The sequence below is a fragment of the Mesorhizobium sp. ES1-1 genome, from assembly GCF_020164785.1.
GTDB lineage: Bacteria > Pseudomonadota > Alphaproteobacteria > Rhizobiales > Rhizobiaceae > Mesorhizobium.
In genome coordinates, this window is the sequence record NZ_JAIUGX010000010.1 from 56,461 (window position 1) to 110,390 (window position 53,930).

60 protein-coding genes and 2 tRNA genes (2 of these 62 only partly in view) are annotated in these 53,930 nt (G+C 61.2%); 39 read left to right on the plus strand and 23 right to left on the minus strand.

Features of this window, described 5'->3' with window-relative positions:
- Together LB513_RS17845 and LB513_RS17850 are read left to right on the plus strand one after the other, a co-directional pair.
- Positions 1–18: the final stretch of a hypothetical protein gene (locus tag LB513_RS17845; RefSeq protein ID WP_224664821.1), read on the plus strand. It extends 138 nt beyond the left edge of the window; 18 of the gene's 156 nt are visible here — the last part of the coding sequence; its start codon lies beyond the left edge, outside the window; its stop codon occupies positions 16–18.
- The gene (locus tag LB513_RS17850) at positions 6–812 is read left to right on the plus strand and encodes a DUF2243 domain-containing protein (RefSeq protein WP_224664822.1); all 807 of its coding nucleotides are present in this window, start codon (positions 6–8) and stop codon (positions 810–812) included. Before LB513_RS17845 ends, LB513_RS17850 begins: the two co-directional genes overlap by 13 nt.
- A gap of 246 nt (positions 813–1,058) precedes the next feature.
- Here the strand turns inward: LB513_RS17850 and LB513_RS17855 are convergent, their stop codons facing one another.
- Positions 1,059–2,246: an NADH-quinone oxidoreductase subunit D gene (locus tag LB513_RS17855; protein WP_224664998.1), complete on the minus strand. Its 1,188-nt coding sequence runs from the start codon at positions 2,244–2,246 to the stop codon at positions 1,059–1,061.
- 333 nt (positions 2,247–2,579) lie between these two features.
- Here LB513_RS17855 and LB513_RS17860 point away from each other — a divergent pair, with 333 nt between their 5' ends.
- The 8 genes from LB513_RS17860 (at position 2,580) to LB513_RS17895 (ending at position 8,567) form a co-directional block, all read left to right on the plus strand.
- A complete protein-coding gene (locus LB513_RS17860) occupies positions 2,580–2,744 on the plus strand; it encodes a hypothetical protein (protein WP_224664823.1) in 165 nt (54 codons plus the stop codon).
- A gap of 39 nt (positions 2,745–2,783) precedes the next feature.
- Positions 2,784–3,311, plus strand: coding sequence for a metallophosphoesterase family protein (locus LB513_RS17865; RefSeq protein ID WP_224664824.1), 528 nt, complete (start codon positions 2,784–2,786; stop codon positions 3,309–3,311).
- Between the two features lie 102 nt (positions 3,312–3,413).
- On the plus strand, positions 3,414–4,265 hold the full coding sequence (locus LB513_RS17870; RefSeq protein ID WP_224664825.1) for a manganese catalase family protein: 852 nt from the start codon (positions 3,414–3,416) through the stop codon (positions 4,263–4,265).
- 105 nt (positions 4,266–4,370) lie between these two features.
- A complete protein-coding gene (locus tag LB513_RS25255; protein ID WP_318011200.1) occupies positions 4,371–4,697 on the plus strand; it encodes a hypothetical protein in 327 nt (108 codons plus the stop codon).
- A gap of 222 nt (positions 4,698–4,919) precedes the next feature.
- On the plus strand, positions 4,920–5,126 hold the full coding sequence (locus LB513_RS17880; protein ID WP_224664826.1) for a hypothetical protein: 207 nt from the start codon (positions 4,920–4,922) through the stop codon (positions 5,124–5,126).
- 605 nt (positions 5,127–5,731) lie between these two features.
- Positions 5,732–7,018 carry an SDR family oxidoreductase gene (locus tag LB513_RS17885; RefSeq protein WP_224664827.1) on the plus strand — a complete coding sequence of 429 codons (1,287 nt, stop codon included), beginning with the start codon at positions 5,732–5,734 and terminating at the stop codon, positions 7,016–7,018.
- Positions 7,018–7,500, plus strand: a complete 483-nt coding sequence (locus LB513_RS17890; RefSeq protein WP_224664828.1) for a DUF2269 family protein — start codon at positions 7,018–7,020, stop codon at positions 7,498–7,500. The genes LB513_RS17885 and LB513_RS17890 overlap by 1 nt, the downstream gene beginning before the upstream one ends.
- Before the next feature lie 179 nt (positions 7,501–7,679).
- A complete protein-coding gene (locus LB513_RS17895) occupies positions 7,680–8,567 on the plus strand; it encodes an MBL fold metallo-hydrolase (protein WP_224664829.1) in 888 nt (295 codons plus the stop codon).
- A gap of 427 nt (positions 8,568–8,994) precedes the next feature.
- Here the strand turns inward: LB513_RS17895 and LB513_RS17900 are convergent, their stop codons facing one another.
- Complete coding sequence (locus tag LB513_RS17900; RefSeq protein ID WP_224664830.1) at positions 8,995–9,252, minus strand: DUF6894 family protein; 258 nt, start codon at positions 9,250–9,252, stop codon at positions 8,995–8,997.
- A gap of 13 nt (positions 9,253–9,265) precedes the next feature.
- A complete protein-coding gene (locus tag LB513_RS17905) occupies positions 9,266–9,928 on the minus strand; it encodes a Crp/Fnr family transcriptional regulator (protein ID WP_224664831.1) in 663 nt (220 codons plus the stop codon).
- 358 nt (positions 9,929–10,286) lie between these two features.
- Between LB513_RS17905 and LB513_RS17910 the strand changes: the two genes are divergently transcribed.
- Positions 10,287–11,420, plus strand: a complete 1,134-nt coding sequence (locus LB513_RS17910) for a hypothetical protein (RefSeq protein ID WP_224664832.1) — start codon at positions 10,287–10,289, stop codon at positions 11,418–11,420.
- 20 nt (positions 11,421–11,440) lie between these two features.
- Here LB513_RS17910 and LB513_RS17915 read toward each other — a convergent pair whose 3' ends face one another.
- The 3 genes from LB513_RS17915 to LB513_RS17925 form a co-directional block, all read right to left on the minus strand.
- The gene (locus tag LB513_RS17915; protein ID WP_224664833.1) at positions 11,441–11,989 is read right to left on the minus strand and encodes a hypothetical protein; all 549 of its coding nucleotides are present in this window, start codon (positions 11,987–11,989) and stop codon (positions 11,441–11,443) included.
- 10 nt (positions 11,990–11,999) lie between these two features.
- Complete coding sequence (locus LB513_RS17920; protein WP_224664834.1) at positions 12,000–13,175, minus strand: zinc-dependent alcohol dehydrogenase; 1,176 nt, start codon at positions 13,173–13,175, stop codon at positions 12,000–12,002.
- Positions 13,176–13,714: 539 nt separating this feature from the next.
- Complete coding sequence (locus tag LB513_RS17925) at positions 13,715–14,050, minus strand: hypothetical protein (protein ID WP_224664835.1); 336 nt, start codon at positions 14,048–14,050, stop codon at positions 13,715–13,717.
- Positions 14,051–14,696: 646 nt separating this feature from the next.
- On the opposite strand from LB513_RS17925, the gene LB513_RS17930 reads away from it, so the two are divergent.
- Complete coding sequence (locus tag LB513_RS17930) at positions 14,697–14,918, plus strand: hypothetical protein (protein WP_224664836.1); 222 nt, start codon at positions 14,697–14,699, stop codon at positions 14,916–14,918.
- Here the strand turns inward: LB513_RS17930 and LB513_RS17935 are convergent.
- The gene (locus LB513_RS17935; protein WP_224664837.1) at positions 14,915–15,151 is read right to left on the minus strand and encodes a DUF6894 family protein; all 237 of its coding nucleotides are present in this window, start codon (positions 15,149–15,151) and stop codon (positions 14,915–14,917) included. The two genes, LB513_RS17930 and LB513_RS17935, sit on opposite strands and share 4 nt — an antisense overlap.
- A gap of 349 nt (positions 15,152–15,500) precedes the next feature.
- Here LB513_RS17935 and LB513_RS17940 point away from each other — a divergent pair.
- The 5 genes from LB513_RS17940 to rimO all read left to right on the plus strand — a co-directional run bounded on the left by LB513_RS17940 (position 15,501) and on the right by rimO (position 19,165).
- A tRNA-Ser gene (locus tag LB513_RS17940) sits at positions 15,501–15,590 on the plus strand.
- 126 nt (positions 15,591–15,716) lie between these two features.
- Positions 15,717–16,418 carry a DUF2161 domain-containing phosphodiesterase gene (locus LB513_RS17945; protein ID WP_224664838.1) on the plus strand — a complete coding sequence of 234 codons (702 nt, stop codon included), beginning with the start codon at positions 15,717–15,719 and terminating at the stop codon, positions 16,416–16,418.
- Between the two features lie 56 nt (positions 16,419–16,474).
- Positions 16,475–16,882 (plus strand): DUF930 domain-containing protein, encoded by a 408-nt coding sequence (locus LB513_RS17950; protein WP_224664839.1) that lies wholly within the window; start codon positions 16,475–16,477, stop codon positions 16,880–16,882.
- A 194-nt stretch (positions 16,883–17,076) separates the two neighbouring features.
- Entirely contained in the window at positions 17,077–17,736 is a 660-nt protein-coding gene (locus LB513_RS17955; RefSeq protein ID WP_224664840.1) for a TerC family protein, read from the plus strand.
- A gap of 115 nt (positions 17,737–17,851) precedes the next feature.
- On the plus strand, positions 17,852–19,165 hold the full coding sequence (gene rimO / locus LB513_RS17960) for a 30S ribosomal protein S12 methylthiotransferase RimO (protein WP_224664841.1): 1,314 nt from the start codon (positions 17,852–17,854) through the stop codon (positions 19,163–19,165).
- 77 nt (positions 19,166–19,242) lie between these two features.
- Here rimO and LB513_RS17965 read toward each other — a convergent pair whose 3' ends face one another.
- The 8 genes from LB513_RS17965 to LB513_RS18000 form a co-directional block, all read right to left on the minus strand.
- The gene (locus tag LB513_RS17965; protein ID WP_224664842.1) at positions 19,243–20,310 is read right to left on the minus strand and encodes a BMP family ABC transporter substrate-binding protein; all 1,068 of its coding nucleotides are present in this window, start codon (positions 20,308–20,310) and stop codon (positions 19,243–19,245) included.
- Between the two features lie 45 nt (positions 20,311–20,355).
- A complete protein-coding gene (locus tag LB513_RS17970) occupies positions 20,356–21,276 on the minus strand; it encodes an ABC transporter permease (protein ID WP_224664843.1) in 921 nt (306 codons plus the stop codon).
- Complete coding sequence (locus LB513_RS17975; protein ID WP_224664844.1) at positions 21,276–22,406, minus strand: ABC transporter permease; 1,131 nt, start codon at positions 22,404–22,406, stop codon at positions 21,276–21,278. The genes LB513_RS17970 and LB513_RS17975 overlap by 1 nt, the downstream gene beginning before the upstream one ends.
- Positions 22,403–23,980: an ABC transporter ATP-binding protein gene (locus LB513_RS17980; protein WP_224664845.1), complete on the minus strand. Its 1,578-nt coding sequence runs from the start codon at positions 23,978–23,980 to the stop codon at positions 22,403–22,405. The genes LB513_RS17975 and LB513_RS17980 overlap by 4 nt, the downstream gene beginning before the upstream one ends.
- A gap of 133 nt (positions 23,981–24,113) precedes the next feature.
- Complete coding sequence (locus tag LB513_RS17985; protein ID WP_224664846.1) at positions 24,114–25,091, minus strand: quinone oxidoreductase family protein; 978 nt, start codon at positions 25,089–25,091, stop codon at positions 24,114–24,116.
- A gap of 26 nt (positions 25,092–25,117) precedes the next feature.
- Positions 25,118–25,924: a phosphatidylcholine synthase gene (pcsA, locus tag LB513_RS17990; protein ID WP_224665000.1), complete on the minus strand. Its 807-nt coding sequence runs from the start codon at positions 25,922–25,924 to the stop codon at positions 25,118–25,120.
- Between the two features lie 11 nt (positions 25,925–25,935).
- Complete coding sequence (locus LB513_RS17995) at positions 25,936–26,550, minus strand: DUF1326 domain-containing protein (protein ID WP_224664847.1); 615 nt, start codon at positions 26,548–26,550, stop codon at positions 25,936–25,938.
- A 14-nt stretch (positions 26,551–26,564) separates the two neighbouring features.
- A complete protein-coding gene (locus LB513_RS18000) occupies positions 26,565–27,503 on the minus strand; it encodes a DUF2182 domain-containing protein (RefSeq protein WP_224664848.1) in 939 nt (312 codons plus the stop codon).
- 69 nt (positions 27,504–27,572) lie between these two features.
- Between LB513_RS18000 and LB513_RS18005 the strand changes: the two genes are divergently transcribed.
- Together LB513_RS18005 and hspQ are read left to right on the plus strand one after the other, a co-directional pair.
- Positions 27,573–28,781, plus strand: a complete 1,209-nt coding sequence (locus LB513_RS18005) for a UbiH/UbiF family hydroxylase (RefSeq protein ID WP_224664849.1) — start codon at positions 27,573–27,575, stop codon at positions 28,779–28,781.
- Positions 28,782–28,934: 153 nt separating this feature from the next.
- Complete coding sequence (hspQ, locus tag LB513_RS18010) at positions 28,935–29,258, plus strand: heat shock protein HspQ (RefSeq protein ID WP_224664850.1); 324 nt, start codon at positions 28,935–28,937, stop codon at positions 29,256–29,258.
- Between the two features lie 104 nt (positions 29,259–29,362).
- On the opposite strand, the gene LB513_RS18015 is transcribed toward hspQ, so the two are convergent.
- Positions 29,363–29,992: an invasion associated locus B family protein gene (locus LB513_RS18015; protein WP_224664851.1), complete on the minus strand. Its 630-nt coding sequence runs from the start codon at positions 29,990–29,992 to the stop codon at positions 29,363–29,365.
- Positions 29,993–30,225: 233 nt separating this feature from the next.
- On the opposite strand from LB513_RS18015, the gene LB513_RS18020 reads away from it, so the two are divergent.
- From LB513_RS18020 to LB513_RS18030, 3 genes are all read left to right on the plus strand, one after another.
- Entirely contained in the window at positions 30,226–32,046 is a 1,821-nt protein-coding gene (locus tag LB513_RS18020) for an extracellular solute-binding protein (RefSeq protein ID WP_224664852.1), read from the plus strand.
- 16 nt (positions 32,047–32,062) lie between these two features.
- Entirely contained in the window at positions 32,063–32,743 is a 681-nt protein-coding gene (locus tag LB513_RS18025) for a DsbA family oxidoreductase (protein WP_224664853.1), read from the plus strand.
- Positions 32,744–33,285: 542 nt separating this feature from the next.
- Positions 33,286–35,178 carry an ABC transporter ATP-binding protein/permease gene (locus LB513_RS18030; protein ID WP_224664854.1) on the plus strand — a complete coding sequence of 631 codons (1,893 nt, stop codon included), beginning with the start codon at positions 33,286–33,288 and terminating at the stop codon, positions 35,176–35,178.
- A gap of 194 nt (positions 35,179–35,372) precedes the next feature.
- Here the strand turns inward: LB513_RS18030 and gor are convergent, their stop codons facing one another.
- The 3 genes from gor to rpiA all read right to left on the minus strand — a co-directional run bounded on the left by gor (position 35,373) and on the right by rpiA (position 38,165).
- A complete protein-coding gene (gor, locus tag LB513_RS18035) occupies positions 35,373–36,764 on the minus strand; it encodes a glutathione-disulfide reductase (protein WP_224664855.1) in 1,392 nt (463 codons plus the stop codon).
- 110 nt (positions 36,765–36,874) lie between these two features.
- Positions 36,875–37,447, minus strand: coding sequence for a DUF2059 domain-containing protein (locus tag LB513_RS18040; RefSeq protein WP_224664856.1), 573 nt, complete (start codon positions 37,445–37,447; stop codon positions 36,875–36,877).
- Positions 37,434–38,165 carry a ribose-5-phosphate isomerase RpiA gene (gene rpiA, locus LB513_RS18045; protein WP_224664857.1) on the minus strand — a complete coding sequence of 244 codons (732 nt, stop codon included), beginning with the start codon at positions 38,163–38,165 and terminating at the stop codon, positions 37,434–37,436. Before rpiA ends, LB513_RS18040 begins: the two co-directional genes overlap by 14 nt.
- A gap of 147 nt (positions 38,166–38,312) precedes the next feature.
- Between rpiA and LB513_RS18050 the strand changes: the two genes are divergently transcribed.
- The 4 genes from LB513_RS18050 to LB513_RS18065 all read left to right on the plus strand — a co-directional run bounded on the left by LB513_RS18050 (position 38,313) and on the right by LB513_RS18065 (position 40,408).
- Positions 38,313–38,999 carry a phosphoglycolate phosphatase gene (locus tag LB513_RS18050; RefSeq protein WP_224664858.1) on the plus strand — a complete coding sequence of 229 codons (687 nt, stop codon included), beginning with the start codon at positions 38,313–38,315 and terminating at the stop codon, positions 38,997–38,999.
- Positions 39,000–39,135: 136 nt separating this feature from the next.
- A tRNA-Val gene (locus tag LB513_RS18055) sits at positions 39,136–39,210 on the plus strand.
- A 249-nt stretch (positions 39,211–39,459) separates the two neighbouring features.
- Positions 39,460–39,678 (plus strand): DUF3072 domain-containing protein, encoded by a 219-nt coding sequence (locus tag LB513_RS18060; RefSeq protein ID WP_224664859.1) that lies wholly within the window; start codon positions 39,460–39,462, stop codon positions 39,676–39,678.
- A 310-nt stretch (positions 39,679–39,988) separates the two neighbouring features.
- Positions 39,989–40,408 carry a VOC family protein gene (locus LB513_RS18065; protein ID WP_224664860.1) on the plus strand — a complete coding sequence of 140 codons (420 nt, stop codon included), beginning with the start codon at positions 39,989–39,991 and terminating at the stop codon, positions 40,406–40,408.
- A 143-nt stretch (positions 40,409–40,551) separates the two neighbouring features.
- On the opposite strand, the gene LB513_RS18070 is transcribed toward LB513_RS18065, so the two are convergent.
- Positions 40,552–40,791: a hypothetical protein gene (locus tag LB513_RS18070; RefSeq protein WP_224664861.1), complete on the minus strand. Its 240-nt coding sequence runs from the start codon at positions 40,789–40,791 to the stop codon at positions 40,552–40,554.
- A gap of 299 nt (positions 40,792–41,090) precedes the next feature.
- On the opposite strand from LB513_RS18070, the gene LB513_RS18075 reads away from it, so the two are divergent.
- Together LB513_RS18075 and LB513_RS18080 are read left to right on the plus strand one after the other, a co-directional pair.
- Positions 41,091–41,348 (plus strand): PepSY domain-containing protein, encoded by a 258-nt coding sequence (locus LB513_RS18075; protein WP_224664862.1) that lies wholly within the window; start codon positions 41,091–41,093, stop codon positions 41,346–41,348.
- A 248-nt stretch (positions 41,349–41,596) separates the two neighbouring features.
- Positions 41,597–42,073: a hypothetical protein gene (locus tag LB513_RS18080; protein ID WP_224664863.1), complete on the plus strand. Its 477-nt coding sequence runs from the start codon at positions 41,597–41,599 to the stop codon at positions 42,071–42,073.
- 1 nt (position 42,074) lies between these two features.
- Here LB513_RS18080 and LB513_RS18085 read toward each other — a convergent pair whose 3' ends face one another.
- On the minus strand, positions 42,075–43,955 hold the full coding sequence (locus tag LB513_RS18085; protein WP_224664864.1) for a murein L,D-transpeptidase: 1,881 nt from the start codon (positions 43,953–43,955) through the stop codon (positions 42,075–42,077).
- A gap of 290 nt (positions 43,956–44,245) precedes the next feature.
- On the opposite strand from LB513_RS18085, the gene LB513_RS18090 reads away from it, so the two are divergent.
- A complete protein-coding gene (locus LB513_RS18090) occupies positions 44,246–44,641 on the plus strand; it encodes a rhodanese-like domain-containing protein (RefSeq protein ID WP_224664865.1) in 396 nt (131 codons plus the stop codon).
- A gap of 12 nt (positions 44,642–44,653) precedes the next feature.
- Here the strand turns inward: LB513_RS18090 and LB513_RS18095 are convergent, their stop codons facing one another.
- Positions 44,654–45,565, minus strand: a complete 912-nt coding sequence (locus tag LB513_RS18095) for an alpha/beta hydrolase (RefSeq protein ID WP_224664866.1) — start codon at positions 45,563–45,565, stop codon at positions 44,654–44,656.
- Positions 45,566–45,612: 47 nt separating this feature from the next.
- Between LB513_RS18095 and LB513_RS18100 the strand changes: the two genes are divergently transcribed.
- Positions 45,613–46,065: a MarR family winged helix-turn-helix transcriptional regulator gene (locus LB513_RS18100; protein WP_224664867.1), complete on the plus strand. Its 453-nt coding sequence runs from the start codon at positions 45,613–45,615 to the stop codon at positions 46,063–46,065.
- A gap of 34 nt (positions 46,066–46,099) precedes the next feature.
- Here LB513_RS18100 and LB513_RS18105 read toward each other — a convergent pair whose 3' ends face one another.
- Positions 46,100–46,453 carry a gamma-butyrobetaine hydroxylase-like domain-containing protein gene (locus LB513_RS18105; protein ID WP_224664868.1) on the minus strand — a complete coding sequence of 118 codons (354 nt, stop codon included), beginning with the start codon at positions 46,451–46,453 and terminating at the stop codon, positions 46,100–46,102.
- 198 nt (positions 46,454–46,651) lie between these two features.
- On the opposite strand from LB513_RS18105, the gene moaA reads away from it, so the two are divergent.
- The 9 genes from moaA to LB513_RS18150 form a co-directional block, all read left to right on the plus strand.
- Entirely contained in the window at positions 46,652–47,647 is a 996-nt protein-coding gene (moaA, locus tag LB513_RS18110) for a GTP 3',8-cyclase MoaA (protein WP_224664869.1), read from the plus strand.
- Between the two features lie 126 nt (positions 47,648–47,773).
- Positions 47,774–48,694, plus strand: a complete 921-nt coding sequence (locus LB513_RS18115; protein ID WP_224664870.1) for a DMT family transporter — start codon at positions 47,774–47,776, stop codon at positions 48,692–48,694.
- Between the two features lie 42 nt (positions 48,695–48,736).
- Complete coding sequence (gene mobA / locus LB513_RS18120; RefSeq protein ID WP_224664871.1) at positions 48,737–49,369, plus strand: molybdenum cofactor guanylyltransferase MobA; 633 nt, start codon at positions 48,737–48,739, stop codon at positions 49,367–49,369.
- Positions 49,366–49,875, plus strand: coding sequence for a molybdopterin-guanine dinucleotide biosynthesis protein B (mobB, locus tag LB513_RS18125; protein WP_224664872.1), 510 nt, complete (start codon positions 49,366–49,368; stop codon positions 49,873–49,875). The genes mobA and mobB overlap by 4 nt, the downstream gene beginning before the upstream one ends.
- A gap of 157 nt (positions 49,876–50,032) precedes the next feature.
- Positions 50,033–50,818 carry an ABC transporter substrate-binding protein gene (locus LB513_RS18130; RefSeq protein WP_224664873.1) on the plus strand — a complete coding sequence of 262 codons (786 nt, stop codon included), beginning with the start codon at positions 50,033–50,035 and terminating at the stop codon, positions 50,816–50,818.
- A gap of 80 nt (positions 50,819–50,898) precedes the next feature.
- Complete coding sequence (locus LB513_RS18135) at positions 50,899–51,618, plus strand: ABC transporter permease (protein ID WP_224664874.1); 720 nt, start codon at positions 50,899–50,901, stop codon at positions 51,616–51,618.
- Positions 51,615–52,484: an ABC transporter permease gene (locus tag LB513_RS18140; protein ID WP_224664875.1), complete on the plus strand. Its 870-nt coding sequence runs from the start codon at positions 51,615–51,617 to the stop codon at positions 52,482–52,484. The genes LB513_RS18135 and LB513_RS18140 overlap by 4 nt, the downstream gene beginning before the upstream one ends.
- A 110-nt stretch (positions 52,485–52,594) precedes the next feature.
- Positions 52,595–53,464 carry an NAD(P)-dependent oxidoreductase gene (locus LB513_RS18145; RefSeq protein WP_224664876.1) on the plus strand — a complete coding sequence of 290 codons (870 nt, stop codon included), beginning with the start codon at positions 52,595–52,597 and terminating at the stop codon, positions 53,462–53,464.
- Positions 53,465–53,542: 78 nt separating this feature from the next.
- Positions 53,543–53,930: the 5' portion of a DUF3299 domain-containing protein gene (locus tag LB513_RS18150; protein ID WP_224664877.1), read on the plus strand. It continues 176 nt past the right edge of the window; 388 of the gene's 564 nt are visible here — the first part of the coding sequence; the start codon lies at positions 53,543–53,545; the stop codon falls past the right edge of the window.

Genomic DNA, 53,930 nt, shown 5'->3' on the forward strand with positions numbered 1-53,930 from the left:
CTGACATGGACGCCATGACCGCGAGGCTCGGCTCGAGAACGCGAGCAGGCTGGCTGTTGCTCGGCTTTGCACTGGGCGGTTTCTTCGACGGCATCGTCCTGCATCAGATCTTGCAGTGGCACCATCTTCTATCAGGTCTGGGCGGCCCGGCGGGTTCCGACCTGCGCTTCCAGATCGTGGCCGACGGCCTCTTCCACCTTTTCATGTATGTACTCGCCGTCCTCGGCACGGTGCTGCTGGTCTCCGCGAGGGCTGCTGGCGCTCGGCCAGGATTAACGACCGATATCCTGCGGCTCGCCCTGATCGGGTTCGGCGTCTGGCATATGGTGGATGCCGTTTTGTTTCATTGGCTGCTGGGTCTGCATCGGATCAAAATGAACAGCGACGTGCCACTCGCCTGGGACGTGGCCTGGCTGGCCATCTTCGGTATCGTGCCGTTGCTGTTGATGATGGTGCTCCCCAACCGCGGGGGGCCGTCCCGCGGCGCTTCGGCTGCACTGTCGAGCATCGTGCTGCTGGCGGGGCTGGCGGCTGGCGTCGGCCCGCTCTTCAACCGGGCTGCCAATCCCATCATCGTCTTTCGGGCGGGTATGGAGCCATCGGAAATGATGCAGGCCGTTCAGGCCGCCGATGCCCAGCTTAAATGGGTCGATTCCAGCGGCACCGTCTGGCTGGTTGACCACATCTCATGGCGTGGATTGGCAGCCCTGTACGTACGCGGCGCCCTGGTCGTCAGCAAAACGCCTGTCATGGCCGGGTGCCTCGCATGGACGGATACTGCCGGAGCAAGCAGCATTCCCGCCAGACTTTAAGCCCGAGCGCCGACAGAAGCGGCGGAGGCGTTGCAGCCTACTTCCGGGCGATGGCAGCCCGCCTCGGGAGGGAACCGAGGCGGGCCGTGAATGCTGTTGTGAAGCCAGCATCCTGGCGTGGCACCGGGAAATGCCAAGCGACCACAGAACTGAGAAGCCTGGCACGTGTTCCCGCCCCAAGGCGAAAAAGATGGTCTGATCTGAGCTGGTTCAGACGCGCTATGTGGGAAGAGATACCAATGGAATTCAGCGGTCGACGTCGCCAAGGACGATGTCCAGCGAACCAAGCACCGCAGTAACGTCTGCCAACATGTGGCCCCGACAGAGGAAATCCATAGCCTGGAGATGGGCAAAACTGGGGGAGCGTAATTTGCAGCGGTAAGGCTTGTTCGAGCCATCGGAGACCAGATAGACGCCAAATTCGCCTTTCGGGGCTTCCACCGCCGCGTAGACTTCCCCTGCGGGTACCCGGAACCCCTCCGTATAAAGTTTGAAATGATGAATCAGTGCTTCCATTGAGCGCTTCATCGCGGCGCGCTTGGGTGGAACGACCTTTGCATTGGGAAGCGAAACCGGTCCGGCGCCCTCTTTGACGAGGAGGTCGATGCATTGGCGGATGATCTTGGCGGACTGCCGCATTTCCTCCATCCGCACCAGGTAGCGGTCATAACAGTCGCCGTTGATGCCCACCGGAATATCGAAATCGAGTTCTGCATAGCATTCATAAGGCTGGGACTTCCGTAAATCCCATGCGGCGCCCGATCCCCGAACCATTACGCCCGAGAAGCCCCACGCCCAGGCGTCTTCTTGAGAGATGCGGCCAATGTCCACATTGCGCAGTTTGAAGATGCGATTTCCCGTAAGAAGCGTGTCGAGGTCGCTCACGGTCCTCAGGAAAGGATCGATCCACCTGCCGATATCCGCGATAAGATCTTCAGGTAGATCCTGATGTACACCCCCGGGGCGGAAATATGCTGCGTGCATCCTGGATCCGCTGGCGCGTTCATAGAACACCATCAGCTTCTCGCGTTCCACGAAACCCCAGAGCGGCGGGGTGAGCGCACCAACATCCATGGCTTGCGTCGTGATATTCAGGAGATGAGACATAATCCGTGAAATCTCGGCGTAGAGCACTCTTATTATCTGTCCACGCCGCGGAACTTCGAGGGCCATCAGCCGCTCAATCGCCAGGCACCATGCATGTTCCTGGCTGATCGGAGCAACGTAGTCGAGACGATCGAAATACGGCAGCGCCTGCAGATACGTCTTGGCCTCGATCAGCTTCTCGGTTCCCCTGTGAAGCAAGCCCACATGGGGGTCGACCCGGCCGACGATCTCGCCGTCCAGCTCCAGCACCAGCCTCAGAACGCCGTGAGCAGCCGGATGCTGCGGGCCGAAATTGATGTTGAAGTTGCGGACTGAATTATCGGCCATGACAGATACCGGTTTTGCACATTTACTTGGACCGCCCGAACTATGCAGTTGTGTGTTCGTTCCACGGCCGTGCGCGCCCTGCAGATGGCCCACGCCGTCGCGCAAGTGTGACGTCATGCCCGAACGCGACGCGGCGCGACCGTTAGAGCAACCCGGGTGCTGCACGGTAATTGTCGAGACATTGCCGCGAACTTCTTCGATGCCCGGAACAATCGGCCCACGCCACAGTTCGAGCCCCGCGGCAGTCATGCTGCAGATCGGTGACCCGATCGTCCGCGCCGGCCCTTCCCAGGGCGCGGGCTCTTCGCACGACCGCCGGCAGACGATAGATTGATGGGCAAGAAAGAAGACCAGACTGAAATCGCCGGCGGATGGGCCATCGAAGCCGTCTACTTTGCCCGAAAGTGCGGCCTCGCCAAGGAGGAGGCACTCGATATATTCAGGCGAGCCTATGAGAACGTCGATGATGAAGCCAAACGCTCCTCAGTGCACCGGTAGAAGCGGTCATCAAGCGCGCATTGCAGACGACAGGGGCGCATGATCTTCTTCACCTCCGACACACATTTCAGCGACCCCCGCATTCTGCGGCTGGACCGGCGCCCGTTCGTCTCCTTGGCGCAGCATGACGAGGCACTTGTGGAGTTTTGGAACGAGACTGTAGGCCCGAGCGACGAGGTCTGGCACCTGGGAGATTTCGCGAAAGGATCAGCCGAGACCGTCTCGTCGATGCTGTCGCGCCTCCACGGTACCAAGCACCTGATCATAGGAAATAACGATGGCGCTGCCACGGTCGGTGCTTCGGCCTGGGCAAGCGTCAATCACTATAAAGAGTTGCTCCTCGAGGGCAGCCTGTTGATCCTTTGCCATTATCCGTTCCGCACCTGGAACCAGATCGGCAAGCGATCGATCAACCTGCACGGCCATTCTCATGGCCGGTTGAAGCCGATGACGCGTCAGCATGATGTCGGCGTCGACAGCTGGGAACTCCGCCCCGTCAGCTTAGCCGCGATCAAAGCCAGGCGCCGTAGGGCGACCCCGCCTGGACCAGCAGCGGTCGCCGAGTGATCACTGTGGCACTAGCAGGCCACGCTGGTCGCAGAAATACGTCGGTTTCTTGGAACAATGCAATAGAACCTAAGTTCGGCGGTCTCAAAGGAGATCAAGCTCATGTATTACACCGACAAGAAACTCCAATTCCCGGTCACGGTCGAAAAACCGAATCCTGTCTTCGCGCGTGCTTTGCAGCAGGCCATAGGTGGCGTCGAGGGAGAAATCCGCGTCGCCCTGCAGTACTTCTTCCAGGCCTGGGGCTGCCGCGGCCCAGCCAAATATCGTGACCTCCTCCTCAACACCGCGACCGAGGAGATCGGCCACATCGAGATGCTGGCCACGGCCGTTGCCCTCAACCTCGAAGGCGCGCCGTTGTCACTGCAGGAAGACGTGTCGGCGGACGCAGTCGGCGGCTCGGTGCTCAACGGCATGAACTTCCGCCACATCCTGTCGACCGGCCTTGCCGCCTTGCCCGAGAACTGCAACGGGGTTCCCTTCAATGCCTCGCACGTCTATGCCAGCGGCAATCTCGCCGCCGACATGATGGCCAATGTCACAGCCGAGGGCAGCGGCCGGGTGCTGGCCACGCGTCTCTACAACATGACCGACGACCCCGGCATGAAAGACATGCTGTCCTTCCTGATCGCACGCGACACCATGCACCAGCAACAATGGCTGGCGGCAATCGAGGACATGGGAGGTCTCGCAGCTTCACTTCCCGTTCCCAATTCCTTCCCGCAGGCAGAGGAACAGCAGGATGTGTCCTACGCCTTCGTCAACTGTTTCGTTGACGGCGTCGCGCCAGCCGAAGGCCGATGGAGCGAGGGCGCCTCGATCGACGGCAGGGGCCAGTTCTCGCTGGTTCCCGGCAAGCCCACTGGCGGCGAGCCCATGCTTGCGCCGCCAAGGCCAGACAGCGGAGCCCAGAACGAGCAGATGATGGATGGCATGGGAGAGCTCGGTACATAATCACGCCCGGAGCCCCGGGCGGTTGCCCGAGGCGGCTTAGGGGCCCGATAGGCGCGGCGCAAAGCTCCCTGCGCGCCGCGTCGGCTTCTTTCGAATGAGGGAACCATGGCACAGGAGCCAAAGACAGAGGCCAGACTAAATGGCCGCCCGCGCGACGAGACGATCGCTCAATCTGCTGCGGGTCTGCCCGACGACACCAGCCAGGCGCCGGAGATCGATGAAGGCTGGGCCAGCCAGGTGAAAGACAAACTTCTGCGCAAGGCGAGGTCGCCCGAGCCAACGCGAACGAACTCCGACGAAGTCGCCGAGGGAACCTTGGGCGCTGGTGAAAATGTGTGCGGGCGCTGCTCCGGAACCGGCATGGTCGATGGTCACGACTGCGACGAGTGCGACGGAACGGGCAAGATCGTCACGCCGATCGGCGGAGGCTGAGTGGGCGTCCTCGCCCGTCTCATTCCCATAGCGCGGACGATGGCTCCGGGCTCGCCGCCGCTCCAACCCGAGCTTGCTGGCGCTGAACGCCCGCTGGCGGGCCTCACCATCGCGAGAGGTCCTTGATTGCCATGGCAGGGTCCGGGCCGCCCTTAACCAATGTGAATGCCGCGGATCCCTGACCGGGATAATAACACCCTGTCCGATGCGGAGGGCAGGCAAATGCCACTGGAATCCCTGATAGATCAGTATGTGAGGAGCAGGAAGCGGAGCGGATTGTTGTCGACACAGCTTGCCCTGAAGGCTCTGAAAGAGGTCGTTCCCTCACCGGCCGTCGCCGACGGACATCTCGTCAACATGATCGCCGACCGCGCCGTGGCCTGCGGCCTTGTCATCCACTTCGATCATGTAGGCGATACGTGCGACTAAGCATCGGCCGGGCTCCGCATCCCGGGGCTGCGTGACCAGTCAGCGGACGCGCGTTATCGTGCCTTTTGTCGGGACGTAACCAGCCGACTTCACCGCGCGCCAGTCCTTGTGCGCGTTCAATGATCTCCTTCCAATGAACGCTTTGCAGGCGGACCGTTTTTCCGCCGGCGCCGGGAACAACAGGCGGCCCGGGTTGTTGCAGGGGCGTGTGTGAACCTGCCCAGCCACGAAGATTGATCTCACACAGATTGGTCTGTTGTGCATAGCCCGACCATCGCGTTTCGGAATATGGCATCAAAGGTGTCAATGGAACATTCAGCTCAGGATTAGCCCTCGATGATCCCACCAAACGGGCAAACTAGCGGGGCCTCCCTTCGGTACCAAACGCTGCGCGGCGCGACGCTGACGACAATGACGGCAGTTCTATCCCGGCTTGTCCGCAGTGGTGCGCAGGCAGTCGGATCCTTCTCCCCTTGCGGGGGCGACCCTGTCTGGCATTGCCCGACCGGCTATCCCGACCGTGATGACACCTTTGTTGCATTGTCCAGTTCCGTGTCCAGACAGGTCGAGGCGCGGCTGCCGTCGCGATTAACAGGACATCCAAGATGAGGGTCCTCGTCACCGGCGCAACGGGCCTGATCGGAGCCTCGCTTTGCGCGCGGCTGGCAACCGACGGACATCAAGTCGTTCGGGTGCTGCATCATACCAGCGGAGCGCCCTTTCCCGGCCCGCCGCCCCTCATCCTCGACATGGCGAAGGCGCTTCGGACGCAGGACTGGGGCCTCCATCTGATGGGGGTCGATGCCGTGGTCAACTGCGCCGGCGTGCTGCAAGACAGCCCCCAAGAAAACACCGGCGGCGTTCATGCGGGCGGCGCCTCGGCCCTCTTTGCCGCCTGTGAACAGGCAGGCGTGCGAAAGATCATTCACTTCTCGGCAATAGGCGTCGATCGGCTGCAGCCATCCGCCTTTTCGGCCAGCAAGCTCGCTGGCGACCGGGCTTTGATGGTACGCGATCTGGACTGGGTCATCCTGCGTCCTTCGGTTGTCCTTGGCCGGCCGGCGTTCGGCGCCAGCGCGCTGTTTCGCGGCCTTTCCGCGTTGCCCTTGTTGCCGGTGATGCCGGACACGGGTCGGCTTCAAGTTGTACAATTGGAGGACGTGATCGCCACCGTCGTGCATTTTCTCCGGCCCGACAGCCCCTCGCGGCTTGCGCTTGACCTTGCCGGACCTAACGCGCTGCCGATGAACGAGGTTGTCGGCCTCTATCGCCGCTGGCTCGGCTGGAGGCCGGCTCGAGAATTTCCCCTGACCGGTCGCGTCGCGGCAGCCCTGTACTGGATCGGTGATGCTGCGGCTGTGCTCGGCTGGCGCCCGCCAATGCGCAGCAACGCCGCAAAGGAGATCGTGCGGGGCGCCACGGGCGACCCCACCCCGTGGATCGCGGCGACAGGGATCCAACCCTCGACCCTCGAATCCGCGCTCAACCGCTATCCAGCGACGGTGCAGGAGCGATGGTTTGCGCGTCTCTATTTCATCAAGCCGGCGATCTTCACCGTACTGCCCTTCTTCTGGATCACGACCGGCATCGTTTCCCTGACCACCGGTTGGCGCATTGGCGTCGAGTTGCTGGCCGGCACCGCCATTGCTCCGCTGGCTGAACAGGCGGTCGTCGCCGGCGCGATGGCCGACGTAGCGGTCGGCGCCCTGATCGCCTGGCGCCCAACCAGCCGGCTGGGTCTGTACGGGGCGATCGCGGTGGCTCTTTTGTATGCCGTGGCCGGGACCGTGCTGCGGCCGGACCAGTGGAACGAGCCGCTCGGACCGTTCCTCAAAATCCTGCCGATCCTGGTTCTGCACCTTGTCGGGCTGGCGGTCCTGGAGGAACGCTGATGGTCTATTTCATGCTCAAGTTCCTGCATGTCATCGGAGCGGCCGTGCTGCTGGGCACAGGCGCCGGCATCGCCTTCTTCATGCTGCTCGCGCACCGGAGCGGAAGCTCGGCGACCATCGCGGCGGTCGCGCGCATCGTCGTGATCGCCGATTTCGTGTTCACCGCCACGGCCGTCGTCGCCCAACCCGTCACCGGCGTCTTACTGGCCTGGCAAGCCGGCTACTCGCTGAAAGAGGGATGGATCCTTCTGTCGATCCTGCTCTATTTCGTCACCGGCCTGTTCTGGCTTCCGGTCGTGTGGATGCAGATTGAAATGCGCAATCTCGCCTCGCAGGCTGCGGCTTCCCAGCAACCTCCGCCACGACGCTACAACAGCCTGTTCAGGCTGTGGTTTGCGTTCGGCTTTCCGGCCTTCGCAGCTGTGCTCGCCATCTTCTGGCTGATGATCTCGCGCCCTTTGATCAATCGGTTCGGCTTTTAGGCCGCAGACTTTGCTTTCTTGCTCCCCCCTGGAACATCGTTGCGGCCTCCAAGTTCGACAAGGATGGACGACTGGCACAGCAAGCCGCCTCGTCGGCCGGCTGAGACCCGAAGTGCCCGGATTGGGGCAGATGTCGGCAGGGCCGGTCTGGAAGTTAGAACAAAAGGATTCAACAACACATGACCATTCAGATCGGACTTGCCGACAGTGATCGGGCGAGGGTTGAGGATCGCGGCGATGGCGCTTGGAGCATCACGCCCGACCTCTGCTATCTCCGGCTCTCCATCGTCAACGTCGTTTTTTTCGGTATGCCAGGCAGCGGCGACCGCAACTGGGTCTTGATCGACACGGGTTTGCCGACCTCGCGCAGCAGCATCGTCGAGGTCGCCGAGAAGCGTTTCGGTAAAAACGCGGCACCGGCGGCGATCATTCTCACCCATGGCCATTTCGACCATGTCGGAACCGTGCTGGCGCTGGCAAAGCTTTGGGACGCGCCGGTCTACGCGCATCCGCTGGAGCGTCCCTATCTCGACGGGTCGGCCTCGTATCCGACGCCGGATCCCTGGGTTGGCGGCGGATTGCTGGCACTGCTGTCCCCGCTTTTCCCCTCCAGTCCGATCGACCTCGGCCAACGCCTTAACCCGCTGCCGGCCGATGGTTCCGTCCCCGCCATGCCGGGTTGGCAATGGCTGCACACGCCTGGCCATGCGCCCGGACATGTCTCGCTCTGGCGCGAGGAGGACCGGACGCTGATTGCCGGCGATGCGTTCATCACCACGGGCCAGGAATCGGCTTACGAAGTGGCCGTGCAGAAACTGGAGATGCATGGTCCACCGCGCTACTTTACGCCCGACTGGGAGGCCGCCGAGACGTCGGTACGGCAGTTGGCGGCGCTGAAGCCGGAGCTTGTCATCACCGGGCATGGCGCTCCAGTGTCGGGCATCGGCATGCGGCAAGGTCTCGATCGGCTTGTCGAGCGGTTCGGCCAAGTCGCCGTTCCGCCTCAGTCGAGATATGTGCGCCATCCCGCTACCGTCGAGAACGGCGAGGTGTACCGGCAGTCCTGAGCTCCGGCAATGCCAGAGACGATCCAGCAGCAGACGGATGTTCATGTGGCGATGAGGATAGTCGAGTGTCCCAGCGCGTCGCCGCGAAAATTCATGTCCAGCGGGGCTCGAACGTAAGCCGGTCAAAAACTGTCTCGGCCAAGACAGGCAAGGCGTCGCCGTCGAAACCGCCATGGTATTGGATGATCTGAGTAACGCCGCTGGTTGCCAAGCGGTGTGTCGCATTCGCCATCTCGACGAACTGCGGCCATGGATTTCGAATGCCGGCTCCGCCGACCCATTGGCGAAACCCTGCTGGAGAGGTGGCATCACAGCAATGAAGATATGCCTTGGGCCCCTCCGACGCGGCGAAACACGCTGCTTCAACACGGCAGGCAGCTTTCGCACGGCTCAAGCGTCAAGCGCATCGCTCGGCAATTCGAGGCCTTCAGAGTCTCTCGTTGAGCCTGTCATCCATGGCGGTAACCTTGAGACTGAGGCTGAGCCTCAAGAGTTTGTCGCCATTTTCATTCCGAACCTCAACGAATAATTGCTGCCCGTCGAAGTCCTTCAGCGTGTCCTTGGTTAGGTCTTTCAGGCCGTCAAGGCCTGCGCGGCGCGCTTCTTCAAGTCCCGCGCATTCAATGCCGATCTCGTCTTCGAAGACATGGTTTGGGTCGCCACTGTCAAAGAAATATCTTGCCATGGGAGAGCTTCCGTCACAACGCCGCTTCGGGGTTGCGGTGGTGCAGGTAGGTCGTGTCGAAGTCTCCGGCGCGGACAAGGTTTGGCCAGTTCTTGGCTTGCACCTGGCCGCCCGATGTGGCGATCAGGCCCTTGCGGCGCAGCTCCTGCAGCGTTCTGTTCACATGCACGGTCGACAGACCCAGAGCGTCGCCAAGCGCTGCCTGGGTAATCGGAATGTCGGCTATATGGTCATCGATGCGTCCAACCGCACGCAATCTGTAGATGAGCTCACATAATATGTGAGCCGTACGCGTGAAAGCTTCGCGCCGCCCGACATTGGTCACCCATTCCCGGTAGATCGCCGCGTCTACCAGCGTCGAGCGCCAGAAGGCCGCGGCGATTCTGGGGTGCTGTTCGCAGATGGAGCGCAGCGTGTCGTGCCGCATGAAGCCGACGCGCGACGGCGTCAGCGTCGAGAAGGTGCAGTCCATCGCGGAGAGATGCAGCCCGTGCAAGTCCGGTATATCGCCTGTGACAAAGAAGGATGTGATCTGCCGCTTGCCGTCGCCTGTATATTTGGTCGAGCCCACCAAGCCGTCGACGAGGACAAACGAATGCGAGGGCCGGTCGCCTTCAAGCACGAGGTCTTGATTGGCCTGGAACTCCTTCTCATGGATCGAGATGCCCCTTAGCACCGCCAGGTCAGACTCCCGGAGGCTGGATATTCTCTGCAGCTTGCGAATGAGGACTTCCGAGGTTGAGGTGGAGGACAAAATGGCTGATCCAGTACGTTTTGCAGCCGAACTCTTTTCCGCGCGGAATGTTCCAAGTGGCGTTGATGACGCGCCTGAGGTAGCTGGAGCAATAGTCTGAAGCCGCGCCGGGCCGCTCCGCGTTGCCAGATAGAATCTCCCCGGAGACATGATCTTCAATGTGAATGCTCCGTGCGGTTTAGACGTCGCCCTGAAGAATCAGTCATGGATCGCGATGGAATTACTCACCGCAAATCCCAGAAGAACATCGGATTGGAGGACTAGCTCGGCCCCCGCATCTATGATCTCGATGGAAATCTCTCCGCTGTCAGATCGTCGTGTTGCTTTCAGTACCGGCGCGGACATAAACTGGGTCGGCGAGTTTCGGTGCGACATTGCCGCATCAAGGCTTGGAAACTTCCCTACAAGTCAACGAAGATGCGCCGCGCTAACCGGCAGTTGGGCTCAACCGGTCCGGCAAGGTACAGCCAGACCTGGACACTCAAGCACACCGAAAGAGACGGAAGTGAAATTCATTTTCGATAGCAACGTTTTCCCCCTGTTTCAGCCGGCGAGCGTGGAAGACCTGAAGGACCCTTGTCCGGTTTTCGACGGAACGCAGTGGCATATCTTCGGCTCAAGTGGTGCAGTCACCACAGAGATCTGGGGCATCCTGCACGCCACCGCGCCTGATCTTTATGGTCCCTGGATGGAGCACCCGGTCATCGATCTGGGTGTCAAAGGGTCAGGTGTTGCCGCTCCGGGCGTCATTCATGAGACCGGGGTCTTCCACATGTTCATCCAGACGGAATTCATGAAATCCGGCGGACGTTGCGAGCATGCCGTGTCGAATGACGGCTTTCACTGGGTCGTGCTCAATTCGGCGCTAGAATCGATACCCGACACCGGCGAGGATGGCATCTACGATCCCCATCCCGCGATCATCGGCGGACAACGTTATCTTGTCTATTCCGGCATGCCAAAGTTCAGCCGGGTGCCTCAACCCGACGTCTATCTGGCCCGCAGTCAATCCGATTCATGGTTCGGCCCGTGGAAACGCGTCGGCAAGATTCTCGACCACGCCGATGTTCCTCACCACAATGGGCGCGAACATCCCGACTATGAATGGGGGATCGAAGGCGCCCAACTGGTCGGACTGCCGGATGGCCGCGTCTTGCTTAACGCGACCTGTTTCCTCCCAGAGGGCCAGCGCGGCAATCGGCAGCGCGTGTTTTTCGCCATCGCCGACGACGTCGGCGGGCCCTACGTGAGCGCCGGGCCGGTGCTGGATCCCGGCGAAAACGGCGAGAATGGCCACTCGACCGTCATGATCAGCGATCAGCAACTCACTCTGTTCTACCAGAGCCGGGTGGCCGAGACCAACCACCTCTGGCGTTATGGCCTGGCGCGGTGCGACCTATCGAAGGTCGCGTAGAGCTAGGCCGGGCAAGCCCATCAGGCTGCTCCGGGTTCCTGAGTACGCCCGGAGCGAGAAGCGCTGCGAGCTGCGGCAAGGCCCCCGGGGAAACCGCTTCTGTCGCTGTAGTCACGTGGCTTTGTCGCGCCGCGGGAGTGGCGCGCGGTAACACCTTTGGCAGCGATCACGTCGAGCAATGAGATACCGGCCACCATGGCGAGCGCAAGGCCCACATTGTCACGCTTTGGATTGTCATGCCGGTAGGCCGCCAGCAGCGTTGCTATGTCGAGCCCGTCGCCGGCCACCCGGCTCCACAGCCCAGCCTGCTTATCCACGGAAAGCGAGAGAATGCCGCTGCTGATCTCGCGGGCGCCATAGGCGCGGATCAGGTGTTCCTTGCCGCGCATGCCAAGCGCGCCCGCGATCCGTTCGGCACCGACGAGCTCGACGACGCCAAGCGCGATGCTGAACCAGCTGAGCTTGTGGGCCAGATTGTCAGTCGCTCCGAGGGCGCTCGGGCCAGCCTTGAGTACTTTGGGATCCCCGGGCGATCGGGTAATGTTGGTAAGTCTGTCAGCAACGCTCATGAGGATTTCCCTACGGTTTCAACACAACCTTGATGCAGCTGTCCTGCTTGTCCCGAAACACCTTGTACATCTCGGGTCCCTGCTCGAGGCCGACTGTATGGGTGATGACGAAGGATGGGTCGATCTGCCCCTCCTCGATGCGGTGCAAAAGATCGCCGGTCCAGCGGTTCACATGCGTCTGACCCATGCGGAAACTGAGGCCCTTGTTCATCGCCTGACCCATCGGGATCTTGTCGACGAGCCCGCTGTAGACTCCCGGGATCGAGATCACGCCCGCCGGCCGGCAGACATAGATCATCTCGCGCAGCACATGCGGCCGGTCATTTTCCAGCAGCATCATCTGCTTCGCGCGGTCGTAGATCGTGTCCGGCTGGGCGAGCGACACGTGGCTCTCCATGCCGACGCAGTCGATGCACTTCTCCGGGCCTTTTCCGCCGGTCAGGTCGTTCAGCCGTTCGACGACACTTTCCTTGGCGAAATTGATGGTGATGGCGCCGCCGGCTGCGGCCATGGAAAGCCGCTCAGGCAAGCAGTCGATCGCGAGTACCTGCTTGGCGCCGAGCAGCAGGGCACTGCGTATTGCCATTTGACCAACCGGGCCGCAGCCCCAGATCGCAACCGTATCGGTGGGTTCTATGTCGCACTGCGCCGCCGCCTGCCAGCCGGTGGGAAAGATATCGCCCAGGAAGAGCACCTGCTCGTCGGTAAGGCTGTCAGGCACCTTGATGTGCGTGGCGTCGGCAAAAGGCACGCGCATGTATTCCGCCTGTCCCCCCGGGTAGCCGCCGGTTAGGTGGGTGTAGCCGAACAGACCCGCCGTCGCGTGCCCGAAGACCTTTTCGCCGAGGTTCTTCTTGCGGTTGGAACGTTCGCAAACCGAAAAATTCTGCCGCTTGCACTGGTCGCACTGACCGCAAATGATCGTGAACGGGACGACGATGCGATCACCCTTTTTTAGGGCACCGTTGATGCCCTTGCCGACCTCGACGACCTCCCCCATCATCTCATGGCCCATAATGTCGCCGGGCAGCATGGCTGGCACATAGTTATGGTACAGGTGAAGGTCCGAACCGCAGATCGCACAGCTTGTCACCCTGATGATCGCGTCACGCTCGTCCTCGATCTGCGGATCGGAAACCTCGTCACAGCGTATGTCTTCCTTTCCATGCCAAACAAGTGCTCGCAATAGCTTGCTCCTCTGTGCGTCAGTCTAATCAACCGAGAAGCACGCACGCCTCTGATCAGAAGCATGTCGCTTCCACGTGGAGGATCGAATGTGCCCAATGCACGCCGAACCAAGAGGGTGGACCTATGTTCCGAACTCTTGAGGAAATTTTTAAGTGTGTCTGCGAAAGGTGGGCGCTATCCACGAACGCAACGCGCAGCCATGCCTTTGTGGGGGGCCTGCCCCTGGATGATGAGACTAGATCCACGCGAAGCTTCCGAAGGTCGACTCCACCGCAGTCAGCGGGCTTTGACCATGACCCCTGCCACAAGCCGCATTCTGCCGAATCCCGCGCTTCCGTCCCGCTTCGATCTCTTCAGGTTCCTGGTCGCCGATCCGACAATGTCGTTGTCCGCTCGGTCCCATTTAGCTGCGCCGTCATTCTCATCATTGAGATACTGAAGCGAGGCCTGTCGTAGACCCTCTTTGACTGAGATGTGATAACCTGCCCTGCTCTGCTCACAGCCGGACCGCGCGGGATCCAGGACCGACGGCCAAGCTCAAGACTTCTTTTTGAGTCTCGGCCCAAGCGTTTGAATGATCTGAGCTGCATCCTGTGCGTTTGGTGCGCCTGGCGCGACGGGCGTCTTGATGATCATTTCGATACCGGGCTTCTTCATCGTCATGAAGACTCCGCTCGCATAAACCGGCATCTCGGTTGTCTTGTCAGTTATACTAACTATCTCAAAACGCGTTTCATGTGCCGCCAGGGTCGTCTCCGCCGCCTTTAAGAGCGCGAAGTCCCTCATTGTGCTCACATCGGTCCAGGAATTGCCCCCCGCAACGATGCTATAGGTGTCTTTCGACGTCGGTGTTGCTTTTACGCCGCCCAGCATTCCCGGCTCGCCGTATGGGGTGGCGCACGCCGAAAGCAGTGAGACAACGAAAAATGCTCGCGCCGATCTTGCAATACTCACTTGGCAGCCTCTCATGTTTCAGGCCCAAGGCCTGTCTCTAAGATTAATTTCCTGTCAACCCTGACGTCACTTGTAGCCTTGCCTCGATCCCTGTCCGGAAATGTGAGGGCGGTGCGACCCACGATCTAGTCAGTGGGAGACGCGCCATCGCACTGCATCAACATTATTGTGAGGTTGGCTACAACCTCCAGGCAGGCAAGGCGACGGCCAGCGCAGATCACCGCCTTGCGCCTTGCAGGCGACATCCCCGATCTGCTCAGCCTCCACCTTGGGTACATCGACAGCGACATCCGGGCAATCGGTGACGGCGTTTCGGGGTTATGGATCACGCGCCGTTGCGGGCGTTATGCGAACGCCACCCTCGAATTGCTGCCGGTCTCCCTGGTTGTTACGAGGCGGAAGCGATGTCGCCCGCCATCGTAGCCACGGTAGAAAGCCCCAGTAGCGCAACAGCGAAGCCTCCCGCGGCCGGCATTAATGCCTGATAAACGCGCACGGAACATATTCGAATCGGGCAGCTTTCATCCCCATGAGCACACGCGGGATCGACTTTCTTGACAAATGGATGGCCGAGCATTTGCCGGCCACGGATTCTGATGATCCGGTCTTTATCAGCGACCTCGCCGGTCAGGCGATGAAGGCGGCGGTGCAGGCAGGACTTGACCCTAACGAAATTGCCGAGGAGACGGACAGCGTGTTGGAGGTCATCTTCGAAGCCATGAAGAATCGAGCCGGCGGTTTGGCGGTTGACCCGAGGCTGGGCTGTTTCGGCCGCGAACAAAATTAGAGCGGCTGCACTTCCAGTTGGAGAGACACTAGGCAGAGCTCACGCCCCCCGTCATCGCGGATCGTAAACTGCAGCACCCTGTGCCTGCCGTTTAAGCGTATGTCGCCCGCTAACCCGCTCAGGGCCTTCACGGCCTCATTTTTGGCGGCGTGAAAACTTGGCAAATCCGCCCCATCCGTATCGGGAATGGGAACGTCCTCGCTGTCGAAATAATCGAAGTAATATCGCGCCATGGACTCGAACTTCACAGCGCGAATATTGGTTCCGTACGATTCTTACCAAAGCCACAAACGCCACCAGCCCGCCGGCAGAAGCCAGCGGGATAAGGGTGCTGGGTCGCCTTCTACATTTTGGCAGGAACATCGCTTCGCCAGCCGCCACCTGGCGGTGTTTAACTCCGCACGTTATGCGCACCTGCTCCCCGGCCAACAGGAAGGTGCCGCAGCGGTGGTTGACGCGGCCCTCAATGCCGCACTACAGGAATGAAGCGCGAACCGGTCGGGAACGCCGTCGGTGCCAATGCGGTGCCAACAGGCAGAATGAGGCAGGCAGTAATAGACCTAGTGATTGGAAAATCACGATGGAGGAATGGCCGAGCGGTTTAAGGCACCGGTCTTGAAAACCGGCGTGGGTGCAAGCTCACCGTGGGTTCGAATCCCACTTCCTCCGCCACTTTGTCAGGGTTGGTCCGGAGACATGGGTGACAGTCTGTCGCGGGCGTGTTCTCGACGATCGGCCAAGTCTCCGTTTCAAACCAGCCGCCTTTCATCCGCATCCGAATCGGCTAAGCCTTGGGACATGAACGAGACCTCGCTCTATGGGCCGGTGAAGCGGTTCCTCGAAAGCCTGGACTACGCCGTCAAGGGCGAAATCGGCGGCTGCGACATCGTCGCGTTGCGCGATGGCGAGCCGCCCATCGTCGTGATTTGTGAACTGAAGCTGCAGTTCAACCTCGAACTGGTGCTTCAGGGCGTCGACCGTGCGGCGGCCTGCGACGAGGTGTGGCTGGCGGCGCGCATGTCGGTGCGGGGCAAAGGCCGCGAAAGCGATGCGCGGTTTCGTAATCTCTGTCGCCGGCTTGGCTTCGGCCTTCTTGGCGTGACCGCGAACGACCGGATCGAGCTACTTCTCAGTCCGGCCGCGCTCGCGCCGCGCAAGAACGCTCGGCGGCGTTCCCGCCTTGTCGATGAGCACCGGCGCCGTCGCGGCGATCCCGTCGCGGGCGGCGGATCGCGCAGTCCCATCATGACGGCCTACCGCCAGAGCGCCCTCACCTGTGCCGCCGCGATGACCGATGGACCCAAGCGGCCGCGCGATCTCACTCCATTGACGCCGATCGCCCCGAAAATCCTGCTGCATAATGTCTATGGTTGGTTCGCGCGCGTCGACCGTGGCCTCTACGATCTTACCGATGCAGGCCGCGCCTCGCTGCTTCGTTGGCCGCAAGAGGCGTCGCAGGATGAAGTTCGACACGAGATCTTGATCGCGCCGTCGGCCTGAATGCAGATGTCATCGCTCAGCGAAGCCAGCCGCTCGGTTGATTTTTCGGACAGAATATGGTGCTTGTCGCGCCCATGAAGACTGTCTGCATTGCAGCCATGGCTTTCGTGATGCTGGCTTTTCCGGCCAGCGCGATGGACGATGCCTTGCGCGCCGGCCTGATGAAACTCGATCCGCAGACCCGCCTCGAACAGCGCTGCGATGCCGAGGTGCTCGATCGGATCACCCATGATGACCGCAAGTTCAAGGCCGACCGCGTCGTCGCCTACGCCTTCGCCACTCCCGAAATGAGCGCCGATGCAATCAGGAGCCCGGGAGCGGCGTTTCGCAGCAAAGGGCAGTGGTACCGGCTGAAATTCAAATGCCAGACGGGCCCGGACCACATGGAGGTTCTCCAGCTCCGCTACCGCATCGGCGATGAGATTCCCGAGGCCGACTGGGCGAAATACAATCTTTACGATTGATCTTGTCGACCAATGCGGATCTTTGTCCGCTCGACGGAGCGCGGCTCTCAGTCTTTTAAATCAATGGCTTCGGAGATGATTGGTACCGTGGCCTTGAGCGAGCGCATGGACAAAGCCTTGACGCCACTGGACCGCCAAGTTAGGCCCTCTGTTTAATCGACGACACTCGCCGAACCAGCAAGGGCTTCCAGTCGATGGATATTTTCAGCGCTGCCAGCCTTACCGCTTTGCTCCAGGTCATTGCCATCGACCTCGTGCTGGCCGGAGACAATGCGATCGTCATCGGCCTCGCCGCGGCCGGCCTCCCCTCCGAGCAGCGCAAGAAGGCGATCCTCATCGGCGTGCTGGCGGCAACGGTGCTGCGCATCGGTTTTGCCGCTGTCACGGTCAAGTTGCTGGCCATCGTCGGCCTGCTGCTTGCCGGCGGCATCCTGCTGCTTTGGGTCTGCTGGAAGATGTATCGCGAGCTACGCACGTCCCATGCCGACGAATTGGAGGCGACCGAAGCGCTGTCAAATTCGGACCTGAACAATGACCAGGCGGTGGCAGGCAAGTCGAGGCGCAAGACGCTCGGCCAGGCCGCGATGCAGATCGTCGTCGCCGATGTGTCAATGTCGCTCGACAATGTCCTGGCGGTCGCCGGCGCCGCACGCGATCATTTCCCGGTGCTGGTCATCGGTCTCGTGCTGTCAATCGCACTGATGGGCCTGGCGGCCAGTTTCATCGCCAAGCTGCTGCATCGCCACCGCTGGATAGCCTATATCGGATTGCTGATCATCCTCTATGTCGCGATCGACATGGTCTATCGCGGTGTCGTCGAAGTCTGGCCGCATGTGAGCAATGCGGTGAGTTGACGATACTCGCCTGCGCGGAGCCCTGCCGGGAGCCAGCGATCGCGGACGGACGCCCATACCAATGCCGCAATAAGTGTGGTATGCGCCGCCGATCCCGAAAACCCGGAACCCTTATATGTCCGCTCCTCGCGTGAGTTTCGTCAGTCTTGGATGCCCGAAAGCGCTTGTCGATTCCGAGCGCATCATCACGCGTCTGCGCGCGGAAGGCTATGAGATTGCCCGCAAGCACGACGGTGCCGACCTCGTCGTCGTCAACACCTGCGGCTTCCTTGATTCCGCCCGTGACGAGTCGCTCAATGCCATCGGCTCGGCGCTTTCGGAGAATGGCAGGGTCATCGTCACCGGCTGCCTCGGCGCCGAACCGGACGTCATTCGCGAGAGACACCCGAACGTTCTGGCCATCACCGGGCCGCAAGCCTATGAGAGCGTGATGGCCGCCGTGCACGAGGCGTCGCCGCCCACGCACGATCCCTACATCGACCTGCTGCCGCCGCAGGGCGTGAAGCTGACGCCGCGCCATTATGCCTATCTCAAGATTTCGGAAGGCTGCAACAACCGCTGTACCTTCTGCATCATCCCTGCGCTGCGTGGCGACCTCGTCTCGCGGCCTGCTGGCGATGTGCTGCGCGAGGCCGAAAAACTGGCCAAGGCAGGCGTCAAGGAACTGCTGGTCATTTCGCAGGATACCAGCGCCTACGGCGTCGACATCAAGTACCAGACGTCGATGTTCGGTGACCGCGAAGTGCGGGCGAAATTCCTCGATCTTTCAGAGGAACTCGGCAAGCTCGGGATTTGGGTACGGATGCACTATGTGTATCCCTATCCGCATGTCGCCGACGTCATTCCGCTGATGGCCGACGGAAAGATCCTTCCCTATCTCGATATCCCGTTCCAGCATGCCTCGCCGCAAGTGCTGCGGAACATGCGCCGCCCCGCGCATGGCGAAAAGACGCTTGAGCGTATTCGAGGCTGGCGGGACGTGTGTCCCGATCTCGCCATCCGCTCAACTTTCATCGTCGGCTTCCCGGGCGAAACCGACGAGGATTTCGAAATGCTTCTCGACTGGCTCGATGAAGCGAAAATCGACCGCGCCGGCTGCTTCAAATACGAGCCGGTTAGGGGCGCGCGGTCCAACGATCTTGGTCTCGAACAGGTCCCGCAGGAAATCAAGGAAGCGCGCTGGCATCGCTTCATGCAGCGCCAGCAGAAAATCTCGGCGACGCAGTTGGCGAGAAAGGTTGGCAAGCGCCTCCCGGTGCTGATCGACGAAGCGCATGGCACTTCGGCGAAGGGTCGCACCAAATATGACGCGCCCGAGATCGACGGCTCGGTCCATATCCAGTCGCGGCGCCCGTTGCGCTCCGGCGAAATCGTCACCGTCAAGATCGAGCGTGCCGATGCCTATGATCTCTACGGCTCTGCCGTCTGAGCCTTTCCTGGCCGGATAAACAAATGAAAAGGGCGCCGCGTGGGCGCCCTTTCCTTTCGTCTCGAGTTCTCCGCAGCTTATTGCGGCAGCTTGTCGTCAACACCTTTGACGTAGAAGTTCATGCCGAGCAGGGTGCCGTCGTCGGCAACCTCGCCCTCCTTCAGCCAGGGGGTGCCGTCCTGCTTGGCGATCGGGCCGGTAAAGGGATTCCAGCCGCCGGCGATCTTCTTCTCGGTCGCCTCGGCCATCGCCTTCACATCGTCGGGCATGTTGGTATAGGGGGCGAGCTTGACGGCGCCGTCCTTGATCCCCAGCCAGACATTGTCCGGCTTCCAGGTGCCGTCGATGGCTGCCTGCACGCGGCTGATGTAGTAGGGACCCCATTCGTCCGTCAGCGAGGTGAGCTGCGCGGTCGGGGCGAACTTGATCATATCGGATGATTGGCCAAAGCCATGCAGCTTGCGCTCCTCGGCAACCTGCAGGGCGGCGGTCGAATCGGTGTGCTGGACGATGATGTCGGCACCCTGGTCGAACAGGGCCTTGGCTGCGTCTGCTTCCTTGCCCGGATCGAACCACGAATTGACCCAGACGATCTTGGCCTTGAAGTTCGGGTTGATCGACTGAGCGCCGAGCATGAACGAGTTGATGCCCATGACGACTTCGGGGATGGGGAAGGACACGATGTAGCCGGCGACGCCGGACTTCGATTCCTTGGCCGCGATCTGGCCTAGCACGTAGCGACCTTCATAGAAGCGCGCATTGTAGAGACCGAGATTGTCGCCCGACTTATAGCCGGTCGCGTGCTCGAACATCACCTTGGGAAACTTCTTCGCGACTTTCACCTCGGCATCCATGAAGCCGAACGAGGTGCCAAAGATGAGCTTGCAGCCTTCGCGCGCCAGGCGCTCGAACGCGCGGTCGGCATCGGGGCCTTCCGAAACGTTTTCGAGATAGGCGGTCTCCACTTTGTCGCCGAGCGCCTTCTCGACCTCGAGGCGGCCCTGGTCATGCTGGTAGGAATAGCCGAAATCGCCGATCGGGCCGGTATAGACCCAACAGGCTTTAAACTTGTCGGCTGCCTCCGCCGACGCCGCCAGCGACAAAGCCGCCGTCGTCGTCATCAGGGCAATGAGCATTTTTTTCATCGTGTTACCTCTCTGTGTTAAGCCTTGGGGCTTCCCGTTTTGTTGTCAGCGATCCGGAACGAACGGCTGCCCCAGCGAAGCCGGCGTGTTCATCATGGTCAGACGCTTGTTGCGCGAGATTAGAACGAGAACGACGACCGTTGCCAGATAGGGCAGCGCAGAAAGCACCTGCGATGGCACCGGAATGCCAAAAGCCTGTGCATGAAGCTGTCCGATCCAAACCGCGCCGAAAATGTACGCGCCGGCCAGCACCCGCCACGGCCGCCACGACGCGAACACCACCAGTGCCAGGGCGATCCAGCCCCGCCCTGCTGTCATGTTCTCGACCCACTGCGGCGTATAGACCAGCGACAGGTGTCCGCCGGCAAGGCCGGCACAGGCGCCTCCGAAGATCACCGAGAGGTAGCGGTAGCGGATCACCCTGATGCCGAGCGCATGGGCCGAGCTGTGGCTGTCGCCTATCGAGCGAAGAGTCAGTCCGGTGCGCGTCTTGAACAGGAACCACATGACGGCCGCTGTCAGCGCGATCGAGATGTAGAAGATTGGATCCTGGCCGAACAGCAGCCTGCCGATCACTGGAAAGGAGGTCAGGCCGGGGATATCGAGATTTGGCAGCCTGACCCCCGGCTGCCCTACGAAATTGGTGCCCATCATGCCGGACAGACCGAGGCCGAGCAATGTCAGCGACAGGCCCGTTGCCACCTGATTGGTGGCCAGCGACAGCGTCATGACGGCAAACAGCAGCGAGAACAGCGCACCCATGGCGATCGCCGCCAGCAGCCCGATCCAGGGCGAACCGGTCAGGTAGCCGGCGCCGAAGCCGCCGACCGCGCCCATGATCATCATGCCCTCGACGCCCAGATTGAGCACGCCGGAGCGCTCGACCACCAGTTCGCCGATTGCAGCGATCAGAAGCGGCGTCGCTGCCGTGGCAATCGTCAAAAGGATGTTGACGGCGATGTCCATCAGCTTGCTTCCTTGAGCTTCGACGAGGCATCGCGTTTGACTGTGCTGTCCGGCGCGGCCAGCGCCAGCCCGACCAGGCGAATGCGGTAGTGGATGAGTGTGTCACAGCCGAGCACGAAGAACAAAAGCATGCCTTGGAACACTCTCGCTACCTTGTCGGAAATGCCCAGCGCGCTCTGCACCGCCTCGCCGCCGAGATAGGTCAGCGCCAGCACGAGGCCCGCGGCGACGATGCCCAGAGGATTGAGGCGGCCGAGGAAGGCGACGATGATGGCGGTGAAGCCGTAGCCGGGCGAGATCACAGGCTGCAGCTGGCCGATGGCACCGGAAACCTCGGAAATGCCTGCAAGACCGGCCAGCGCCCCCGACAGCAGGAAGGCGAAGAACACCATCCGATCGAGACCGAAGCCGGCAAAGCGCCCTGCCCTGGGGCTGGAGCCCATCACGCGGACCTCGAAACCCTTCAGCATGCGGCTCATCAGGATCCAGACCAGCACCGCCGCGACCAGCGCGAAGACGATCCCCCAATTCGCGCGCCCGGCATCCGGCATGAGCTCGGGCAGGATCGCCCAGTCGCCGAACTGGATCGTCTGCGGGAAGCCATGGCCCTGCGGATCGCGCCATGGGCCGCGAACCAGCCAGTCGAGGAAGAGCTGCGCGACGTAGACCAGCATCAGGCTGGTCAGGATCTCGTTGGTGTTGAAGCGTGTCTTAAGCAGAGCCGGGATTGCCGCGTAGGCCGCGCCGCCGACCATGCCCAACAAGAGCATCAGCGGGAGCACCAGCGGGCCTTCGAATTGCGGGAACATCACTGGAAGGATCGAGCCGAAGATGCCGCCGAAGATGAATTGGCCTTCGGCGCCGATGTTCCAGATGTTTGCCTTGTAGCAGACAGACAGGCCGACGGCGATCAGGATGAGGGGCGCCGCCTTGATCGCCAGCTCATGCAACTGCCAAACCTGGCTGACCGGCTCGATGAAATAGATGTTGAAGGCAGTCAGCGGATTGACGCCGAGCAGGGCGAACAGAACAGCGCCCGCAATGATGGTCAGGGCAAAGGCAATGAACGGCGACAGTGCCGAAAACAGCATGGAGCGCTGCGGGCGCTTGACGAGTTCGAGGCGCATCACGCGATCTCCAGGCCATGTTCGGCGTGGCCCGGCTCGGCCCCGCCCATCAGCAGCCCAATCCTCTCGAACGTCGCCTCGGCGATCGGCATAGGCTTCGACAATTCGCCATTGTGCATTACGGCGATCGCATCGGATATCTCGAAGAGTTCGTCGAGGTCCTGGCTGATCACCAGAACTGCCGATCCGCTGCGCGACAGTTCGATCAGGGCCTGTCGGATGCGGGCGGCGGCGCCGGCGTCGACGCCCCATGTCGGCTGGTTGACAACCATCACGCTTGGCGAGCGATCCAACTCGCGACCAACGATGAATTTCTGCAGGTTGCCGCCAGAAAGCGCGGCGGCCTCCGGATCGGGAGCGCTCTTGCGCACGTCCATCGCCTTGATGATCCGTTGCGCGGCTGTCTGGATCGCGCCGCTTCCGACAATTCCACCGATGCCGACGAAGGCCTTGCCGTCAGTGGCATGGCGCGACAGGAGCAGATTTTCCGAAAGCTTCATGCGCGGCGCGGCGCCGTGGCCAAGACGCTCCTCAGGCACGAAGGCGGCGCCGAGAAGCCGGCGACCTGTGATGCTCAGCCCGCCGGCATCCTTGCTGCGAATGCGCACCGAGGCTGCATCCTGTTGCAACACTTCGCCGGATACGGATTCGAAGAATTCGCCCTGGCCGTTCCCGGCGACCCCGGCGATGCCGATCACTTCGCCGGCGCGAACAGTCAGGCTGATATTCCTGAGCGGAATGGAGAAGGGCGTTGCCGGCTTACGGCTGAGGTTGCGGATTTCGAGAAGCGGCTGCGCGGCTTCGAGCCCAGCCACAGGGGCGCGCACAACGGCCTGTACCTCACTGCCGACCATCATACGGGCCAGCGAGGCGGCCGTCTCGTCACGCGGATTGCAGTGGCCAACCACCTTCCCATGCCGTAGCACGGTGGCGCGGTCGCAGATGCGTTTGACCTCCTCAAGACGATGCGAAATGTAGAGGATCGACTTTCCCTCCGCACGAAGGCGGTCCAGTGTCTCGAAGAGCTTGTCGGCTTCCTGCGGCGTCAGCACCGAGGTCGGCTCGTCCAGAATGATGAGTTGCGGCGCCTGCAACAGGCAGCGGATGATCTCGATGCGTTGACGCTCGCCCACCGACAAATCGCCGACCAGGGAGTCCGGGTCGAGCGGAAGGCCGTAACTGTAGGAAAGGGCTCTCGCTTTCGCCGCGATGCTGCCGATCGGTGAGCCGTCATCCAGCGACAGGGCAATGTTTTCGGCAGCCGTCAGCGCCTCGAAGAGGGAGAAGTGCTGGAACACCATGCCGATGCCCAGCTTCTTGGCGACGCCGGGACTCGTGATCCTGACGGGCTCGCCATTCCAGAAGATCTGCCCAGAATTGGGCTCGAGCGAGCCGAACAGCATCTTGACCAGCGTCGACTTGCCCGCGCCGTTTTCGCCGAGCAAAGCGTGGATTTCACCCCTGGCGATGTTGAGGTCGACATGATCGCATGCCGTCAGCGTGCCGAATATCTTGGTAAGGCCACGAACCTCTAACAGGTTCGTGCCGTCCTGATCTGCACTCACAGTGCCTCCCATCTGGTTTGCCAGATATGTTCTGTGTTCCCACAAGCATCGTAGGCGCGGCCGGCTCCGGTCGGAAACCGACACACGTCTTGAAAGAGCTTCAAGAATTTCAGCTGAAATTCAAGGGATAGCAAGTCAATCGCAGCTAAGGGATGAGAATGGTGGTTCCGGTCGTCCTGCGGCCTTCGAGGTCGGCATGCGCCTTGGCGGCATCCTTGAGCGCGTAGCGCTGGTTGATCTTGATCTCGACGGCGCCGCTCAGCACAACGTCGAACAACGCTGCGGCGGACGCATCGAGGTCCTTGCGTTTGGCATTGTAGACGAACAGCGTCGGCCTGGTCGCAAACAGGGATCCCTTTTGCGCCAGCAAAGACATGCTGAAGGGCGGGATCGGTCCCGACGACTGGCCAAAGCTGACGAACATGCCGAGCGGCTTCAGGCAGTCGAGAGACGCCGGAAATGTGTCCTTGCCGATGGAATCGTAGACGACGTCGCATTTCGTACCACCTGTGATGGCCGCTACGCCGGCGACGAAATCCTGCTCCTTGTAGTTGATGACATGATCGAACCCGTGTTTCCTGGCGAGTTCGATCTTGTCGGTCGAACTTGCGGTGCCGATGACGGTCGCGCCAAGGTGTTTGGCCCATTGCCCGAGGATCAGCCCGACGCCGCCGGCCGCGGCATGAAACAGGATCGTGTCGCCCGCCTTCACCTTGAAGGTGCGCCGAAGCAGATATTCGGCCGTCATGCCCTTCAGCATCATGGCGGCGGCCTGCTCGTCACTGACGCCGTCCGGCACCTTGACCACAAGGTCGGCGGCGATGACGCGCTGCTCGGCATAGGCGCCGACATTGGTCGTGTAGGCGACGCGATCACCGGGCTTAAGCCAATCGACGTCCTGGCCGATTTCCAAAACGAAGCCGGCCGCCTCGCTGCCCGCAATCAGGGGAAATCCGCCCGGCGGCGGATAAAGGCCCGAGCGATGGTAGACATCGATGAAATTCAGCCCAATCACCGTGTGCTTGATCAGGATCTGCCCAGCACCCGGCCGACCCGGATCGCAGTCCTCATAAGTCAGGACTTCCGGGCCGCCATGGGAGTGGATTCGGACTGCTTTGGACATGTTTCGGATTCCTTGAGAGCGGCGGATCAGGGCTTCTTGGCGCCCAGGTTAGGAAAGACCTGCATGATCCCACCGATGCAGGCGAGATAAAGCCCGGTGGCGGTAATGCCGATCTTGGTGAAGCTGCTGACCTGCTCGCCCAACACTCCGATCTGATCGTAGAATGCGGCAAGAGCCGCCTGAGCCAGCGCCAGCGCACCAAAAGCGCACCACAACAGCGTCATCGCCAGATTGATCCGCCGCAACCGGACCACACGCACCGGGTGGATAAAGTTGATAGGCACGAATGTGAGGATGCCGGCCACCACCACAACCGCGAATGACACCCATTGCCCGGGCTCGATGACGAACAATGTGAACACAACCATGTTCCAGACCACGGGGAATCCCTTGAAGAAATTCTCCTTCGTCTTCATGCCGGTGTCTGCGTAGTAGATCGCGCTGGAAACGACGATGATCGCAGCCGACAGGAACGACAGCCCCTCGCCCATGAACCCACGCTGGTACAGCGCGAAAGCGGGAATGAGCACGTAAGTCACGTAGTCGATGATGTTGTCGAGCAGTTCTCCCGACCACGTCGGCAGGATTTCCTTGACCTCGAGTTTGCGCGCGATCGGACCGTCGATGCCATCGACGAACAAGGCCAGGCCGAGCCACCAGAACATCGCGGTCCAGCGTTCCTCGCTCGCCGCGACCAGCGACAGGAAGGCCAGGAACGAGCCCGACGCTGTTAGAAGATGGACGGAAAAGGCCCTCGCCTGCGGCCAGGTGACTTTCTTTTTCGGCCGCGGAATCCGGTCCGTGATCTTTCTGGCGGTGGTTTTCCTGGGCATACTGTTCTTGCTCACGGGCCCCGCCAATCCAGCTTGCATATTTCGGCCGACCGGCCCGCGAAATTCCAGTTACGGCCGAAGGCCCGCATCTTGCTCTTGTCGGACTTGGCCACGATGATCTCCGGCGCAATCCAATATTGCGAATTGCTGATCACCGTATCCTTGTCGTGATCCTTGCCCTGGATCGGTGTCACCGCTCCGTCAATGATCTTCGGTATCTGGAAGATGCGTGTCTTGTCGCGCGTTTCATAAGTAATCGGCACCTGTTCGACACCAAGAAATTTGCCGACGAGGATGGAGAGCAAGGATGTGGTTCCGCCTGCCTTGCCGGTGAAAATCCTGGTGAGTGCCTTGACCGCATACACCGAGGCGCGCTTGTCGATGAACAGTCCCGCAGTCCAGTTGCCGCGGCTCATATAGCCTGGAATTTCCATGACCAGGCCGAGGTTCAGTCCCGACAGGTCAACGTTGCCGAAATGCCCCGCATCGATGCGGAAACCAGCCCAGGTCTGGCAATAGCCTTCGGTCGGCGGATGATTCCCGAGCGACAGCACGCAAGGGCAAAAAACTGTGCAATTGCAGGAGAGTACGAGCTCTCCCTTCATTGCCCAGCCTTGATCCTCCATCGGAATTTCCCCCACTACGCCGAGACTACTAGGAGCGCGGCTGCCCAGACAAGCAGTATCGCACCGCTAAGCCGCGTTGGAACCCTGCTAGTGGTTTGTTTTTCGATCAGTGTGAACAGCCCGATCAAGGCCATCCAGAAGATATTCATCACGCCCACGGCAAACATCACCAGCATAAGCGCCCAGCAGCAGCCGAGGCACCAGATGCCTTGCACGAAGCCAAGCCGGAAAATGCTGACGGGCCGCGCGCTCCAATTCGAAAACAGGATCGAGAACGGGTTCCTGCACTTATCCAGGCAGGCTTCCTTCATACCGCTGAACTGATAAAGTCCGGCGACAAGCAAGGCGAGTGCGCCGGCAATGCCGACGACCGGATCGAGCATGATACTGGCCGGGGCGGCTGCATGAATGACCAGGGTCAGCGCAGCGAACATCGCCGAGGCCACGAACCACGCGCTCAGATAGCCAGCGACCAGCACCAGCGGATGGACGACGGCCTCCCCCTTGATCCGCGCCGTATCGGCGATTTCGCAGTAGGTCCGGATCATTGGCGCGGCCGATGGCAGCATCGTCGCGAGCGCCATCACAAACCACATCAACACGAGCACGCCGAACCAGGGCCCGATCTGTCCATCCAATGGCGTTGGCGCGAGGCAAAGCGCGAAGAAGGGTTCGAGGAAATCCGGCAGCGGGAGTCCAGGCAGGGCGCGCAGGATCGTGTCGCCCGGGCCGCTGGCGCCTACACCCCGCCCCCCGGCGCCACGGACCGCCATCGCCGCAAGGACCAGCCAGGCAAGCAAAATAGCGGCGCCGACAGCGATGTTGACGGTGACACGGGGACCGACCGCGATGTTCGCCGTGGCGCGGCCGGCGCGGTCGAGATGGCGGAAATCATATTGCTGGCCGGTCATGGCTTCCGAATGGGCCGAATCGCCGCGTTGATCAAGCGGCATGATCTGACCTATATGCGGATCAACTGGCAGGCCAAACGGGCTGCCTCGCATAGAGGGCGGCAGCCTAACTTGGAGCATCAGGACACAGCGAGGATACTCGTTGCCGGCACAGGGCCGGCAGGGCTGGTCGCCGCGCTGGCTCTCGCCGATGCGGGTTTCCCGGTGACGCTCGTGGGGCCTGAGGCTTCGCGATCTGATGGCCGCACGACGGCTCTGATGAACCCAGCCTTGGACACACTTGAAAGGCTGAGCGTTCTCGGTGACATCCAAGCCAGGGCGGCACCGCTGAAGGTCATGCGTATCGTCGACGCCACCAGCCGGCTGATCCGCGGCCCTGTCGTCACCTTTCGCGCAAGCGAAATCAGCGAGGACCAGTTCGGGCTGAACCTGCCAAATAGCGTTCTCAATGAGGCGCTCGCGGAGGCGGCCGGACGGCATCCCGGCATCGAATGGCGACGTTCGATGGTGGCGACTTGGGAGCTCTCTTCCGAGCGCGCTCGTGCCATCCTCGCCGACGCCAGCATGGTAGAGGCGTCGCTGGCGGTCGCCGCGGATGGCCGCTCGTCGCCGGCACGCGAGGCGGCCGGCATCTCGACCTCCGCTCGCTTCTACCCGCAGGCGGCTCTGGTTCTCACTTTCGGCCACAGCAGCGACCACGCCTTCACCTCGACCGAGTTCCACACCGAGACTGGTCCGTTCACGCAGGTCCCATTGCCCGGCAATCGCTCGAGCCTGGTCTGGGTCGTCAAACCGGAGACCGCGACGGAACTTTCCGCATTGGACGACGAAGCCCTTTCGTTGCGGGTGGAAGACAGGATGCAATCGATGCTGGGCCGGGTGACGGTCGAGCCGGGTCGGCAGATCTATCCGCTTTCGGCCGTGACCCCATTGCGGTTCGCCCACAACCGGGTGGCGCTTGTCGGCGAAGCGGCGCACGTCTTTCCCCCGATTGGCGCGCAAGGTCTCAACCTCGGCATTAGGGACGTCGACGATCTTGTTGCTATTGCTCGGCAAAACCGCAGTGATCCTGGGTCCGCCAAGGCGCTGGCCTCCTATGATTTCAAACGCCGTCCCGATATCCTGGTGCGCAGCAGCGCCGTCAATCTGCTCAACATCTCGCTATTGTCGGACATGCTCCCGGCGCAGATGGCCCGTGTCGCCGGGCTTGGAGTGCTGGGCGGCCTGGCACCGCTTCGCGCTTTCTTCATGCGCGAAGGCCTTCGTCCGGGCAGCGGGTTCGCGGCTTTGGCCGGCGGACGGCGAAGGCGGCAAAGCTGACAAGCAGCCCGCGTAGCGCGATCCAACTTGCCATCGGCAAATCTCCAAACCTTTCCGTTGCGTCCCACGTTGCTTGGAGACGCGCAAAGGCTCCAGGATTGCATTGACGCGCCGGACAAGCCAAATAAAGGTAAGGATTCAGTGGTGAGTAGGATGAAAACGGCCAAATTCGCAATCGGAGAGGTGGTTCGACACCGGCTGTTTCCTTTCAGGGGAATCATCTTCGACGTAGACCCTGAATTCGCCAACACGGACGAGTGGTATGAAGCTATCCCTGCCGACGTGCGCCCGCGTAAGGACCAACCCTTCTACCATCTTCTCGCCGAGAATGCGGAAACCGAATACATAGCCTATGTCTCGGAGCAGAACCTGCTCGCGGACCGGTCCGGCGAGCCGGTCCGGCATCCGCAGATCAAGGAGATGTTCGACAAGAAGCCTGACGGGCGCTACGAGCCGAAAGGGCAATCCAGGCACTGACTGCCCGCATGGCGGCTCGGGATCGAGAACGGCCCCCGAATCAAAAAAGCGGAGCCGAGGGCCCCGCTTTTGCTATTCCAAAAGTCCGCTTCGTCTGAGTGCGATCAGTTCGCGGCCTTGGCCTTGTCCTGCTCAGCCTTGAGCTTCTTGGCGAAGTCCTGCTGGTTCTTGGCCGCGTAATCCTGAAGCTTCTTCTGCCGATCCTCGATGTCCGACTGCTGCAGCGCCGGACCGTCATAGGCGCCGCTGAAGCCCTGCAGGGCGATCTTGATCGGATTGGGCTGGTTCTGGAAATTGACCGAGGTCAGAGTGATCGCCTGGCCCTTCTTGAACGAGTTGACGAGTTGGTCGGTGAGCGGCACTTCAGCCACGCAACGGTCGGGGAAGCAGATCACATAGTCGAGCTTCACGGCTTTGCCGGTATCGATCTGAAGGCCGATGCCGGGGGGCACCAGACGGCCGGTCGGGACCGTTACCTGGAAAACCTTGCGGTTCACTTTGCCTTTCAGCTCGATCAGGCTGACGCCCGTAACAAGCTGTCCGTTGCCGGCGGTGGTGATGTTCTGAACGTTGCAGATGTCGACGTCTTCCTGCTTCGTGCAAGCCTTGAACCAGCCCTGCGGAAGTTGCTGTTGCTGCTGTGCGGAAGCGGCGGGAAGCCCTGCGCCCAGAAAGCCGACCAAGCCAGCGGCCATGACCGAAAGGCGGTACGCGTTGCTGTTCAGGCTCGTCATGTGGTGCACTTCCTCTTAAAATGATCCCGGGACCGGCTTCTTCGCGCCGTGTGGTCCAGCTACCTGTTGCCGAAATGAGGCAACAGAATGACTTCGACCGGCGTGTTACACTGCAAGCGCTATCGAATCCAGCCCGGAGCCCGCGATTGTTGGCGACGAGATTGGCGGGTGCGCGCATGGCTCGTGCTAGGGTGCGCACCGAATCATCAAGCCGACCCAGTTAGGAGACGGTCATGGGCCGCGTTCTTGTTTGGCTGATCGCCGCGATACCAATTTTCGCCCTTTCGCATCTGCCGGCCACGGCGGCGCCGAAGCACGCCATTGCGATGCAGGGCGAACCGGCTCTGCCGGCCGACTACGGGCATTTCGATTACGTCAATCCGGACGCCCCGAAGGGCGGCAGCGTCACTTACTGCGTCGTCGGCACTTTCGACAATCTCAACCCCTTCATTCTCAAGAGCCTGCGCACCACGGCCCGGGGCATGATGGACACTATCTTCGGCAATCTGGTCTTCGAGCCACTGATGCAACGCAATGCCGACGAGGCCTTCTCTCTTTACGGGCTGCTGGCCGAGAGCGCCGACATGGACCCGGAGCGCAAGAGCATCGAGTTCCACCTCAACCCGAAGGCGAGATGGTCGGACGGGGAGCCGGTGACGCCGGAGGATGTGCTGTTCAGCTACGATGTCTTCACCGAAAAGGGGCGCCCACCATACAGTGACCGCATGGCCAGGGTCGCCAAGCTGGAAAAGACCGGCGATCATAGTGTGCGCTTCACCTTCAACGACAAAGCCGATCGCGAATTTCCCTTGATTATCGCCATGACACCGATCGTCCCGAAGCATGCCTTCGACAAGGAGACCTTCGACAAGACCACGCTGAAGCCGCTCATCGGTAGCGGCCCCTATACGATTGAACAGGTCCAGCCCGGTCAACGCATCGTCTTCAAGCGCAACCCCGACTATTGGGGCAAGGACATCCCCGCCAAGAGGGGCTTCGACAATTACGATCGCATATCCATCGAGTATTTCCTCAACGCCAACGCCAAGCTGGAAGCGTTCAAGAAAGGCGTTTGCGCCTTCGACGATGACAGCGACCCGGTCAAGCGAGAGCGAGACCTGGATTTCCCAGCTTTTCACAGAGGCGAGGTGATCGCCGAAAGCTTTGACATCGGCGTCCCGCCCGTCGTGACGGGTTTCCTCTTCAACACCCGATTGAAGAAATTCGCCAACCCCGTGGTTCGACGCGCGCTCGGCATGCTTTACGACTTCGAGTGGGCCAACAAGAATTTGTTCGGCGGAAAGTACACGCGCACGATGAGTTTCTGGCAGGGCTCCGAGCTTTCGGCGCTCGGCCACCCCGCCGACGAAAAGGAAAAGGCGCTCCTGGCCCCCTACCCCGGGCGTGTTCCGGCCGACGTCATGGATGGTACGTGGCGGCCGCCGGTCACCGATGGATCCGGCCAGGATCGCAAGGTCTTGAAAGCCGCTTACTCGCTGCTCAGCAGTGCCGGCTACCATGTTCAGAACGGGGTGATGCTCGACCCGGACGGAAATCCATTCGGTTTCGAGATCCTGACCGCCTCGCAAGACGAAGAGCGCCTTGCCGGCATTTTCCAGCGTACGTTGGAGAAAATCGGTATCAACGTCGCCATTCGCAGCCTTGACGGCGACCAGATACAGTCGCGCAAGCAGCGCTTCGATTTCGAAGTGCTGGTCGGGTCGAGCGGCTTCAACAATTCGCTGTCGCCCGGTATCGAACAGTCTGGCCGCTGGAGTTCGGCGGCGGCCAAGGCGGAAGGGTCGTTCAATCTCGCCGGGGTGGCGGACCCAGCGGTGGACGCGGCGATCGAAGCCATGCTGCAGGCCCGCTCCAAGGACGACTATGTCGCCGCCGTTCGCGTTCTCGATCGGCTGCTGATTTCGGGCGGCTACATGGTGCCCATGCAGCACAATGCGCAGCAATGGCTTGCCTATTGGAGCTACTTGGATCACCCGCGAAAGACGCCCATATTCGGATATCAACTGCCGACCTGGTGGCGCAAGGCGAGCTGAGGTTCAGGAGATCGACATGAGCGACCCGAACACCGTCACAGTCGATGTCGTATCCGACGTCGTGTGCCCTTGGTGCTTCATCGGCCAGAAGCGGCTCGACAAGGCCATCGCCGCGCTCGACGATATCGAGGTGCACATCCGCTGGCGGCCGTTCCAGCTCGACCCGACTGTGCCGCCGCAGGGAAAGGACCGCCGGGAGTATATGCTGGCCAAGTTCGGCACCGATGAGCGCATCCGCGAGATCCACGCCCGCATCGAACCGCTGGGCGAGGCCGAAGGCATTTCCTTCGCTTTCGACGCCATCAAGGTCGCAGCGAACACGCTTGACGCGCATCGCCTGATACGCTGGGCGGGTGCAGCCGGCGAGGCAGTCCAGAACAGGCTGGTGCGCCGCCTGTTTCAGTTGAATTTCGAGGAAGGCGCCAATATCGGCGACCATGCGGTGCTGGTCGAAGCCGCTCGAGACGCCGGCATGGATGCGTCGGTCGCCGAGACCCTTCTGCCGACGGATGCCGATGTCGAAGCGGTGCGGACCGAAGTCGCAACGGCGTCCCGCATGGGGGTGACAGGCGTGCCGTGTTTCCTGCTCGAGGGGAAGTACGCGGTCATGGGTGCCCAGGATGCCGACACGCTGGCCGATGCCATCCGCCAGGTCGCGGCCGCCAAGGCTCGCGGCGAACTGGACAAGGCCGGCTGAGCCATCGTTTTGTCGCGACACGCGACGCCGGTTTCCCCCTCCAACTGGCGGCCCGGATCGATCTATAGCACTGCGCTCAAGCAAACGAATCACAGCGCTGATCGACCGCTTGCGGCTTGAGCAGATCGCCGATCGAGGCGGCGTCTGCCGGAAAAATTATGGCTCACCGGCGGTCAAAAAGCTCCGATCCCCCCTCAAGTCAGATCAAGAATCCGTGTGAACTGTTTCCCTTGGGTAAACGCCCAAGCGAGGCACCGCACGCCGTAAGCCGTTGACACTAATCAATTAATTCTGAGGTGATCCGGCATGCGCAGGACGCATCGACGACATCTGTTGCCGTGCAGCAACGGCCCACGTTGCAAACGGATGGTAGTCTCTAGAAAAATTAATGGAAAATGATCAATTGGTGTTACCATCCGTAACAAAAGAAAAAAGGTTTGGGCGGGATCGTGATTCAGGTCGGCAGACCATCGCAAGAGTCAGTACCGGAAAAAACACTTCGCGATGCCGCAAGGCCTTCGTCTTCCACCCCTGTATCGTCGATGCGCAGCTTCTGGGGATTGATGCGGGCCTACTGGCTGTCCGATCGCTGGAAGGAAGCCTGGACGCTCACCATCGTAATCGCGCTGCTGACCGCGCTTTGCAGCAAGGCAGGCGTCTGGTTTGCCGTGGCATTGGGCGAGTTGGGCAATTCGATCGCCTTCTTTCACGATGCCGCCAACACCAATCCGCTGCAGGGAATTCTGACCAACGCAGGCATATTGGTGGTGCTGGTGGTGCTCAAGGATGCCGGCTTCACCGGTGTGCGCGGGCTTGTCTCTGCAACCTTGCACCGAAAATGGCGTGGCTGGCTGGACACGCAGTTCAACCAGGCCCTGCTTGACGGCAATCACACGCATTTCCATGCCCAGCATGGCTCCGCGGCCAACGGTATCGTCGCGCCCGACAACATCGACCAGCGCATCCAGGAATCGATCAAGGACATGACCGGCGGAGCGATCGGTCTGGCCATGGGCGTTCTCGGTGTCGCGACCTCGCTCTATTTTATCGGCGAGAATCTGATCGGATCGTCGGTCGAGGTCAAAGGGCTGGAGTTCCTGGGCAGTTATGGTAGCGCGGTGCTCGCCTTCCTCGCCGTAGCCATTTATGTGCCGCTGAACACCTGGATCGCGATGAAGCTTGGGCGCCTGCTCGAGCGACTCAACATCCGTATGCAGCAGGCCGAGGGAAGCTATCGCAGTGAACTGACGACATTCCTGCGCCGCAGCTTTCATGTCGCGGCTTCACATGGCGAGGGCGTACAAAAGTCGATGCATGACAGGCTCTACGTCGATATCGACAAGACCTGGGGCAGGCTCAATGTCGTCAACAACAGCTACACATCGTTCGAGCTGATCTACAACTTCATCGGTGCCCGGATCGTCGCCTATGGTCCGGGTCTGGTGTCGTTCATCCACAACCGCCTGGACTACAAAGGCTACATTACCGGCTCTGAAATGGTCGCCCAGCTGATCAGCCAGTGCTCGTGGTTCATTCATGTCATGCCGGCCATCGCCACGCTGCGGGCCAACAGCCAACGCGTCATCGAATTGGCGCAGGCGATAGAGGATGTTCAGCAGCCGCAGCAATTCTACAGCAAGACCGGCCGCTCCGAATTTCGCTACGCCAGCCAGAACCCGGTTTTCGGCCTGACCATCCAGAAGCTGGAACTGGCGCATCAGGGCGAGGATGCGACGCCATTCCTCAGCGCCGCCAATCTGCGCTTCCGGCGCGGCGAGTGGTCCTTCCTCAAGGGCCAATCCGGCTGCGGCAAGACCTCGCTGATCAAGGCCATCAACGGCTTGTGGCCCTATGGTCGCGGCATGATCGTCTTCCCCGAGGGCGTGACAAGCTTCTATGCGGCGCAGGAGGTCAAGCTCCAGCAGGTTACACTCAAGCAACTTGTCTGCCTGCCCGGCTCCGAGCATGACCATGGCGAAGCCCGGGTCGCGGCGGCGCTGCACAAGGCTGGCCTCGGCGATTTCATCGAAAACATGGCCGACGAGACCCGCGAAGGCAAAAACTGGGATCAGGTACTGTCGGGCGGTCAGAAACAGAAGCTGGTGGTTGCGCGCATCATTCTGCAGCAGCCCGGCCTGCTTTTCCTTGATGAGGCAACCGGAGCGCTAGACCCCGAGGGCAAGGTCGCCTTCCATCAGGCGATCAAAGACAATTGCCCCGACGTCACGGTCATCAGCGTCATGCACGAGGCTGTAGCGCCGAGGTCCGTGGCAGGCGCCGAGTTCTACCACAGCATCGTCGCCATTGCCGACGGCGTCGCCACCAAGAAGCCACTCGCGCCGACGCTGCCCGCCGAGCTCACCACCATTCTTGCCCAGCCGCGGCCCGTCGAGGACAAATGGCTTCGCATCTCACGCCGCCTCAAGCAGAAATAACCGTCCCGACATCGGTTGGCCGTATCATGCGACGGCCATGATCACGCCTTCGACATGTCCGGGTCCACACGCTGGTCGATATCACCGGCGTGGGGCTCTGGCGTCCCGACGAGTTAGTGATCCTCAACGGGACGCTGCTGTAGTACGCCTGCATCAATCTCGGCTACGAAGTGCGCCATGGACGAATTGCTCGTTCAATCGAGACGCTGGCCGTCCTTTACCCGGTAAGTCGGCTTATACATGGTGACAAGCTCTTCCGCTGCTGTCGGGTGCACCGCCATTGTGCGGTCGAAATCATCCTTTGTCAGCCCGGCCTTCAGCGGAATGGCGAGCAGCTGCGCCATTTCGCCGGCATCCGGCCCCAGAATATGGGCGCCAAGCACCTTCCTCGTAGTGCCATCGACGACAAGCTTCATCAGCATCTTCTCGTCTCGGCCAGACAGCGTGTGCCGCATTGGCCTGAACGAAGCACGGTAGATCTCGATATCGGGATGATGTTTGACCGCATCATCCTCCGACAGGCCCACGGTTCCGATTTCAGGCTGTGAAAAGACGGCCGTGGCGATCGTGTTATGATCCGGCGCGGTGGGATTGCCCTTGAAGGCGGTTTCGATGAAGCACATGGCCTCGTGGATCGCCACCGGAGTGAGCTGCACGCGGTTGGTGACGTCGCCGATCGCCCAGATGTTGTCGATGTTGGTGCGGGAATATTTGTCGACGTTGATCGCGCCGATCGCGCTCATTTCCAAGCCGATGCCTTCCAGCCCCATATTCTCGGTATTCGGAATTCGTCCAATGGCCAGCATGACCTGATCGACCGTAAGCACCGTTCCGTTGTTGATATGCGCGTCCAGCCGGCCATCAGGGCGCTTGCGGACAGATTCCGATACGGCATGGCAGAGGATCCTTATCCCCTTCCTCTCCATCGTCTCGTGCAGCATGCGCCGCAGGTCCATGTCGAAGCGGCTCAGAATCTCCTTGCCGCGGTAGACAAGCGTGGTGTCGACACCGAGACCGTGGAAGATGTTGGCGAACTCGACGGCGATATAGCCACCACCTTCGACCATGATTGCCTTGGGCAATTCTTTGAGGTCGAAAGCCTCGTTGGAAGAAATGCAATGTTCGTGCCCCGGCAAGGCGGGATGAGGCGCCGGGCGGCCGCCTGTTGCAATCAGGATCTGGTCGGCAGTCACAGTGCGGTCCTCGGCCAAAAGATGCACCACGTGAGGGTCGACGATTTTGGCGCGAGACTGAAAGGTCTCACCACCGGCGCCTTGCACATTCTTCTTGTAGATTGCCTCCAGCCGGCTGATCTCGCGATCCTTGTTGGCGACCAGAGCGCCCCAGTCGAAACTGGCCTCCGGCACCGTCCAGCCGTAGCCGGCGGCGTCGGCGAAATGCTCGGGAAACTGCGAGGCGTAGACGTAGAGCTTCTTAGGCACGCAGCCCCTGATGACGCAGGTGCCGCCATAGCGGTATTCCTCGGCGATGCCGACGCGCTTGCCGAGTGCCGCCGCCACACGCGCCGCCCTCACCCCGCCGGAACCGCCGCCGATGACGAAGAGATCGTAGTCATACCCGGCCATGATGCGGTTCCTTGAAGTTCAGCAAAACCCAGTGACAGGTAGGCTGCCAGGCCTAAAAAGAAAAGCCCGGACGAGCCGGGCTTTGAACGATCGCGGTCGGGCCGCTGCTATCAGTTCTGCGTTCCGTCGGCTGGAGCCGCAGCGTCGGCGGGCGCAGCGGCAGGCGCCGGAACTGCCTTGGCCTTGGCGGCTGCGGCCAGGGTTTCCCCAACCTGCTGAGCGAGGTCGCGAGCGAGGCCGTTCTGCCAGATGTCGGCTGCCTTCACCAGTTCGCGCGTGACGGTCGGGCCGCTGTCGAGGAGCTTCTTGCCGGAGTCCGAAGCGTAGAAGTTCGCGATGTCCGTCAGTTCCTTCTCCGAGAAGACCTTGGCATAGGCAAGCGCGGCTTCCTTTTCGAGATCAGAGCGGCGCGAGGCCAGGGCAAGCGCCTTTTCGCCGACCGTCTTGCCAATAAGTTCCTGCATATCCGGGTTCTTCTGGATGAGCTGCGATTCGAGCGCCGCCGCTGCCTGCGGCAGGATGTTGTCGAACGGGTCGGTCGCACGGATCGCGGCCACCGCGGCGCGCGCCGCCTTCAGGTGCGACTCCGTGACATCCTGTGAAAAGGCTGGCGAGGAAAACGCAAAAATAGCTGAAGCCGCCACTATGGCGGACAGTCGGCGAACCCGGTTATGCAACATCATGATCGGTAGAACTCCCTGGTTTTCGGGCGGCATGGACGACCTGGATGCCGTCGCCGCCGGCGATGATGGCCGCTGACGCCAGCCCGATGAAAAGACCATGCTCGACCACGCCCGGAATGGCGTGCAAAGCATTCGAAAGCGCTCTTGTATCCGGAATGCGGCCAAAAGATGCATCGAGGATAAAATGGCCGCCGTCTGTAACAAAAGCCTGCCCGTCCGTCATCCTCAATGTGACCGCGCCGGAAAGGTTGAGGTCGAGGGCCGCGGCCCCGATTGCGATTTCGGTGGCCCGCAAGCCGAACCTGTTGACTTCGATCGGCAGGGGAAAGCGCCCGAGCGTGTCGACCATTTTCGTCGCGTCGGCAATCACGATCATTCGCCCCGAGGCCGCCGCGACGATCTTTTCGCGCAGCAACGCGCCGCCGCCACCCTTGATTAGCGTCAGATCTGCGTCGACCTCGTCGGCGCCGTCGACCGTCAGATCAAGCTCCGGCGTTTCGTCAAGCGTCGACAGAGGCACGCCAAGCTCCCGGCACAGCGAGGCGGTGCGTTCAGACGTCGGTACGCCAATAATGGTCATGCCATTGGCAACCTTGTCCGCAAGCAGGCGCACGAACGCCTCCGCGGTTGTGCCGCTCCCGATGCCAAGGCGCATGCCGTCGGTGACATGGGCCAGGGCCGCGCGTGCGGCTTCAACCTTCAACTGTTTCGCATCCATGCGCTACGCCGCCCGGTAACTGTTGCCCGCGGCTCCTAGCATTTTTGCCAGCCCGGTCAAAGGCTTTGGGGCACGGGACCAAGCCTGCTTGCCTCGGCGGGCCACAGCCGCTATCGCCTGCCCAGCACAATCATGACAGGATAGACCATGAGCCGCCCGATCATCGTGTTCGACCTCGACGGTACGCTGATCGATACGGCGCCCGACCTGCTTGACAGTCTGAACCACAGCCTTGCCGCGAGCGACATTCCGTCCGTCGACGAAGCTGGCTTCAGGCGTTTCGTCGGCCACGGCGGCCGGGTGATGATCGAACGGGCCCACGCCGCCCGGCAGCGGTCGCTTGCCGTGGACGAACACGACAGGTTGCTGAAGCTCTTCCTCGATCATTACACGATGAATATCCCTGGGAAATCGCGCCCCTACCCCGGCGTCGTCGAGGCCATCGCGCGTTTCGAAGACGCCGGCTACCTGCTGGCCATCTGCACCAACAAGTACGAGGCCAATTCCCTGGCGCTGATCGAGGCGCTCGGCCTGACCAGGCATTTCGCGGCGATTGCCGGGCAGGATACCTTCGCCTTCCGCAAACCCGACCCGCGCCATCTGGTCGAGACCATCGCGATGGCCGGCGGCGACCCGCGCAACGCCCTAATGGTTGGCGATTCGCAAACCGACATCGATACCGCCAAGGCGGCCGGCATTCCTGTGGTAGCGGTCGATTTCGGTTACACGGACCGCCACGTACGCGAATTCGAGCCTTCGGCGGTAATCTCGCATTTCGACGCGCTGACGCTGGATCTGGCCGAGAAGCTGATCAACGCTGCTGCAGGACGCTGAACGGAAACATCACTGGCCGCGCCGCACAAAGCCGAAGCGCTGCAATTGCGAGCCTGTCAGAACGACTGAGACTGCCTTGACTTCCCTCGTGGGCCTCCCTTATATCGCGGCTCGCTTGGCCCTCGGGCTTACGAGCGGGCGATTAGCTCAGCGGGAGAGCACACCCTTCACACGGGTGGGGTCGCAGGTTCAATCCCTGCATCGCCCACCATCCAACCGTTTAAGGCGTTGGATGCATTGTGCCCGACAAATCTCTTATTACTGGCACTTACGCGTAACCCGTTTTGACACTCGGCTTATTGCAGAGTCATGGCCAGACGAACTGGACGCTCTAACGTGCTGCATTGTCGGCACCACTTCGGGCGCGGCTGTGCGGCTCGACAAAGTCGCGCGGCGATTAACGGACTGTGTGCGGAACAAGTCTTGATGTTCTGCATTTGTTTCGCGAAAGCGAGGTACAATGACCAACACCACCAATCCCAAGGAAGAACCCGTTTCGAATATGGAAAAGGACCCGGACGATTGGGTCAGTGGCGACGAGCCGATGACCGGGGCCCAGATGTCCTACCTTAAGACGCTCTCCGAGCAGGCCCACGACGACAAAGCGTTCGAGGAGGGACTCTCCAAGGCAGAGGCTTCGAAGAGAATCGACGCGTTAAAGCAAAAGCTGAAACTCTGACGTCTTAGCGGCGGCAGGTGGGGTAGGCCGAAGCGGGTTTACCCCATCACACTCCCCTCTCGAGTCCTGCCGCCAGACGCCTGTAGGTTGAAATCTGGGCCGCCTCGCCAGTTGCAACGCGGAGAGCGGTAACAACTCTGGACAGACATAGGCCTTGGCAAGGCATTCGGCTTCGGCATTCGTTGCAACCGGCCAATCCAGGTGTCACTGCATCGGATCTCGAAAATCCGAGCTTGCTTGTCGGTTCGGCGCGCGGCCAACCGTCTTTGAGAAGGAGCCTGCTACAATCTCGGCAAATCAAGGAATGACGATGAGCAAGAAGATCTTTGTGAGCCTGCCCGTTACCAACGTGAACGCATCTCGGGCTTTCTACGAGTCCCTCGGATTCAAGAACGATCCCAGGTTTCCTGATGAGACAGCCGCCTGGATGGTATGGAGTGAAGACATCAACTTCATGCTGCTCAGCCAGGCCAAGTGGCGAACCTTGACGACCCGCCCCATCCCGCCATCCACGTCCAGCGAAGTGATGCTTGCCCTCTCCCTGGACAGCCGCGACGCCGTGGACGCAATGGCAAATGCGGCTGCCGCGAATGGTGGCCAAGCCGACATCAATCCAATCGAGGATCATGGGTTCATGTATACCCGCGACCTCGCTGATCCAGACGGCCACGCAGTGGGCGCGATGTGGATGGACGCCGCTGCAATGGCCGCGGGCGACAGGGCGGATTGAACGAGCCTGGCGATTGCGGCTTGATCTCCAGCCATGGAGCCTAGTTTCAATCCATGGTCCAGGCGAACGTCGCGCCGTCGAAACGGAAATTGCGGGGCGGCACGGAGAATTAACGGCGCGGCGGGATTGCCGCCGCGGGCCCGTTACTCCGAGAAACCGACACTGACGCCGCGCTGCCGAAAATAGGCCTGCATCAGCTTGCGGCCCGAACGGTTGTTCTGCGCCAGTTTGGTCGGATCGAAAACCGCCTGTTTCACGCCTTCCCGGACCAGCGCCGCCTTCAGTGTCGCGATATGGGCATCAAGGTCGGCGTTGTCTGCCCGCAGTGAGGCATAGATGCTCTCGGTCACCTGGGCCACGGTCGGTTCGCTCACGGGGATCATCCTTTGGATTGGTCGATCGGCGGCTTAGCATAGATTCGCGGTTCCGCCGATACTGATGAGACCGTCAATCAATGGACCGCGCCTGCCAGCAACTGCCGGCCAATCGTGCCTAGCCTCCGATCGGTTCGAGGAAAAGCCAATCGCCGCTCGGGTCGACTTCGCTGCAGCCCTTGTCGATGCATTTTGCGGACTGTCGGAATTGCCCTTTCACCCTGAACTCCGGGCCTCCCTCCGCAGGCCGCCACGGAACCAACCGGCACGCTGGTGAGTTTCAGTCGGTCAGAACTTGAGGGAAAATCATGCGTAGATTTCTGTTGGCGACCAGCGTCGCCGTTCTTTTCGCCTCCGCGCCGGCTTTGGCAGCGGATGACACTCCCTTGCCGCCGCCGAACGCCAAGAAACTGTCGGAGATCCTGGCCAAGGTCGAGCAACGCGAAGGCTTCCGATACGTGAAGGAGGTCGATTGGGACAAGGACGCCTACATCGTGACCTACTACACGGCCGACAGGGCAAAGGTCGAAATCACCTACGATCCCGTAACCGCCGAACCAAAGTAGGGCGACCAAGTCCTCGTCTTGCTTATGCCTTCGACGGCCGCGCGGGTCTTGCCGGTTCCCGGATTGTCGTAAGGAACGGCTCCCTTCAGACAATCGCGGCCGGGTCCCTTATTGGATGTAGCCCTCTCCGGGTCCACGGTTTTGCCAGTGCGCGCGGGGCCCAATCCTCCTTGCCCCAACGGCCCAGCCCTTGCGCCGATCCGCTTTTGCTGGCTGATTGCCTGATGTACCGAACCGGGGGGTGGGGCATGGCCATGGCCAAGCACGTGTCTAAGCGTGTACTGATGATGTTGGCCGGATATTTGGTGGCGGTATCCTTCGGCCTGGTCTCTGTGGTGGCAATCTACGCCGTGCTCAGTTTCTTGCCCAATGCGCCCGCCTATTTCGACATTATGGGCATTACGCCGATCGCCGCCCTGGCGGTGCCGCCAGTTGCCATGTTCATCTATGCCCTGACGATGGTCGTGACCTGCGCTCAGACGCTTATGTTCGCGTTGATCGCCGAGTTCTTTTCCTTGCGCAATGCGTTGCTGCATATGGTCTTCGGGGCCGGAGCCGCGGTCGGCGGCATTGCCATGATCTGGCCGCGTGCGCCGGAAGACATAGACCCCGAGCGCTGGCTCGACATCGGCATCGTAGCCGCCGCCGGCCTTATCGCCGGGCTTGTTTATTGGCTGATTGCCGGAAGGGACGCCGGCTTCCGGCGCCCCGTGGCGGGCCGCTGAATCAGATCGATGGCGACCGCACCGCCTCGGTGGCATCCAAGGCCTGCTTCAGTCTGGAGTCGCGGTCATAGACATCGTCGAAATACTCGACCTTTCCCGACATGTCGGGCCAAGCGGTGAAGTAAGCGACGTAGACCGGAATGTTGCGCGTCACATCCTCCGACGAATGCCCGTGCTTCAACTTCTCGGCTACATAGTCAACCGACGTGCCAAGCACCGCCGCCGCCATGCCGCGCGGGTCCTGCAATCGAACACAGCCATGGCTCAGCGCACGCATGTCCTTCTTGAAGAACGCTTTTTGGGGCGTGTCATGCATGTAGATGGCATGCTTGTTGGGGAACAGGATTTTCAATTCACCCAGCGCGTTGGCCTCGCTTGGCTGCTGGCGCACGTTATAGGGGATCTTTGAGCCATATGCCCCCCAATTGACAGCCGACGAGGGAATGCGTGTGCCTTTCGCGTCGGTCACTTCGTAGCCGGCCCGATCGAGATAACCCGGATCGTTGCGCAATCTGGGCAGCATCTCGTTGACGATGATCGACTGCGGCACGCCCCAATAGGGATGGAAATCGACCTGTTTGATCTGGTCGTAGAAGAAGGCCGTCTGGTTGGTTGTGCGACCGATGACGGCGCGCGTCTTCAGCTGTTCCTGGCCATTGTCGATGTAGCTCGCCGTAAAGGCCGGCTGATTGATGAAGACACGCGGACTGCCGAGATCGGACGGCAGCCAGCGCAGTTCCTCCAGCGCCACCTGAACCTTGAGAAGCCTGTCGGCCTTGGACGTGCCGGCAAGCGCGGCGACAGTACGTGGGCCGATGACGCCGTCGCCCTTCATGCCTTGCTTCTGCTGCACGGCCTTGATGACCGGCACCAGATCGGGGACATAGACCTCGCTGGCCGCGAACCTGGCCAGAACCGCGCCATAGGCGCCACCCATCTCGTCGTCGAGGTCGCGCGCGATCAGCTTCAGCAGCTTTGGCAGTTCCGGACTTGTCTCGCCGGGCTTGAGCACGAGTTTGGGGTCGACGACGATTTCGTTCTCGGCACTGGCCTGCAAGGATTCCAGTTCGACGCGCAACGCCTGATATTCGGGATTCTGCGGATGACGCGATTCGAGGTAAGTCCGCACTTCCTGTGTATGCGCCAGGGTCTTCAGCACTCCAACCAAGTCGAGTGGCTTAGCCGGGAAATCATAGTAGCCGGTTATCCGGTTGGGCTCGACGCGCCCGTTCTGAGCGTCATGGGCGTAGCGAAGCACGCGCGCCGAAAGAGCCATCTCGAAACGAACGAGCTCTTTCAACTGGGCATTGGCGTCAGCCGGAGATGCACTGGTGGTCGGCACCTGGACCGTATAATCGGCTGGGGTGAGACCATAGCTGGCGGCTTCACCAAGAACCCGCACCGCGTCCTGCGCCCGATTGTTCGGACCGGATCCGGTGACCCAGATGAAATCCGGATTGGCGGAATAGTACGCGATCAGAGCCTTGGCGACATCAGGCTCGGCATAAAGTTCATAGTCGCCCAGCCCGGCAATGGCGTCCCGAAAGGCCGTGCCCGTGGCCGTGGGGACAAAAGCGGCGTCCTGGGGTGTCGCGGGTTGCGCCGTCGCTGTCAGGGTCGAGAAATCGATGCGGACCAGCCGGTCGGCCTTGTATGTGTAGTATGATGGGCTGCTGATTTTCGCACCGCCGGTGGTGGCCGGAGCCTTCGGCTTGTATTTGGGGGGTGGTGGAGGAAATTCGCCCTGCGGAGCGCGCTTGACGCCGCCGCCGAAAAGCATCTCCAGCAGATTTTGCGCACCGGCATGCGGCACGCCGAGTGCCAGTGTCGCCGTGATCGCCACGAGCGGAACCACGGTTGCCTTGTTTCGGAGAAATTTCATGGATCACCCGCTCCGGCTACAACCGGTTCCCGTTCCGCATCGCTAGACCGTCTCGCTGTCCGCATGGCGGATGTAAGGCGTGACTATACCGATTCATACCGATTTCGTTAAGCTTCCATAAATTTTGGAGCGCTTGTTGCAGATCGGTTTCACAACATCGTTACGGTCGGGCTTGTCGCCCATTGAGTCAAACGCCTGTTGGAACGATCCTGCCGTTAAAGGCGTGACAAAGATGTCTTTTGTACTGCAGATCCTGTCGGCAGCCGAATACCGCAGCTGGAGACGGTCCGATGAAAAAAGGCTATCGCGAACTGTTGGACGAGGCCAACGCCGAGGTCGAAATGGTGTCGCCCGAAGAAGCGGCAGGACTGCTCGACGATGAAGACACAATCTTCGTCGATTTGCGAGACCCACGCGAGGTGGAACGCGACGGCCGGATCCCGGGCGCCAAGCATGTGACCCGCGGAATGCTGGAATTCTGGATCGATCCCGAAAGCCCCTATCACAAGCCGTTCTTCGCCTCGGGGAAGAGCTTCGTCTTCTTCTGCGCCGGTGGCTGGCGCCCCGCCTTGGCCACCAAGACGGCACAGGGCATGGGGCTTTCCCCGGTCAGGCACATCCTTGGCGGTTACACCGCCTGGAAGGCCGCAGGTCTGCCAGTCGAGCCGGGCGGGAAGAAGAAATAGACTGAATGCAGATCAATGCAGCAGCGCCGGTTCGCGATGCTCTGCGACGAAGCCGACGGCGCGTTCGACAACCCGCTTGTCGGCGAGGATGCGTCGGTGGCCAAGCCCATCCGCCCAGTAGAGTTTCACATGGCTGCCGGCATTGGCGTAGCGTGTCGCATGATCGCGCGACACTTCACGATCATCCGGCGCGTGGATAACCAGGGTCGGCACCGGCGCGTGAGCGAGCTGGCGATCGCCGGTGAATTCGCGCAACGGCCGCCCTGACAGGCGTTCGACGCAATCGGCCATCGCTAGTTGGGAGCGTGGGCCGACATTGAGCAGGCGGCTGAAGTCGTCGAAGATCGCCGGCAGGGAACTTGGCGCCGCAATCAGGACCAGGCTGTCTGCCGCCAATGGTTGAATGTTCTTCACGGAACCCGCGATGGCGTTGGCGGCGACGGCGCCGCCGAAGGAATGGCCCACAACGGCCGCGAACGGACCGAACCATTCGCCGGCAACGCGTAGCGCATCCACGGCATTGACCATGTTCAGGCGGCGGCCATGCGACTGCCCGTGGCCGGGAAAATCTAAGGAAACCACCCTGTGTCCGGCCGACCGAAAGCCTTCGATCAAGGCGCGCATGTATTCGGTTCGTGAACGCCACCCGTGGACGACAAGCACGGTGCCTGCCCCCTCCCTGCCCCGCTCCGGCCTGAACTCGTGAGCCACGACACAGCCTGTGGCCGTCTTCAGCCGGTGATGGCGCGCCTCGGTCATGAACTGCGCCGCCCGGCCGATGGCGCGGCGTTCACCTTCGGTCAGCCTCCTGGCGCTTGGCGTGCGGCAGAACAGTTCAAACGCCGCGCGGCCGGAGAGACGCGGAGCGATCCGTTCAGCGGCACCGAACAGACCCCGGATGACCTTCAGTCCGAATGATGCCATAGTTGGAATCCATCCATACGTTCAAGCATGAACATAATAGTTCAAAGATGAACAATAAACAAGAGCTACCTTGGGACAACCCGCGTTTCCGCAACTGGGTCGCGGTGGCGCGCGCTTGCCATGTGCTGGAGCGCACGCTGGCGGCTAAGCTCGGGCCGCTCGATCTGAAGCCGGCCCAGCTAGACGTGCTGATGAACCTCTATCGCCACCCAGGCATGTCGCAGCATGATCTTGCCCGCAAGTTGCTTGTCGGCCGCTCCAACATCACTATGCTCCTGCCGCAACTGGAGACACGCGGGCTGCTGCGCCGCGAGGGCGACGCGAAGGACAAGCGGATCTTGCGGCTTGCCCTGACCGAAGCCGGCGAAGCGCTGCTGATGCAGGCGTTGAAGGTGCATATGGCGTTGATCGAAAAGGCGATGAGCCAGTCGACACCGGAACAATGCGACCTGATCGGGGACCAGATGCGCAAGATCTACGAGGTGCTGAAGGACGCCTGATCGCTTCGGCGTCGATTTGAGGCGGCCGGTGCGCTCAGCGGTCCCGGCTCAGGCCTTTTTCGGCGAGTTCCGCAAGATAGGCATTCCAGCGCTGATCCTTCTCGTGACCGAGCGTATGCAGATAGGTCCAGGTGAAAATGCCAGTGTCGTGGAAATCGTCGAAGGTGATCCGCACCGCGTAATTGCCGACCGGCTCGATCTTCAGGATGGCCACATCGCGCTTGCCCGGAACCGTCACGCGTTGTTCGGGCGAATGGCCCTGCACTTCGGCCGAGGGTGAAGCGACCCGCAGGAGTTCCGCCGTCAGTTCGAACGGCTGGTGGTTGGGAAAGGTGACCGACAGCATTTTGCGGTCCTTGGAGACCCTGAGTTCTTTTGGGGCGGTCATTCTCTTTGATTCCTGCACGTCCTGCCTTCCCTACGCCGCTTCGCCCAATGGGAATAGTCCCGATACGGCCGACCGACACACGGTGTCGGCGCAGGACTTTCACCAGAGAGGGAGACGCGGTATCTTGAATGGCGGGACGCTCCGTATCACATAGCAATATACACGAAGCCGTTCACGGCCACGGGAAACGCTTGAAGCATGGACATGATCGACCCCTTCGGTCGCACGATCAGCTATCTCAGGGTGTCGGTTACCGACCGCTGCGATTTCCGCTGTACCTATTGCATGGCGGAGGACATGGCCTTTCTGCCGAAGAGAGACCTGTTGTCGCTGGAAGAGCTCGACCGGCTCTGCACGGTCTTTATCGAAAAGGGCGTCAAGAGATTGCGCCTTACCGGCGGTGAACCTCTGGTACGCAAGAACATCATGCATCTGGTGCGTCAGCTGTCGCGGCATCTGAAGAGCGGTGCGCTGGAAGAGCTGACGCTGACCACCAATGGTTCGCAGCTGTCGCGTTTTGCTGCCGAGCTGGCTGATTGCGGGGTCCGTCGCATCAACGTCTCACTCGACACGCTGGATGCCGACAAGTTCCACAAGATCACCCGGTGGGGCCATCTCGACAAGGTCATGCAGGGCATCGATGCCGCTCAGGCGGCGGGGCTGCAGGTCAAGCTCAACGCGGTGGCGCTCAAGGATTTCAACGATGCCGAACTGCCCGACATGATGCGCTGGGCACATGGCCGCGGCATCGACCTGACGGTCATCGAAACCATGCCGATGGGCGAGATCGACGCCGACCGCACCGACCAGTACCTGCCGCTGTCGCTGCTGCGTGCCTCATTGGAGCGCCAGTTCACGCTGACCGATATTCCGTTCAAGACGGGTGGCCCTGCCCGCTATGTCCATGTCGCGGAAACTGGCGGCCGGCTCGGCTTCATAACGCCGATGACGCATAATTTCTGCGAGAGCTGCAACCGCGTCCGGCTGACCTGTACCGGCACGCTTTATATGTGCCTTGGGCAAGAGGACGCCGCAGACCTGCGCTCGCCCCTGCGAGCTTCCGAAGGCAATGAACTTCTCGCCGACGCGATCGACGAGGCCATTGGCCGTAAGCCGAAAGGCCATGATTTCATCATCGACCGCCGCACCAGCCGGCCCTCGGTTTCCAGGCATATGAGCGTAACGGGCGGCTGACGCCGCTGCATCTCTCGGATTTGCCACCGCATTCGCCGGCCCGCACCGAGGCGTGGTCTAGCCCTTTGACATTGCTGACTCGTCGCTGGCTGCTACAGGCTTGGGCAAAGCACAGCGGTGGTAACCTTGGCTCTCTCTCCAAATGTTCGCAGCGCGTCGTTCATGTTGATCGCCATGGCTGGCTTCACATTCAATGACGTTATCACGAAGTTCTCGTCGGAATCGATGAACATGGCGCAGGTCATGTTCGTCCGCGGCGCTTTCGCCTCGCTGTTTGTTGGCTTGCTTGCCTGGCGCAGCGGGGCTCTGGCTCAGTTGAATTTGATGCTGCAGCCATTGGTGGCGATACGCGTCATCGGCGAGGCAGGCGGCACGGTGACTTTCCTGGTCGCCCTCGCCCACCTGCCAATTGCCAATGTCTCTTCCGTCCTGCAGGCCTTGCCGCTGGCGGTAACGATGGGCGCCGCCCTTGTGTTCAAGGAAAAGGTCGGCTGGCGGCGCTGGTTGGCCATTGCGCTGGGATTTACCGGCGTTCTCATCATCGTACGCCCCGGCTTCGAAGGCTTCAGCATGTTTTCGCTTGCAGCGCTGGCCTCCGTGGCCTGCTGCACGGTGCGCGATCTCGCCACCAAACGGATTCCTGCCGCCATCCCGTCCCTGCTGGTCTCAACGGCAACGGCCGTCGCCATGACCGTGGTCGGCGCGATCCTGCTCGGGCCCATGGGCGGCTGGACGCCGCTCACGGGACAAGGCACGGCCCTGCTGGCGCTGGCCGCCATCCTCGTGGTCATCGGCTATCAGTTCATCATCATGGCAATGCGTACAGGCGACATCTCGTTCATCGCGCCCTTCCGCTACACCTCCCTGCTATGGTCGATCGCGCTTGGATTTCTCATCTTTGGTGACGTTCCCGACCTTGCCATGATCATCGGGGCCACGATCATCATCTGTTCCGGTCTTTACACACTCTATCGCGAACGCGTTGTTGGCCGGCGCAGGATCGTGGCTGAAAGCACTGGACCGTCCATGGCCCCGGACGGCATATAGGCCGCTTCGGATCCGCAAGGAGAACTGGCCGAAGGCCGTGGCATGAACAGAGACGTTGCGGGGATTATCCTGGCCGGGGGCCGATCGCGCCGGATGGGCGGCGGCGACAAGAGCCTGCTCGCGCTTGGCGGCGCAAGGTTGCTCGACCATGTCATCGCGCGATTCGCTCCGCAGGTGGGCACGCTGGTGCTCAGCGCCAACGGCGATCCAGGGCGCTTCGCTGGCCTGTCGCTCCCGGTGCGGCCAGACACGGTTGCGGGTTTCGCCGGCCCGCTGGCCGGGGTTCTGGCTGGCCTCGACTGGGCTGCGGAAAACACCCGCTGTCCATACCTGGTCACGGCCGCCGGCGACACGCCGTTCCTGCCTGAGAACCTGGTTGAGAGGCTTATGGCGGCGACGACAGGGATTCGCGGCTCGATGGCCGTCGCTTCTTCGGGCAGCAGACAGCACCCGACCTTTGCTCTCTGGCCGCTGGACTGCCGTGACGATTTGAGGCGCTTTCTGGTCGATGAGGGCAACAAACGGGTTTCTGCCTTTATGGACCGGCGCGATTGCATCGAGGTGGATTTCCCGATCGAGGACATTTCCGGCGTGTCGTTCGATCCGTTTTTCAACATCAACACGCCGGACGATCTTGCCGAGGCGGAACGTCTGTCGCAGAGCATGATTGCATGACTCCAAATGTCTTTGGCATCACCGGCTGGAAGAATTCCGGCAAGACGACCTTGACGGAAAAGCTGGTTGCCGAACTGGTCGGTCGTGGCTGGAAGATCTCGACGGTGAAACACGCGCATCATAACTTCGATATAGACAAACCGGGCGCCGACAGTTTTCGCCACCGGCAGGCAGGAGCCACGGAGGTTGCGATCGTGTCAGGCAATCGCTGGGCCCTCATGCACGAACTGCGCGGTGAGGAAGAGCCGTCGCTGCAAACGATATTGTCACGGCTGGCGCCCTGCGATCTGGTCCTCGTCGAAGGTTACAAGCGCGAACCTCACCGCAAGATCGAAACTCGCCGACTGGATGCCAAGGATCGGACGCCGCTTGCGGCAAGCGATCCCAACATCGTCGCCGTCGCCGCTGATTTCGAAGTGCTGGACGGTGCCCTGCCGGTGTTCGGCCTCGATGACGTCAAGTCCATAGCCGACTTCATCGAGCACGCGACGGGGCTGGTTGCTTGAGACGTAACGCAGCGGCAGAATAGCCTTGCCCGTATTTGTGGTTTTGCAGTTGCTTTTTTCTTGGAAAGAGTGGGAGTATCGCCGCAGCGGGCGATCAAAAGCACCGCCCACAGAGCCGTTTCGGAACGACGGCCGGGACCTTAAAGAGAGGATTATCATGCGTATTGCACTGCGTATCGCGCTCGCCGCTTCGGCCGCGCTGCTGACGCTCGGCGTAGCCCAGGCGCAGGAGAAGACCCTGCGGATCGGCACCGAGGGCGCCTATCCCCCTTTCAACAACCTCACCTCCGACGGCAAGCTCGTCGGATTCGACATCGACATCGCGCAGGCACTCTGCGATCAAATGAAGGTCAAGTGCACGTTTGTCGCGCAGGATTGGGACGGCATCATTCCGGCTCTCCAAGCCGGCAAGTTCGACGCCATCGTCGCTTCGATGTCGATCACGCCGGAGCGGCAGGAGAAGGTCGACTTCTCGCACAAATACTACAATACGCCCTCGGCGCTGGCCGTGCCGAAAGACAGCACGCTTAAGGGCGTGACCAAGGAAGATCTGGCAGGCAAGACCATCGGGGTCGCCACGACGACAACCCATTTCAACTATGCCTCAAAGACCTATACCGACAGCACCATAAAGGGGTATCCGAGCAGCCCCGAGGAGCAGGCGGATCTTGCTAACGGACGCATCGACGCCATCGAGGACGACATCGTGGTGTTGCAGCAGTTCCTGGATTCGCCTGATGGCGCCTGCTGCAAGATTCTGGGCCAGCCGTCCCCGCAACCGGTCGAGATCTTCGGACCGGGCGCCGGCATTGCGGTGCGCAAGGGCGAGACCGACCTGGTCAATAAGCTCAATGAGGCAATCGACGCCATCCGCGCCAATGGAAAGTACAAGGAAATCAACGACAAGTATTTCAAGTTCGACGTCTACGGCGCCGAGTCCTGATCGACGGTTTCGCGACGGCGGGGTGGTACCCCGCCGTCTTTCTATTCATCTTGGGAACGCCGTCGGGGTAAGACCGGTCAATGCCAGCACCAAGCATCTGGACACTTCTCAGTTGGGGACCTGATGGCTGGAGTGATGATATCGCATATGGGGTCGTGGTCACGATCCTGCTGGCCCTGGCGACCTTGCCGATTGGTTTGACCATCGGCTTTTTCATTGCGCTGGGAAAGCAGTCCGAAGAGCCCTCGCTGCGTCTGGCCGCCAACATCTACACAACGGTTTTTCGCGGCCTGCCGGAACTGGTGACACTGTTCCTGTTCTTTTTCGGCATGCCGATCCTGCTACAGCACCTGGTCCGCTTTTTCCGCCCCGACGCGACAATCGACGTCAACGGCTTCGTCGCCGGCATGATCGTGCTTGCGCTGATCTTTTCGTCCTACGCGAGCGAGGTATTCCTGTCGGCCTTCAGGGCCATACCAAAGGGCCAGTATGAGGGCGGCTATGCAATCGGCCTTTCCAACTGGCTGACCATGCGCAAGGTGATCTTGCCGCAACTGCTCCGCATCGCCTTCCCCGGTCTTGAGAACTGCTGGCTCAGCCTGCTCAAAGACACATCGCTTGTGTCAGTCGTCGGTCTCGCCGAGACGCTGCGCAATGCCGGTGTCGCGGCGCGGGTCACCAAGCACTCGTTTCTGTTCTACAGCGTGGCCGCCCTGGTCTTTCTTGGCCTGGCCGTCCTGTCTTCCTTTGCCACCAACGCCATTCTCCGTTCGCTCGGACGGCGCGAGGCGCAGCGATGAGCGTGACGGCCATCAGCGTCGAACGGCCGCCGGCACAAGCGCGCGGCTGGCCGCGTCGGCGCATTGTCGGCTACGCGCTGGTCTGCCTGTGGATAGGCTTCGCTCTGGGAATCGCTGCCTACCTCTTTTTTGCCTGGAACGCCGAGTTCTTCGCCAAGTACGCGCCGGCCTATCTGCGGGGACTGGGCGTTACCCTTTCGCTGGTGGGCATCTCGATGGTGCTTGGAGCCGCCCTGTCAATCCCGGTAGCCTATGGCCGCATGTCGAGGAACCGCGTCCTTTCGGGTCTTGCCTATTGCTACGTCTATTTCTTCCGCGGGACGCCGCTGCTGGTCCAGACGTTCCTGGTGTATTACGGGCTGGGGTCCTTCCGCCCTCAACTCTCGGAGTTCGGGCTGTATCTACCGGTCATCAATGATGGGCTGACTTTCGCCCGGTTCACGCTCTGGGATTTCTTCAAGGACGCTTTCAATTGTGGCGTCTTCGCCTTCGCGCTCAACACCGCGGCGTATCAGGCGGAGATCCTGCGCGGCGCCATCGAGAGCGTGCCGAGAGGCCAATGGGAAGGAGCCGCCTCGCTTGGCCTGCACAAATTGCAAACGCTGCGCAAAATCATCCTGCCGCAGGCCCTCATCGTCGCCTTGCGGCCCTATGGCAACGAGCTGATCCTGATGATCAAGGCTTCGGCTATCGTTGCCATCATCACTGTCTACGACTTGATGGGCAATGCGAAACTCGCCTTCGCCAATTCCTTCGACATCCAGGCCTATATCTGGGTCGCTCTTGTTTATCTGGTGATCGTCGAAATCCTGCGCCATGGCGTCGAGTGGATCGAGCGAAGAATCACCATCCACCTCAAACGCTGATCGAGCCGGTGGGGCTGCGACAGCCTAGCAAGCTGACGGCGTCTTGACGTATTGGCCGCAGAGCCTAGAGCTTGCGGGACAAATCCGGTTTCCAACTGAAGGGCAAGTTCATGGCATCTGTGGCGTTTCTCGGTCTTGGCGTTATGGGCTATCCAATGGCCGGCCATCTGAAGAACAAGGGCGGCCATGTCGTCACCGTCTACAATCGCACCAGGGCGAAGGCCGAGCAGTGGGTCGCACAACATGGCGGCGCTCTTGCCGTGACGCCTGCTGAGGCCGTCAAGGGCAAGGATTTCGTGTTTTCCTGCGTCGGCAATGATGATGATCTGCGCTCGGTGACGACTGGCCCCCAGGGCGCTTTCGACTCGATGGAAAAGGGGGCCGTCTTCATAGACAACACCACCGCCTCGGCCGAAGTCGCGCGCGAACTGGCGGCGGCGGCAGACGGGAGAGGGTTTTCCTTCCTCGACGCTCCGGTCTCCGGTGGGCAGGCGGGCGCCGAGAACGGCGTGCTGACGGTGATGGTCGGTGGCGAACAGGATGCCTTCGACAAGGCGAAACCCGTCATCGATTCCTTTGCCCGCATGGTCGGGTTGATGGGCTCATCGGGCGCTGGCCAGCTCACCAAGATGATCAACCAGATCTGCATCGCCGGGTTGGTACAGGGACTGTCCGAAGGCATCCATTTCGGCAAGAAGGCCGGCCTCGACATCGAGAAGGTGATCGAAGTCATCTCCAAGGGCGCGGCGGGTTCCTGGCAGATGGAGAACCGCCACAAGACGATGAACGCCGGCAAATATGATTTCGGCTTCGCCGTCGACTGGATGCGCAAGGATCTTGGCATCTGCCTGACCGAGGCCGACCGTAACGGCGCCAGCCTGCCGGTGACCGCGCTTGTCGATCAGTTCTACAAGGATGTGCAGGCAATGGGCGGCAGGCGGTGGGATACGTCTTCGCTCCTGGCGCGGTTGGAGAAGTAGGTTTTCGGTGCGGCGGCACCTGTGCGGCGGGTTCAATGCCGAACGGGTCCCGGCTGTCGGCTGTAAAGGGTGCCCTTCATGAACCTTCGGCGGAACTCGACGCTGGCGCTGGCGGCCGCCCTCTGTCTTGTCGCCGGCAGCGCCTCGGCTGAAACAGCACGCAATTTCTGGAAGGATCTGCGCCCCGCGACACAGTCTGCCGCGGAGAACGCCGGCTTGCCGATGATCGCGGCCAATCTGCCTGACCACGGCGAGACGCTGTCTCTCAATCTCGGGGACAAGACGGTCCAGTTGGCCGGCTATGCTTTGCCCGTCGATCGCGATGGCGATCTCGTCTACCAGTTCCTGCTGGTACCGTGGAACGGCGCCTGCAGCCACATGCCGACGCCGCCGCTCAACCAGATCGTTCTGGTGACGCCGGCCCGCCCCTACAAACTATCCGCAGCCTACCAGCCTGTCGCTGTGA

What these genes read in the sequence shown, in the direction of transcription:
- LB513_RS17850 (WP_224664822.1), top strand. Translation starts at nt 6, where the DNA reads ATGGACGCCATGACCGCGAGGCTCGGCTCGAGAACGCGAGCAGGCTGG.
- LB513_RS17855 (WP_224664998.1), bottom strand. Translation starts at nt 2,246, where the DNA reads ATGGCCGATAATTCAGTCCGCAACTTCAACATCAATTTCGGCCCGCAG.
- LB513_RS17860 (WP_224664823.1), top strand. Translation starts at nt 2,580, where the DNA reads ATGGGCAAGAAAGAAGACCAGACTGAAATCGCCGGCGGATGGGCCATC.
- LB513_RS17865 (WP_224664824.1), top strand. Translation starts at nt 2,784, where the DNA reads ATGATCTTCTTCACCTCCGACACACATTTCAGCGACCCCCGCATTCTG.
- LB513_RS17870 (WP_224664825.1), top strand. Translation starts at nt 3,414, where the DNA reads ATGTATTACACCGACAAGAAACTCCAATTCCCGGTCACGGTCGAAAAA.
- LB513_RS25255 (WP_318011200.1), top strand. Translation starts at nt 4,371, where the DNA reads ATGGCACAGGAGCCAAAGACAGAGGCCAGACTAAATGGCCGCCCGCGC.
- LB513_RS17880 (WP_224664826.1), top strand. Translation starts at nt 4,920, where the DNA reads ATGCCACTGGAATCCCTGATAGATCAGTATGTGAGGAGCAGGAAGCGG.
- LB513_RS17885 (WP_224664827.1), top strand. Translation starts at nt 5,732, where the DNA reads ATGAGGGTCCTCGTCACCGGCGCAACGGGCCTGATCGGAGCCTCGCTT.
- LB513_RS17890 (WP_224664828.1), top strand. Translation starts at nt 7,018, where the DNA reads ATGGTCTATTTCATGCTCAAGTTCCTGCATGTCATCGGAGCGGCCGTG.
- LB513_RS17895 (WP_224664829.1), top strand. Translation starts at nt 7,680, where the DNA reads ATGACCATTCAGATCGGACTTGCCGACAGTGATCGGGCGAGGGTTGAG.
- LB513_RS17900 (WP_224664830.1), bottom strand. Translation starts at nt 9,252, where the DNA reads ATGGCAAGATATTTCTTTGACAGTGGCGACCCAAACCATGTCTTCGAA.
- LB513_RS17910 (WP_224664832.1), top strand. Translation starts at nt 10,287, where the DNA reads ATGATCTCGATGGAAATCTCTCCGCTGTCAGATCGTCGTGTTGCTTTC.
- LB513_RS17915 (WP_224664833.1), bottom strand. Translation starts at nt 11,989, where the DNA reads ATGAGCGTTGCTGACAGACTTACCAACATTACCCGATCGCCCGGGGAT.
- LB513_RS17925 (WP_224664835.1), bottom strand. Translation starts at nt 14,050, where the DNA reads ATGCTGGGCGGCGTAAAAGCAACACCGACGTCGAAAGACACCTATAGC.
- LB513_RS17930 (WP_224664836.1), top strand. Translation starts at nt 14,697, where the DNA reads ATGGCCGAGCATTTGCCGGCCACGGATTCTGATGATCCGGTCTTTATC.
- LB513_RS17935 (WP_224664837.1), bottom strand. Translation starts at nt 15,151, where the DNA reads ATGGCGCGATATTACTTCGATTATTTCGACAGCGAGGACGTTCCCATT.
- LB513_RS17945 (WP_224664838.1), top strand. Translation starts at nt 15,717, where the DNA reads ATGAACGAGACCTCGCTCTATGGGCCGGTGAAGCGGTTCCTCGAAAGC.
- LB513_RS17950 (WP_224664839.1), top strand. Translation starts at nt 16,475, where the DNA reads ATGGTGCTTGTCGCGCCCATGAAGACTGTCTGCATTGCAGCCATGGCT.
- LB513_RS17955 (WP_224664840.1), top strand. Translation starts at nt 17,077, where the DNA reads ATGGATATTTTCAGCGCTGCCAGCCTTACCGCTTTGCTCCAGGTCATT.
- rimO (WP_224664841.1), top strand. Translation starts at nt 17,852, where the DNA reads ATGTCCGCTCCTCGCGTGAGTTTCGTCAGTCTTGGATGCCCGAAAGCG.
- LB513_RS17965 (WP_224664842.1), bottom strand. Translation starts at nt 20,310, where the DNA reads ATGAAAAAAATGCTCATTGCCCTGATGACGACGACGGCGGCTTTGTCG.
- LB513_RS17970 (WP_224664843.1), bottom strand. Translation starts at nt 21,276, where the DNA reads ATGGACATCGCCGTCAACATCCTTTTGACGATTGCCACGGCAGCGACG.
- LB513_RS17980 (WP_224664845.1), bottom strand. Translation starts at nt 23,980, where the DNA reads ATGGGAGGCACTGTGAGTGCAGATCAGGACGGCACGAACCTGTTAGAG.
- LB513_RS17985 (WP_224664846.1), bottom strand. Translation starts at nt 25,091, where the DNA reads ATGTCCAAAGCAGTCCGAATCCACTCCCATGGCGGCCCGGAAGTCCTG.
- pcsA (WP_224665000.1), bottom strand. Translation starts at nt 25,924, where the DNA reads ATGCCCAGGAAAACCACCGCCAGAAAGATCACGGACCGGATTCCGCGG.
- LB513_RS17995 (WP_224664847.1), bottom strand. Translation starts at nt 26,550, where the DNA reads ATGGAGGATCAAGGCTGGGCAATGAAGGGAGAGCTCGTACTCTCCTGC.
- LB513_RS18000 (WP_224664848.1), bottom strand. Translation starts at nt 27,503, where the DNA reads ATGCCGCTTGATCAACGCGGCGATTCGGCCCATTCGGAAGCCATGACC.
- hspQ (WP_224664850.1), top strand. Translation starts at nt 28,935, where the DNA reads ATGAAAACGGCCAAATTCGCAATCGGAGAGGTGGTTCGACACCGGCTG.
- LB513_RS18015 (WP_224664851.1), bottom strand. Translation starts at nt 29,992, where the DNA reads ATGACGAGCCTGAACAGCAACGCGTACCGCCTTTCGGTCATGGCCGCT.
- LB513_RS18020 (WP_224664852.1), top strand. Translation starts at nt 30,226, where the DNA reads ATGGGCCGCGTTCTTGTTTGGCTGATCGCCGCGATACCAATTTTCGCC.
- LB513_RS18025 (WP_224664853.1), top strand. Translation starts at nt 32,063, where the DNA reads ATGAGCGACCCGAACACCGTCACAGTCGATGTCGTATCCGACGTCGTG.
- LB513_RS18030 (WP_224664854.1), top strand. Translation starts at nt 33,286, where the DNA reads ATGCGCAGCTTCTGGGGATTGATGCGGGCCTACTGGCTGTCCGATCGC.
- gor (WP_224664855.1), bottom strand. Translation starts at nt 36,764, where the DNA reads ATGGCCGGGTATGACTACGATCTCTTCGTCATCGGCGGCGGTTCCGGC.
- LB513_RS18040 (WP_224664856.1), bottom strand. Translation starts at nt 37,447, where the DNA reads ATGATGTTGCATAACCGGGTTCGCCGACTGTCCGCCATAGTGGCGGCT.
- rpiA (WP_224664857.1), bottom strand. Translation starts at nt 38,165, where the DNA reads ATGGATGCGAAACAGTTGAAGGTTGAAGCCGCACGCGCGGCCCTGGCC.
- LB513_RS18050 (WP_224664858.1), top strand. Translation starts at nt 38,313, where the DNA reads ATGAGCCGCCCGATCATCGTGTTCGACCTCGACGGTACGCTGATCGAT.
- LB513_RS18060 (WP_224664859.1), top strand. Translation starts at nt 39,460, where the DNA reads ATGACCAACACCACCAATCCCAAGGAAGAACCCGTTTCGAATATGGAA.
- LB513_RS18065 (WP_224664860.1), top strand. Translation starts at nt 39,989, where the DNA reads ATGAGCAAGAAGATCTTTGTGAGCCTGCCCGTTACCAACGTGAACGCA.
- LB513_RS18070 (WP_224664861.1), bottom strand. Translation starts at nt 40,791, where the DNA reads ATGATCCCCGTGAGCGAACCGACCGTGGCCCAGGTGACCGAGAGCATC.
- LB513_RS18075 (WP_224664862.1), top strand. Translation starts at nt 41,091, where the DNA reads ATGCGTAGATTTCTGTTGGCGACCAGCGTCGCCGTTCTTTTCGCCTCC.
- LB513_RS18080 (WP_224664863.1), top strand. Translation starts at nt 41,597, where the DNA reads ATGGCCATGGCCAAGCACGTGTCTAAGCGTGTACTGATGATGTTGGCC.
- LB513_RS18085 (WP_224664864.1), bottom strand. Translation starts at nt 43,955, where the DNA reads ATGAAATTTCTCCGAAACAAGGCAACCGTGGTTCCGCTCGTGGCGATC.
- LB513_RS18090 (WP_224664865.1), top strand. Translation starts at nt 44,246, where the DNA reads ATGAAAAAAGGCTATCGCGAACTGTTGGACGAGGCCAACGCCGAGGTC.
- LB513_RS18095 (WP_224664866.1), bottom strand. Translation starts at nt 45,565, where the DNA reads ATGGCATCATTCGGACTGAAGGTCATCCGGGGTCTGTTCGGTGCCGCT.
- LB513_RS18100 (WP_224664867.1), top strand. Translation starts at nt 45,613, where the DNA reads ATGAACAATAAACAAGAGCTACCTTGGGACAACCCGCGTTTCCGCAAC.
- LB513_RS18105 (WP_224664868.1), bottom strand. Translation starts at nt 46,453, where the DNA reads ATGACCGCCCCAAAAGAACTCAGGGTCTCCAAGGACCGCAAAATGCTG.
- moaA (WP_224664869.1), top strand. Translation starts at nt 46,652, where the DNA reads ATGGACATGATCGACCCCTTCGGTCGCACGATCAGCTATCTCAGGGTG.
- mobA (WP_224664871.1), top strand. Translation starts at nt 48,737, where the DNA reads ATGAACAGAGACGTTGCGGGGATTATCCTGGCCGGGGGCCGATCGCGC.
- mobB (WP_224664872.1), top strand. Translation starts at nt 49,366, where the DNA reads ATGACTCCAAATGTCTTTGGCATCACCGGCTGGAAGAATTCCGGCAAG.
- LB513_RS18130 (WP_224664873.1), top strand. Translation starts at nt 50,033, where the DNA reads ATGCGTATTGCACTGCGTATCGCGCTCGCCGCTTCGGCCGCGCTGCTG.
- LB513_RS18135 (WP_224664874.1), top strand. Translation starts at nt 50,899, where the DNA reads ATGCCAGCACCAAGCATCTGGACACTTCTCAGTTGGGGACCTGATGGC.
- LB513_RS18140 (WP_224664875.1), top strand. Translation starts at nt 51,615, where the DNA reads ATGAGCGTGACGGCCATCAGCGTCGAACGGCCGCCGGCACAAGCGCGC.
- LB513_RS18145 (WP_224664876.1), top strand. Translation starts at nt 52,595, where the DNA reads ATGGCATCTGTGGCGTTTCTCGGTCTTGGCGTTATGGGCTATCCAATG.